Annotated in this window: 49 protein-coding genes and 2 pseudogenes (2 of these 51 only partly in view); 23 read left to right on the top strand and 28 right to left on the bottom strand. The window is 61.6% G+C overall.

From position 1 onward, the window contains the following. Both ACSW29_RS05460 and ACSW29_RS05455 read left to right on the top strand, forming a co-directional pair. Window positions 1–527 carry the 3' portion of a serine hydrolase domain-containing protein gene (locus ACSW29_RS05460; RefSeq protein ID WP_448276762.1) on the top strand. The gene continues 694 nt to the left of window position 1, outside the view, so 527 of the gene's 1221 nt are visible here — the last part of the coding sequence; the start codon falls outside the window, past its left edge; its stop codon occupies window positions 525–527. A gap of 236 nt (window positions 528–763) precedes the next feature. Further along, window positions 764–1525: a PE-PPE domain-containing protein gene (locus ACSW29_RS05455; RefSeq protein ID WP_448276760.1), complete on the top strand. Its 762-nt coding sequence runs from the start codon at window positions 764–766 to the stop codon at window positions 1523–1525. 247 nt (window positions 1526–1772) lie between these two features. On the opposite strand, the gene ACSW29_RS05450 is transcribed toward ACSW29_RS05455, so the two are convergent. From ACSW29_RS05450 to ACSW29_RS05430, 5 genes are all read right to left on the bottom strand, one after another. After that, window positions 1773–3407, bottom strand: coding sequence for an MFS transporter (locus tag ACSW29_RS05450; RefSeq protein WP_448276758.1), 1635 nt, complete (start codon window positions 3405–3407; stop codon window positions 1773–1775). A gap of 117 nt (window positions 3408–3524) precedes the next feature. After that, the gene (locus tag ACSW29_RS05445) at window positions 3525–4514 is read right to left on the bottom strand and encodes a linear amide C-N hydrolase (RefSeq protein ID WP_448276756.1); all 990 of its coding nucleotides are present in this window, start codon (window positions 4512–4514) and stop codon (window positions 3525–3527) included. A gap of 159 nt (window positions 4515–4673) precedes the next feature. Continuing rightward, entirely contained in the window at window positions 4674–6440 is a 1767-nt protein-coding gene (locus tag ACSW29_RS05440) for an oleate hydratase (protein WP_448276755.1), read from the bottom strand. A gap of 415 nt (window positions 6441–6855) precedes the next feature. Continuing rightward, window positions 6856–7092 carry a DUF1049 domain-containing protein gene (locus ACSW29_RS05435; protein ID WP_448276754.1) on the bottom strand — a complete coding sequence of 79 codons (237 nt, stop codon included), beginning with the start codon at window positions 7090–7092 and terminating at the stop codon, window positions 6856–6858. A gap of 995 nt (window positions 7093–8087) precedes the next feature. Continuing rightward, window positions 8088–8729, bottom strand: a complete 642-nt coding sequence (locus ACSW29_RS05430) for a hypothetical protein (RefSeq protein WP_448276753.1) — start codon at window positions 8727–8729, stop codon at window positions 8088–8090. Window positions 8730–8899: 170 nt separating this feature from the next. Here ACSW29_RS05430 and ACSW29_RS05425 point away from each other — a divergent pair, with 170 nt between their 5' ends. The 5 genes from ACSW29_RS05425 (at window position 8900) to ACSW29_RS05405 (ending at window position 15620) form a co-directional block, all read left to right on the top strand. Beyond that, window positions 8900–10180 (top strand): metal-dependent hydrolase family protein, encoded by a 1281-nt coding sequence (locus tag ACSW29_RS05425; RefSeq protein WP_317827480.1) that lies wholly within the window; start codon window positions 8900–8902, stop codon window positions 10178–10180. Window positions 10181–10384: 204 nt separating this feature from the next. Next, a complete protein-coding gene (locus ACSW29_RS05420) occupies window positions 10385–11020 on the top strand; it encodes a hypothetical protein (RefSeq protein WP_411742555.1) in 636 nt (211 codons plus the stop codon). Window positions 11021–11023: 3 nt separating this feature from the next. Further along, on the top strand, window positions 11024–13009 hold the full coding sequence (locus tag ACSW29_RS05415; protein WP_317827483.1) for a YhgE/Pip domain-containing protein: 1986 nt from the start codon (window positions 11024–11026) through the stop codon (window positions 13007–13009). An 89-nt stretch (window positions 13010–13098) separates the two neighbouring features. Then, a complete protein-coding gene (locus ACSW29_RS05410; RefSeq protein WP_317827485.1) occupies window positions 13099–14478 on the top strand; it encodes a glutamate decarboxylase in 1380 nt (459 codons plus the stop codon). Between the two features lie 293 nt (window positions 14479–14771). Beyond that, the gene (locus tag ACSW29_RS05405; protein WP_448276750.1) at window positions 14772–15620 is read left to right on the top strand and encodes a sterol desaturase family protein; all 849 of its coding nucleotides are present in this window, start codon (window positions 14772–14774) and stop codon (window positions 15618–15620) included. An 18-nt stretch (window positions 15621–15638) separates the two neighbouring features. Here the strand turns inward: ACSW29_RS05405 and ACSW29_RS05400 are convergent, their stop codons facing one another. Both ACSW29_RS05400 and ACSW29_RS05395 read right to left on the bottom strand, forming a co-directional pair. Continuing rightward, entirely contained in the window at window positions 15639–16946 is a 1308-nt protein-coding gene (locus ACSW29_RS05400; RefSeq protein ID WP_317827487.1) for an FtsX-like permease family protein, read from the bottom strand. Continuing rightward, entirely contained in the window at window positions 16943–17788 is an 846-nt protein-coding gene (locus tag ACSW29_RS05395; RefSeq protein WP_448276749.1) for an ABC transporter ATP-binding protein, read from the bottom strand. The genes ACSW29_RS05400 and ACSW29_RS05395 overlap by 4 nt, the downstream gene beginning before the upstream one ends. Between ACSW29_RS05395 and ACSW29_RS05390 the strand changes: the two genes are divergently transcribed. Beyond that, complete coding sequence (locus ACSW29_RS05390; protein ID WP_317827489.1) at window positions 17763–18512, top strand: helix-turn-helix transcriptional regulator; 750 nt, start codon at window positions 17763–17765, stop codon at window positions 18510–18512. The two genes, ACSW29_RS05395 and ACSW29_RS05390, sit on opposite strands and share 26 nt — an antisense overlap. 9 nt (window positions 18513–18521) lie before the next feature. On the opposite strand, the gene zapE is transcribed toward ACSW29_RS05390, so the two are convergent. Next, window positions 18522–19469, bottom strand: a complete 948-nt coding sequence (zapE, locus tag ACSW29_RS05385) for a cell division protein ZapE (RefSeq protein WP_347871819.1) — start codon at window positions 19467–19469, stop codon at window positions 18522–18524. 111 nt (window positions 19470–19580) lie between these two features. Here zapE and ACSW29_RS05380 point away from each other — a divergent pair, with 111 nt between their 5' ends. Then, a complete protein-coding gene (locus ACSW29_RS05380; protein WP_317827491.1) occupies window positions 19581–20147 on the top strand; it encodes a TetR/AcrR family transcriptional regulator in 567 nt (188 codons plus the stop codon). 10 nt (window positions 20148–20157) lie between these two features. Here the strand turns inward: ACSW29_RS05380 and ACSW29_RS05375 are convergent. Further along, window positions 20158–21269 (bottom strand): annotated as a pseudogene (locus ACSW29_RS05375) (lipase family protein). 200 nt (window positions 21270–21469) lie between these two features. Here ACSW29_RS05375 and ACSW29_RS05370 point away from each other — a divergent pair. After that, window positions 21470–22264, top strand: a complete 795-nt coding sequence (locus ACSW29_RS05370) for a putative protein N(5)-glutamine methyltransferase (protein WP_230814764.1) — start codon at window positions 21470–21472, stop codon at window positions 22262–22264. An 11-nt stretch (window positions 22265–22275) separates the two neighbouring features. Here ACSW29_RS05370 and ACSW29_RS05365 read toward each other — a convergent pair whose 3' ends face one another. The 9 genes from ACSW29_RS05365 to ACSW29_RS05325 all read right to left on the bottom strand — a co-directional run bounded on the left by ACSW29_RS05365 (window position 22276) and on the right by ACSW29_RS05325 (window position 30759). After that, window positions 22276–22887, bottom strand: coding sequence for a TetR/AcrR family transcriptional regulator (locus ACSW29_RS05365; protein ID WP_317827492.1), 612 nt, complete (start codon window positions 22885–22887; stop codon window positions 22276–22278). Window positions 22888–22917: 30 nt separating this feature from the next. Next, entirely contained in the window at window positions 22918–23718 is an 801-nt protein-coding gene (locus ACSW29_RS05360) for an ABC transporter permease (protein ID WP_003945537.1), read from the bottom strand. Next, window positions 23715–24671 (bottom strand): ATP-binding cassette domain-containing protein, encoded by a 957-nt coding sequence (locus tag ACSW29_RS05355; RefSeq protein WP_448276744.1) that lies wholly within the window; start codon window positions 24669–24671, stop codon window positions 23715–23717. The genes ACSW29_RS05360 and ACSW29_RS05355 overlap by 4 nt, the downstream gene beginning before the upstream one ends. A gap of 229 nt (window positions 24672–24900) precedes the next feature. Continuing rightward, window positions 24901–26361: an MFS transporter gene (locus ACSW29_RS05350; RefSeq protein ID WP_448276742.1), complete on the bottom strand. Its 1461-nt coding sequence runs from the start codon at window positions 26359–26361 to the stop codon at window positions 24901–24903. After that, window positions 26358–27206 carry a mycofactocin-coupled SDR family oxidoreductase gene (locus tag ACSW29_RS05345; protein ID WP_448276740.1) on the bottom strand — a complete coding sequence of 283 codons (849 nt, stop codon included), beginning with the start codon at window positions 27204–27206 and terminating at the stop codon, window positions 26358–26360. The genes ACSW29_RS05350 and ACSW29_RS05345 overlap by 4 nt, the downstream gene beginning before the upstream one ends. Window positions 27207–27309: 103 nt before the next feature. Beyond that, window positions 27310–28449, bottom strand: coding sequence for a serine hydrolase domain-containing protein (locus ACSW29_RS05340; RefSeq protein WP_317827683.1), 1140 nt, complete (start codon window positions 28447–28449; stop codon window positions 27310–27312). A gap of 180 nt (window positions 28450–28629) precedes the next feature. Continuing rightward, a complete protein-coding gene (locus ACSW29_RS05335; protein ID WP_230814758.1) occupies window positions 28630–29040 on the bottom strand; it encodes a VOC family protein in 411 nt (136 codons plus the stop codon). 134 nt (window positions 29041–29174) lie between these two features. After that, window positions 29175–30176: an AraC family transcriptional regulator gene (locus ACSW29_RS05330; protein ID WP_230814757.1), complete on the bottom strand. Its 1002-nt coding sequence runs from the start codon at window positions 30174–30176 to the stop codon at window positions 29175–29177. Between the two features lie 31 nt (window positions 30177–30207). Continuing rightward, window positions 30208–30759 carry a GNAT family N-acetyltransferase gene (locus ACSW29_RS05325; RefSeq protein WP_317827496.1) on the bottom strand — a complete coding sequence of 184 codons (552 nt, stop codon included), beginning with the start codon at window positions 30757–30759 and terminating at the stop codon, window positions 30208–30210. Between the two features lie 83 nt (window positions 30760–30842). Between ACSW29_RS05325 and ACSW29_RS05320 the strand changes: the two are divergent. Beyond that, window positions 30843–32160: pseudogene (locus tag ACSW29_RS05320) on the top strand (DUF222 domain-containing protein). A gap of 109 nt (window positions 32161–32269) precedes the next feature. Here the strand turns inward: ACSW29_RS05320 and ACSW29_RS05315 are convergent. The 6 genes from ACSW29_RS05315 to ACSW29_RS05290 form a co-directional block, all read right to left on the bottom strand. Continuing rightward, complete coding sequence (locus ACSW29_RS05315) at window positions 32270–33439, bottom strand: lipid-transfer protein (protein ID WP_448276736.1); 1170 nt, start codon at window positions 33437–33439, stop codon at window positions 32270–32272. Continuing rightward, entirely contained in the window at window positions 33436–33861 is a 426-nt protein-coding gene (locus ACSW29_RS05310; RefSeq protein ID WP_230816668.1) for a MaoC family dehydratase, read from the bottom strand. Before ACSW29_RS05310 ends, ACSW29_RS05315 begins: the two co-directional genes overlap by 4 nt. Window positions 33862–33863: 2 nt before the next feature. Further along, window positions 33864–34862: a bifunctional MaoC family dehydratase N-terminal/OB-fold nucleic acid binding domain-containing protein gene (locus tag ACSW29_RS05305; protein WP_317827498.1), complete on the bottom strand. Its 999-nt coding sequence runs from the start codon at window positions 34860–34862 to the stop codon at window positions 33864–33866. 10 nt (window positions 34863–34872) lie between these two features. Continuing rightward, the gene (locus tag ACSW29_RS05300) at window positions 34873–36024 is read right to left on the bottom strand and encodes an acyl-CoA dehydrogenase family protein (protein ID WP_317827499.1); all 1152 of its coding nucleotides are present in this window, start codon (window positions 36022–36024) and stop codon (window positions 34873–34875) included. Beyond that, window positions 36009–37049 carry an acyl-CoA dehydrogenase family protein gene (locus ACSW29_RS05295; protein ID WP_317827500.1) on the bottom strand — a complete coding sequence of 347 codons (1041 nt, stop codon included), beginning with the start codon at window positions 37047–37049 and terminating at the stop codon, window positions 36009–36011. Before ACSW29_RS05295 ends, ACSW29_RS05300 begins: the two co-directional genes overlap by 16 nt. A gap of 83 nt (window positions 37050–37132) precedes the next feature. Beyond that, a complete protein-coding gene (locus ACSW29_RS05290) occupies window positions 37133–39295 on the bottom strand; it encodes an acyl-CoA dehydrogenase (protein WP_448276733.1) in 2163 nt (720 codons plus the stop codon). Window positions 39296–39389: 94 nt separating this feature from the next. On the opposite strand from ACSW29_RS05290, the gene kstR reads away from it, so the two are divergent. Together kstR and otsB are read left to right on the top strand one after the other, a co-directional pair. After that, window positions 39390–40028: a cholesterol catabolism transcriptional regulator KstR gene (kstR, locus tag ACSW29_RS05285; RefSeq protein WP_003945752.1), complete on the top strand. Its 639-nt coding sequence runs from the start codon at window positions 39390–39392 to the stop codon at window positions 40026–40028. 87 nt (window positions 40029–40115) lie between these two features. Continuing rightward, a complete protein-coding gene (gene otsB / locus ACSW29_RS05280) occupies window positions 40116–42656 on the top strand; it encodes a trehalose-phosphatase (protein ID WP_317827503.1) in 2541 nt (846 codons plus the stop codon). A gap of 31 nt (window positions 42657–42687) precedes the next feature. Here otsB and ACSW29_RS05275 read toward each other — a convergent pair whose 3' ends face one another. Continuing rightward, window positions 42688–43776, bottom strand: coding sequence for a LacI family DNA-binding transcriptional regulator (locus tag ACSW29_RS05275; protein WP_317827504.1), 1089 nt, complete (start codon window positions 43774–43776; stop codon window positions 42688–42690). 139 nt (window positions 43777–43915) lie between these two features. Between ACSW29_RS05275 and ACSW29_RS05270 the strand changes: the two genes are divergently transcribed. From ACSW29_RS05270 to ACSW29_RS05235, 8 genes are all read left to right on the top strand, one after another. Further along, window positions 43916–44866, top strand: coding sequence for a metal ABC transporter solute-binding protein, Zn/Mn family (locus tag ACSW29_RS05270; RefSeq protein WP_317827505.1), 951 nt, complete (start codon window positions 43916–43918; stop codon window positions 44864–44866). Between the two features lie 119 nt (window positions 44867–44985). After that, a complete protein-coding gene (locus ACSW29_RS05265; protein WP_214879760.1) occupies window positions 44986–45828 on the top strand; it encodes a metal ABC transporter ATP-binding protein in 843 nt (280 codons plus the stop codon). Then, window positions 45825–46706 carry a metal ABC transporter permease gene (locus ACSW29_RS05260; protein ID WP_003945811.1) on the top strand — a complete coding sequence of 294 codons (882 nt, stop codon included), beginning with the start codon at window positions 45825–45827 and terminating at the stop codon, window positions 46704–46706. The genes ACSW29_RS05265 and ACSW29_RS05260 overlap by 4 nt, the downstream gene beginning before the upstream one ends. Before the next feature lie 48 nt (window positions 46707–46754). Continuing rightward, on the top strand, window positions 46755–47516 hold the full coding sequence (locus tag ACSW29_RS05255; protein ID WP_317827506.1) for a LamB/YcsF family protein: 762 nt from the start codon (window positions 46755–46757) through the stop codon (window positions 47514–47516). After that, a complete protein-coding gene (pxpB, locus tag ACSW29_RS05250) occupies window positions 47513–48127 on the top strand; it encodes a 5-oxoprolinase subunit PxpB (protein WP_317827507.1) in 615 nt (204 codons plus the stop codon). The genes ACSW29_RS05255 and pxpB overlap by 4 nt, the downstream gene beginning before the upstream one ends. Before the next feature lie 57 nt (window positions 48128–48184). After that, window positions 48185–49057 (top strand): 5-oxoprolinase subunit C family protein, encoded by an 873-nt coding sequence (locus ACSW29_RS05245; protein ID WP_317827508.1) that lies wholly within the window; start codon window positions 48185–48187, stop codon window positions 49055–49057. 77 nt (window positions 49058–49134) lie between these two features. Then, the gene (locus ACSW29_RS05240) at window positions 49135–49812 is read left to right on the top strand and encodes an LpqN/LpqT family lipoprotein (protein ID WP_317827509.1); all 678 of its coding nucleotides are present in this window, start codon (window positions 49135–49137) and stop codon (window positions 49810–49812) included. Between the two features lie 151 nt (window positions 49813–49963). After that, window positions 49964–50761, top strand: a complete 798-nt coding sequence (locus tag ACSW29_RS05235; protein WP_031332820.1) for a helix-turn-helix domain-containing protein — start codon at window positions 49964–49966, stop codon at window positions 50759–50761. Between the two features lie 38 nt (window positions 50762–50799). On the opposite strand, the gene ACSW29_RS05230 is transcribed toward ACSW29_RS05235, so the two are convergent. Then, a complete protein-coding gene (locus ACSW29_RS05230; RefSeq protein ID WP_347871835.1) occupies window positions 50800–51789 on the bottom strand; it encodes an iron-siderophore ABC transporter substrate-binding protein in 990 nt (329 codons plus the stop codon). Between the two features lie 199 nt (window positions 51790–51988). Here ACSW29_RS05230 and ACSW29_RS05225 point away from each other — a divergent pair, with 199 nt between their 5' ends. Next, a complete protein-coding gene (locus tag ACSW29_RS05225) occupies window positions 51989–53617 on the top strand; it encodes an ABC transporter ATP-binding protein (RefSeq protein WP_317827512.1) in 1629 nt (542 codons plus the stop codon). Next, window positions 53614–55395, top strand: coding sequence for an ABC transporter ATP-binding protein (locus ACSW29_RS05220; protein ID WP_317827513.1), 1782 nt, complete (start codon window positions 53614–53616; stop codon window positions 55393–55395). The genes ACSW29_RS05225 and ACSW29_RS05220 overlap by 4 nt, the downstream gene beginning before the upstream one ends. A 34-nt stretch (window positions 55396–55429) precedes the next feature. Here the strand turns inward: ACSW29_RS05220 and rlmB are convergent, their stop codons facing one another. Continuing rightward, entirely contained in the window at window positions 55430–56401 is a 972-nt protein-coding gene (gene rlmB / locus ACSW29_RS05215) for a 23S rRNA (guanosine(2251)-2'-O)-methyltransferase RlmB (protein ID WP_003945749.1), read from the bottom strand. Window positions 56402–56403: 2 nt separating this feature from the next. Further along, a protein-coding gene (cysS, locus tag ACSW29_RS05210; protein WP_448276729.1) for a cysteine--tRNA ligase crosses the window boundary here: on the bottom strand, window positions 56404–57671 show its 3' portion. The gene runs 127 nt beyond the window's last position; the window shows 1268 of its 1395 coding nt (coding positions 128–1395); its start codon lies beyond the right edge, outside the window; it ends in the stop codon at window positions 56404–56406.

The following is a 57671-nucleotide window of genomic DNA, read 5'->3' as shown; positions in this document are numbered from 1 at the left end:
GCGAACTACTTCAGCAACGCGTCTTCGATCCGCTCGGGATGGATCACAGCGGCGTTGTGCTCACGTCGCAGATGGACGAGCCGATCCTGCACGGCTACACCAATGAACGCGGAGTGTTCGAAGACTCCACTTTCTGGGATCCGACGGCTTTCCTGCACAGCGGAAACATGAACGCGCCTGTCGCCGACATCGGAAAGTGGGTGCGCGCACTCGGCACGGGAGAGTTACTCTCCGACAAGGCTTTCGAAGAACAGATGGCGCCGACGACCGCGGGCTTGGGAAATATGACGGCCGACAAGTTCTTTTCCTTCGGGACCGGTCACCTCGACGGTTGGCTGGTGATGAACCCGTCGTACGGCGGCTACAACGGCCTTGCGCTCTACTACCCCGACTCGAAGACGACGATCGTCGTCTACGCGACACTCGGGCCGACAACCAACGCGGATCTCAACAACGCCGTGCCGATGGGCAAGGCGATCGGCACACTCCTCGAGCCCGATCACCCACCGCAGGTGCCGACGCCGTGACACGCCCCACACGCTGGTAGAAAACAGCGTCGGCCTGCAACTTCCTGTTTACGCACGGATTACCTCCAGGACTTATCGCCCCATCACCATTCTCTTCAGTACCGAACGAAACGCGTCGGACCGCGGGTTGTCTCGCCAATGAACGAGAACGTAGATAGATGGGGACAGGCCCGATGAGGAAATACGCGATGTCAGTGGCATGCACGGTTGCAGTCACAGCGGGGGTGACTCTAGTGATGTCGGTACCTGCCGGAGCGGCTCCGAATGACGGTGGGTCGTGCCCGGCCGGTGCGGTATTCGCAGTTGGGGGGACGTGGGATCCGACGGGACAAACGACGCAACCCGTCACCGACCGCTACGTAGCCCAGGGTTACACCTCCAAACCGGTGACCTACCCGGCGAGCTTCTGGCCGCTCGGCGATCAGACGTACGACCAGAGCGTTGCCGCGGGCGCCCAGACGCTACGCAGCGAAGTCAATGCTTTTCACGCTCAGTGCCCCGGCAGCGAGATCGTCGTCACCGGGTACTCACAGGGTGCTCGAATTGCCGGCGACGTGCTCGGCGACATCGCGCGCGACGGATCCATTCCGCAGTCGCAAGTCGAAGGTGTGCTCTACGCCGACCCCCGCAACTCGGCCGGAGGCATCGAAACCGTAGTGCCCAATGTCGTTCCAGGAGCGACGATGTCCGGAGCTCGCGGCGGGTTCGGTGACATCGCAGTGCAGGAAGTCTGCATCGAGGGTGACGGCATCTGCAACATGCCCAAGCCCCGTGATGCCCCCGAGGTATTCGTCGACTCGGTATTCGGATACTTCACGAAGCACAACACCTATACGCCGATGATGTCTCAGCCCGCTCCGCCCGCTCCCCCAGCATTGCCGGAGGCACCTTCGGTTCCACTGCAACCCGCTGACGTTGCCACCGCGATCGTGACGCGGGTCGTCGAGAACATCACTCCGTATGTGAGCGCTGCGCTCGCCACCGTGCTGACGAAGTAGGTCTGCACGGGCAACTCGGGCATGGTCGACGCATCGCAACCACCTCCGCAGGAACCACCCGGGTGGGACTCCCGCTACACGACGACGATGATGCAGACGTCGAAAAGGTGTAGTGAATCCTGCGGCGGGCCATGGTGCACTACGCCCGCGTTACATCTATTGCTCTACAACACTATTCGAAATCGTGACGCCTGGAAGCTCTATTAGGCCGAACATCGGCGTGGCGCCACAGACGAGTGCCATCGCATCAACCCGCTTCCTTCCGGCGAGTCGGCAGGTGGCGGAACGTCACGATCGGGAGGAGTGCCGCTAACCCGAGCACAGAGAGGCTCGCCCGCAGCGCAATCAGCCTGGATTCGACGTTGATCTCCACCGCCTGATCGAGTTGCGCCGAGGTCAGTTCCATCCCAGCGAGACTGGCGCGGAGGTCATCGTTGGCAACGAAACTGACCGAACTGGCCGTTACCTCGATACTGCCGCTGGACAGTAGATCTGGGCTGTTCGTGATACGGACCGAGGCAGACTGCGCGAGCACGGACATCAAGACCGCCCCGGCAACGGCGGTGCCGGTGCACAGGCCGAGAAAGTTCGCCATTCCTCGAGCACTGCCGATCTCACCCGCGATAGCTGGAGGGTTGGTCTCCATGAGAAGCGCACTGCCCGTACTCAATCCGACTCCGATGCCGAGACCCAGGCAAACTTCGCTGATCAATGTCCATACACCGGACCATTGGTTCGAGATGGTCAGTGCCAACAGAATCGCCGACGCCGCGGCAAGTACATGCGCCCCTGTCAGGAGCCATCGGCACGCAAGCAGTCGCATCAGTGCAGGTGTTGCAGCCGCGGAGACGAGTGCGGCCAAAGAGATAGGTATCAGTATCATTGCCGTGCCCAGAGGGCTCTTGCCCAATACCATCTGGGTGTACAGCGGCAGCAGGTAGCTCACACCGGCCATCAACAGGTTTATCGCGACCAACCCACTCAAACACGCTCGATTGAGACCAGACTCGAACACCGAAGGTTCGAGTAGCGGTGTTCTTTCTCCCCGGAGCAACAAGTGCTGGCGGGCGACGAACGTATGCAGGACGAGGCCGCCGATCACCAACAATGCGAGCACAGGCGAGAGTCCGAGCACACTCACCGGTGCGGACTCGGCGGCGAGAACGAGCCCCCATGATCCGATCTGATTGATGGCGGCGACCAACAACAGCACCCCGACGGCGGACAGCACGATACTCGTCTTGTCGACGGACCCACGGAATGGAATCCGGATAAGGGCCATACGTGATGCGATGACGATTGTTCCTGCCGTGATAGCGAGCAAGAGCGCGAAGGGCGCCCTCCATCCCCAGGCTTGGACGAGCAGACCACCAACCAACAAAGCAAACGCGGCACCGATACCGGTCGTACCCGCCAGGACCGATACCGCAACGGTTCGCTGTGGACCGGAATACGCCTGCCCCAGAATCGCCAACGCGTTGGGCACGAGAAGCGCGCCCCCGAGTCCAGCGATCGACTCGCCGGCAATCAGCATTGAAATATTCTGTGCCAGAGCGCAACACAGCATGCCGAACGCATAGATGCCCAGCCCGAGCAGCTGAGCGTTCTTGGCACCGAGCACGCCGCTGATCTTGCCGCCCGTGATCGTGAAGGCAGCGACGAATACCCCGTAAGCGACGATCGCCAATTGCACGTTCGAGATGGTGGTGTCCAGGCCGTCGACGATGCCGCTGATCGCCATCGGCAGCGCCGTCACGTTGAACACAGAGACCAACCCTGTGAAACACACGAGTACCAGCGGTAGCCAACTCACCCTCGGGCGGGCGTCACTCGTAAGCGCTTTTGTAACGGGAGCGGAAGGCAACGGGTCCGCGATATCCATGATGCGCCCCTAGGAGGATCGGAGTTGTCTCGGCGGTGGCATATCGGTCACGAGCAGCGACGCCGAGGGCGGCCACCTGACTGGGTGGCCCCCCTCCCTGCGAACTGCCGGCTTCGATCAGGTCGGTAGGGTCAGGAATTGCATCGCGGCTGTCTTCTCGAATCGGCGAGAGACGTTGCCGGCAAGCCCTCCTTCGAGGGATGTATCGCCCATCAGATCGAGTTTGCCCGCAGGCGCACCTTCATTGAAGTTCAACTTGTCCAGATCCACCCAGACGACATTGGGTCGCGTGGTCGAGTCGAAGACGTACCGCTTGTTGGTCAAGTCTGCCACCGTCTGCCAGATCGTCTGCGATGCATAGGGTTTGTCCGGGTCGGGGATGCGGAAAGGTTGCGCCGCATTGCGGATGACACTGAACATTCCCGCGACAGCCTCGACTTCACTCTTGGGTTGGGGCAGTCGGCCTACGTAGTATGCGGCGCGGGCGAACCGGTCGGCGGCGAGTGTGGTGCCGGGCAGAGGATTGGCGCCCCCGAAACCGTCGACCTCTTTGAGAAGTTCGATCTGCTTGTCGTAGGCCGGGGAATTGGTCATCACGAGGTGTTCGCGGCTGTGCCAGACGGTGGCCTTGCCATCCAGGTATTCGATGATCGCCGAATCACCGGTCGCATCGTCCAACGCGAGATGAACTGCAGGCACTTCGCCGGTCGCCGGATCGCCCAGTGGGACAACCTGAACGTCGACGTCGCTGATCCACGCGGCGGCATCGGCAACGGTGGAGAAGTTGTCCAGGAAGTACTGCAGCCAGACCGCCATGCTCAGAGCCGGTCTCGACGTGTCGTGGGTACCGTAATCCGATTCCGCTAGCCATAAAATATGACCTGCTAATCCCGCTTCGTTCATACCGTCGACCGACATCATGTCGAAAGCGCCGGCCACGACACTGCCGTATTCGGCAGTCCAACGCAGAGAACCGCCTACGCCGTCGTCGCGTTTGATCCCACGCGGAAGCGACCACAGGTTCGTACCGGTGTCCCGATGGTAATCCATATTTCGTCCGACAAGAACAGATCCGGCCGCATCAGGCCACATCACCCTGGTACACATTGATTTTGCCTTCCGTAGTTTTTCGAGAGCTTCATAGTTGCCCGATGTTCAGCCCCGAGGTCCAGACCGAGGTTCAGCTCCGAGACGCCCCTTCGACCGCACCCGAACGGGCATTTCCTCTCAGAAGCCCTCATTGACAAAGACATTCAGAAACCAGTGTCATTCTCGGGGGAGAATGTGGTATTCGTGCAGCAGCTGTCCGATCTCGTTCTCGTCGAGCTTCTTGTCCAGTCGGCGGCGAAGCAGCTTCGGCAACGGCACGCTCTCCTCCTTCTTGTCATTGAGGAAGTAGGTTGCTTGGAGAAGTTTGCGGATGTCGTAGGTGGAGCCGAAAACCTCCGGGACTCCTCGCTCGATCCCGAGCAGGCTGTACGCGGCCTCCATCCCGGTTCGGACCGAGTACTCCGTCGTGAAGATACAGTCGCGCGTTGTTTCCGCGAACTGGCCGAGGAAGGCGAAGTTGACGGCACCATCCGGTACAACCGCAGGCCGGTCACCGGCCTGACGGGGCATGAAAAAGGAAGTGACATAGGGCATCATCACTGGAACGGTCTTCGCCGCATTGGCCGCAAGTTCCGGGATGTCCTCGACTGGAACGCCCATGTGATAGAGCCACTCTTGGGTGATTTCCTCGCCGGTGCATTCCTGCATCGGCTTGTCGACGTAGTCACCTGGGACGTCGACGAATAGTGAGTAGACCCAGACGACGATCTGATCCTTGGGTTGTTGTTTGAAGTGCGGTTGCCGGTTTACGGTCCAGCTCATCAACCACTTCGAATCTCGTGCTGTCACGATGCCGCCGGTGACTACGCGTCCACTGAATGGGTCACGCTTGCATATCTTTTCGATGTATTCTGGGATTCGGGCATCCAATGTGGTCACTGTCGCTGATTCCCACTTGGTTTCTCCGATGTGCCCACCGAAGACGTCTGGTCGTCCGAATGCGGGGTCTTTCGTTGCTATACGACGCCACAAATCCCACGCTGGAGCGGGGCCCTCGTCAAGTTTCGCCGGAGTGTGATGGTCTCCGTTGTTCGAGTTCTCGGTGAGCGAGCCGATGGTAGTCAACACCAGGTCGCCGTCATCGAGGTCGACCCCACCCATAACACCCTCGGATTTCCAGTGAATTCGTTTGGCCCGCTTGACTTCACCTTTGATATCGAAGTCGATGTCGGTGACTTCGGTATCGAACCGAAAATTCACTCCCTGATCGAGCAGCCACGTGTACAGCGGCAGCACGAGAGACTCGTACTGGTTGTATTTGGTGAACTTGAGGGTACTCAGGTCCGGCAGGCCTTTGATATGGTGAATGAATCGATGCAGGTACAGCTTGATTTCGAGAGCACTGTGCCATTCCTCGAACGCGAACATCGTGCGCCAGTACAGCCAGAAATTGCTTGCGAGGAAATCCTTGCCGAACACCTCGTTGATGCGCTTGTTCTCGAGTTCGCTACGCGGAGTGAGAAAGACCTTCATGATGTCCTTCTGCGCCTTCGAGTTCAGATTGAACTTGAAGTCTGTGTGCGCATCCTCACCCTGACGTTCGGTGACGCGCTGCAGCGAATAGTTCGGGTCGTCTTTGTTGAGCCAGTAGAATTCGTCGAGCACGCTGGCGTCTTCGACCTCGATCGAGGGGACAGAGCGGAACAGGTCCCAGAGACATTCGAAGTGATCTTCCATCTCGCGGCCACCGCGAATGACGAAGCCCTTCTCCGGTTCCTTGATTCCGTCGAGTGCACCGCCGGGCAATTTCAACCGCTCCAGGACGGTGATGTTGTTTCCCGCCATCCGGCCGTCGCGGATCATGAATGCCGCGCCGGCAAGCGATGCAAGCCCCGAACCGACGAACCATGCAGTCTTGCCGTCCACCCCGTCAGGCTTGCGTGGCCGCGCGAACGCTTCGTAGTTTCCACTGCTGTAATACATTGTTCCCCATCTCATTCAGAGGTGCGGCGATAGGACTATTCACCGGAATAGACGCCGAGCTTTCTCTTGGTGATGTAGTTTTCCTTCGGTCACGCCGAAAGTATTTGCGTTACAGCGACACCGCGAACCAAGATGTTGCACGGAACACAAAGGCCATCCGGGCTACAGGCGCACGCCTGTGACAGCGAAGACGAGATCTGCTGTGAGCTAAAATCTTTCGGCTGCGAAAGCGACTGAGCTGTTGGCCGCCCGGAGACACCGCGTGTGCACCTATCGGATAATTCGGTGTCCCGTCTACGTACGCCGTGACGTCGAACCTCTCGAACGCCGCCTGGATCGCGATCGGTGATCCCCGAGCGCATATACTCCGGACCTTGACTGTCCGGATTGCGATCATTTTCTTCGTCCTCGAGATTCAGGTAGCGGTTTTCGCGCGGCGGTTGATCAGCAAGCCAGCGATCCATCCGAGGACGAGTATCACGACGAGGATGAGCCAGAGTGGGGACTGCACGGAGACCCAGAACAGTTGGATCGTGGTCGCGGCGCGGTTCTGGAGGATGAAGATCACCGCCAGCACCACCAACAGCAGAGCGAGGGTGTTACGTGATGTGAGTACTGATCGCGCGGTTGTATTCCGGGTTTCCGAACTCATGGGAGGTACCCCATTCCCTGTCGAGTGATATCGATCTAGTGCTGCGTTCGAGGAGATGCCGGGCTCTCCCTCAACAATCCAGTTCTGCTCACGTCAGGCGGCGAGGATCTGAGATTTCGTGTCTCGCCGGGTCGTGGTTTCGTACCCGCAATTACGGTGATGTCTGAAACCTGGATCGGCACCAACTGGGATTACGTGACTAACCGAAATCTAACATGCATGGCGCCTAAATGGTCGGCTTTAGCATTCTAAAGAATGGACCTTCACGCACTGCCGTCCTGGTAATTTCGCTTCAACCTCAGGCATTCTCATGCGGTTCAGATGCGTTACTGCGTGTCACACCAATCCTGTGCTTCTGACCGCGCGTACCGCCTCGCCCCAACTTCAGCGGCTGCGCGCTTCCGTTCAGTCAGTCTCGCCGGGGCCCTCTGTCCTGTTCTATTGTTGGTCACTCTCGCCGCCCCGCTCGCCCACCTGTGGAACCTGCCGGGAGTAACCACCGGTATCCGCCCTCGTCACCTGGTACGAACTGGGCGTTCTCACCGCCTGGCCCGCACGGAAGGTGGGGGCATCCATGCGCTGGCCGGCGAGACAGAAGAAGGAGGCCGAAGAGGATCGGCTGGTATCTGCTGGCGGCGCCAAGTGGCCGGACGAGGGGGTTGGCTGAACTCCGCCGAATGTCGCATGCGACTTTGGTCCTAACACCCGATCAACAAGCTTGCCACCTCGTAAAAAATGATAAACAAGTGAAAATAATGCGTCAGCATCCGACTGCTGCCCGTTCATCAGCGGATAATCTACGCGTACTACGCAAAACGCGCGCGCGAAACGTCAACTCCAGAGTGAACGCATCCTATATCCTTACCTAATTCTTCAGAAAATATCCGGCAGTTTGACAACTTGATCGAGTAAGACCAGCGATACAGAGCCAGCTCAGGTCGGCAAATCCCCCGCTTCATCGAATTCCTCGATATTGCGCGCGCGACGTGGCGCGTTCAGACTGCTTCTGCCATAGACGACGCCGGAAGGCTGCTTCTTCCGAGGAAGACAGCGGATGCCAGCAGGAAGAATACTGCGCCGACAAAGGTTCCGATATTAGCCATGTTCGGGTCCAACGTGTTCCCGTCTCGCAAGACGAACGATCCGATCGCGGAGACTCCGAATGCGATGGATCCCAAGGTATTGAGCCACACGCTTTGCCATTCCTTCGATTGTGGTGCCCAGTAAGTTCCTTCCCTCAGCAGGATGAGGACGGCCAGTCCGCTCGAGACGAGGAAGGCTATCGAGCCCTCCGCGTTCGGATTCCAGACCAAGTGCATCTCGCCTCGTAGCGTAAGCGCGTGCAGCGCAGCCCCGGTGCTGACGTTGAACAAGATCGTCCCGAGTAACTGCACGGCAGCAGACAGCCAGACCGCCCGGACCGCGGGACGGCCAGAGTCGGTGGTGGTTGCTGGCCCGGCCAGAACCAACTGAACGAACGCCGCGCAGGTAAAGAACCACGAGCCCGCGAAGAAGAAGCTGTTGGCGAGTGCGGCACCGAAGAAGACCGACAGGAAGGGTGCCGACCCGAGCGCGAAGAGTGCGGATCCGATCACGAATCCCCACGACTGCATTCGAATGGTCGGGTGAATCAGCATGTGCTGCAGTGTACTTGGATTTCGTGTGAAAAGTCCTCCAAACGGGGCCTAGGTCATCAGGCACTGATTTCGATTCGTCCGTGGCGGGTACACAGCGACAAATTCAAACCATCTGATTGTTTTTTACTTTACTGAAGTATGACTCCGCTTTGGGTGCTAATGTCCGATTCATGACAGCCAATCCTCGAGTTGGAAATCGTTTGCTGTTTCGCAATGTCCGCGTCTTCGACGGCACCTCCTCGTCCCTTGTCGCCGGGGATGTGCTGATCGACGGCACCACGATCGCCGCGGTGTCGGAGTCGCCTGTCGGGGACGATCCGAGCCGCGAGACCACTGTCGTGGACGGTGGGAACCGAGTACTCATGCCCGGCATGAGCGATGCCCACGTTCACCTGGTCGGTAACGCGAATTCGTACGTCGACATGGTGACCGGCAGTGAAGCACACATCGCACTCAACGGCCTCGCTGAAGCAAAGAACATGCTGCACCGCGGGTTCACCACGGTCCGGGACATGGCCGGTGACACAAGCAGCATCAAGTCCGTGATCGATCGAGGCCTGTTCGAGGGGCCGCGCATCTACCCTTCGCAGGCTGCCATCTCCCAAACCAGCGGACACGGCGACTTCGGGTTTGTCTACGAATGCCCGACCGCGTTGGGAGGCAAACAGTCTCGCGCCGAAGAAATTGGTTTCATGCGCGTCGCAGATGGCCCTGACCGGGTACTGGCGGCCGTTCGCGAACAGCTGAAGAAGGGCGCATCTCAGATCAAGATGATGGTCGGCGGCGGCGCTGCGTCGATGTACGACCCGCTCTACACGGTCCAGTTCACCGATCCCGAACTTCGTGCAGCAGTGCACGCGGCCACCGACTACGGCACCTACGTCGCCACCCACGTTTACAACGTCACCGGCATTCGCCGCGCCATCGAAGCCGGCGTGAAATCCATCGAGCACGGTCATCTCGCTGACGAGGCGACGATCGCTCTGATGGCTGAGAAGGACATCTGGCTTTCGATGCAGCCCTTCGCGCTGGGCGATCACCACTATCCGGATCCGGGCCGCGCAGAAAAGGATCGCGAAATCTGCACCGGCACTGACGATGTGTACAGCTGGGCGCGCAAGCACGGTGTCAAAACAGCGTGGGGTACAGATCTTTTGCTCGAGCCTCAGCTTGCGCCGCGGCAGAGTGAAATGGCGGCGCGACTCGGTGATCACTACAGCAATGCCGAAGCACTCCGGATGCTCACGTCGGGAAATGCCGAACTCTTCCGTCTTGCCGGCGAACGCGATCCGTACCGGCAAGCACCTCTCGGAGTGATCACCAAGGATGCGTGGGCAGATGTGCTTCTCGTCGACGGCAATCCACTCGAGGATCTGAGCCTGCTCGCTGATCCGGCCAAACATCTCTCCGTCATTGTCAAAAATGGTCAGGTCGTCAAAAACATACTGTGACAACGTCTTCATCGCGTCGATCCGTCAGACGTGCAGCCAATTCGAGCTGAACACCTGAGGGGGTCGATGTGTCCTAGTGCTCCACTGAGTCGGGAGTCCAAGTTGGTTGAAACACGTTTCGAGCGTTGGGAATTGCCGGAGGACCGAGTCGAGGGGTCGTTGGTGTCCGCCCGCGGTATCGAACTCCACGGGCCGTGGGGGCATGTGTTCGGTCCACTCGACATCGACATCGAGGCTGGCGGTGTGACCGTCCTGGCTGCGCAGTCGGGTGCCGCGCGCACAGCCCTGCTGATGGCACTATGCGGACGGATGCGATTATCGTCCGGGTCATTGACTGTGCTGGGCTACGAGAAACCCACGAGAATTCTGGCTGTCTCGGCGATCGCATGTCTGAACGAACTCGACGAAGTTCGCCCATCGGTGACGGTGCGGGACATGGTGACCGAACAGTTGCGATGGAACTCACCGTGGTACAAATTCGTGCCCCGCGTGAACGAGGCCGAAGTGGCAGATATGTGTGCGCACACATTTGGTGAGGTCGATCTTCCGCCGCTCAACGCCTTCGTCGACGATCTCCCGGAGATCCAGCAAATGTTGCTGCGGATCGCCGTCGCGAACACCAAAAGGCCACCGCTACTGGTGGTGGGTCGAGTCGACAAGATCGCCGACGACGACGAGCGGGCAACCTTGTTACGCCGACTGGTCGAATTGGGAGAGCACCAGTCGGTGATCACCGCCGATGTCAACGACCTTCCGCCCGACAGCGGCGTCCATGCCGTGGTGAACATGCACGGCCTGCTGGGCGCCGGTGACATCGGCGTCATGACCGAAGGACGGTGAGCGATGCTCGCAGGTATATCTCTGGGCAGTGATATCAAACGCTACTCCCGCGGCACCCTGCCACGAATCGCGATCGTCACCATCATCTTGTTGCCGTTGCTCTACGGAGCCATGTACTTGTGGGCTTTCTGGAACCCGTTCGGCGAGGTGAACAAGATCCCCGCAGCGATTGTCAATAACGACTCGGGGCGAACGTCGACAGGCCAACAAGTCGATGCCGGCGATCAGGTCGTCAAGTCGCTCATCGCCTCCGGGCAACTTGATTTGGCGGAGGTCTCGGATCAAGAAGCCCAAGCCGGACTCTCGAGCGGCAAGTACTATTTCACCATCACCTTGCCGGAGAACTTCAGCGACGCTGTCGAGTCACCCAACGGTGACAACCCCGAGAAGGCCGATCTCACCTTCACCTTCAACGACGCCAATAATTATCTAGCCACCATCATCGGGCAGGACGCGTCCGAACAGGTCATCAATCAGGTCAACTCGACCATCGGCGCCCAAGGCGTCGGCCAAGTGCTGACGGGCCTACAGACCGCCGGTTCGGGCCTGGGCCAGGCTGCCGACGGAGCGAAGACCCTCGCGGCCGGGATCGACACCGCCAAAGGTGGGGCCGATCAACTGAGCTCCGGTGCAGGCGAACTCGCCACCAACATGGTCACCGCACGCGATGGTTCCGCGCAGCTCGCGGCCGGCGCCGGGCAACTCGCCACAGCCATCGACGGCGTCGCCGACCCACTACTCAACGCCCTCGACTCCACTGCCGTCTCCGACGTCGGTGCGCAAGCTGCGCAACTGCGGCAATCCCTCACCACCCTCGGGGATCGCCTCCCCCAGCCGCCACAGGTTACCGTCTCCCCGGCAATCCAGCGGGTGCTCGACCTTCTCGGACCCAGCACCGATCCGCTCGCACAACAGGCCGTTGCAGCTCTCACACCTCTCGTGGCAGCACAACCCCAAAGTGACACTGCCGCACTACAAGCGGAGATAGCACGCCTCAGCGGTGATGCGCGCGCGCTCGAATACCAGTTGACGGATCCATCCAGTCCCCTGCAATCCGGACTCGCACTGCTGCAAAACGGCGGGCTCGCCTCAGACGTCCGGCAACTACGCGACGGCGCCGACCAGCTCAGTTCCGGAGCCACGACTTTGAACTCCGGACTGATCCAGTTGACCGATGGCAGCACCCAGCTCGCGAGCGGAGCCGATCAGTTAGCTTCGGGGATGGTCGAGCTGCAATCAGGCTCGGGCGAACTGGCAGACGCACTCGCACAGGGCGCTGGGCAAGTACCCAGCTGGACCGACGCGCAACGCACCGCTACCGCAGACACCCTGTCCACCCCAGTCGCACTCAAGCAGGACTACACCAACGAGGCACCCACCTTCGGTACCGGATTCGCGCCGTTCTTCCTCTCCTTGGCCCTGTTCGTCGGCTGCATCATCACCTGGATGCTGCTGACCCCGCTACAATCCCGCGCAACTGTCAGTAACCTCGGCCTCTATCGAACAGTTCTGGCTTCCTACTGGCCGGCACTGCTCATCGGCATCCTCCAAGTGATCACGATGTACGCCGTGGTACACATCGGGGTCGGCCTGGACGTCAAACACGTTCCCGGAACGATCCTGTTCCTGATGCTGGTCTCGGCGACGTATTTGGCGATGATCCAGATGTTCAATGCTCTCTTCGGCGTCGCAGTCGGCCGAGTGGTGACATTGGCCTTCCTGATGCTGCAACTGGTCTCCGCCGGCGGCATCTACCCAGTGCCCACGACAGCGACGCCCTTCCAATACATTCATCCGTTCGACCCGATGACATACACCGTCAATGGCCTCCGGCAACTCATCACCGCCGAACACGTCGACTCTCGACTCTGGACAGCAATCGCCGTCCTGACCGGCATTCTGCTCGTCTCGATGACTATCAGCGCACTCTCCGTACGCCGCAACCGGCGTTACACCATGGAACGCCTGTACCCGTCCATCGAGGTGTAAAGCACTGCACAGCAACATCTTCACAGTCGACCACATTTGAATCACTGTCCGAGTCGTACCCCGCACGCTCGCATACTGGAGGAGAAAAAATGTCAGACAGCTTCGCAGCTCCCACCGAAACCCTCGCACCGGCGTACACAGGACGGCTCGGCACCGATCCGATTCCAGCTCTCAAAATGCCCAAGGCCGAGTCGGATCCCGAAGCGGCGTACCGATTCATCCACGACGAACTGATGCTCGACGGCAGTTCCCGACTGAACCTGGCAACCTTCGTCACCACCTGGATGGATCCTCAGGCCGACAAGCTGATGGCCGAGACATTCGACAAGAACATGATCGACAAAGACGAGTATCCCGCGACAGCGGAGATCGAAACTCGGTGCGTCAACATGGTTGCCGACCTCTTCCACGCAGAAGGGCTGACCTCCGACCCTGCGTCCGCAACGGGGGTCTCGACGGTAGGGTCCTCCGAAGCTGTGATGCTCGGCGGACTCGCACTCAAATGGCGCTGGCGCCAGCGCCGCGAACAAGAAGGTAAAGACACCACGAAGCCCAATCTCATCCTCGGCAGCAACGTCCAGGTCGTCTGGGAAAAGTTTTGCCGCTACTTCGACGTCGAACCGAAATACCTCCCCATGGAAAAGGGCCGCTACGTCATCACTCCCGAACAGGTCCGTGACGCCGTCGACGAGAACACCATCGGCGTGGTCGCCATCCTGGGCACTACATTCACCGGCGAGCTCGAACCCGTCGCCGAGATCGCCGAAGCCCTCGACGATATCGCCGCAAACGGTGGTCCCGACGTCCCCCTCCACGTCGACGCTGCCAGTGGAGGTTTCGTCGTCCCGTTCCTGCACCCGGAGCTGATGTGGGACTTCAAGGTTCCGCGTGTGGTCTCGATCAACGTCAGTGGCCACAAGTACGGCATGACATATCCTGGCATCGGTTTCGTCGTCTGGCGCTCGAAAGAACACCTACCGGAAGACTTGGTGTTCCGGGTCAACTACCTCGGCGGCGATATGCCGACCTTCACCCTCAACTTCTCTCGATCTGGCAACCAGGTCGTCGGGCAGTACTACAACTTCATCCGCCTCGGCGTCGCCGGATACACCCAGATCATGGAATCGCTGCGCGACACCGCGCTTATGCTCTCCGCCGCAATCTCCAAGATCGACAACATGGCGATCATCACCGACGGCACCGCTATACCGGTCTTGTCCTTCGAAGTCGTCGACGACCCAGGCTTCACGGTCTTCGACATCTCCCACGAACTCCGGGCACGCGGATTCCAAGTGCCCGCGTACACCATGCCCGCCGACGCCGAAGATGTCGCGGTCCTGCGGATCGTGCTACGAGAAGGTTTCAGCCAGGATCTCGCGTACAAACTCGCCACCGCCATCAACGAAGTCGTCGAGCAACTTCGTAAGAGCACCGCCGATCGACCCCAAAGGACTGCTTTCGCCCACTAGCTGCTGTTGAGGGGCAGCCTCAGAACCGCTTCCCCTCAACAAGCTTCTAATTCTGGACGACCAGCTGCACCAACGAACACTTTGCAACAGGCAAAGATCGACTCCGCCTGCCAGCCCCGTCAGTGCACGCCGTTTGTACGGATCGACCGGAACCACGGTGCGTGTGCGCTCACCGCGAAGATCGCACTGCAGCAGATGTCCATGTCAAACGTACGTCTGGCAGTTTTCGACTGACTGAAAGTCGACCGATTCGTACAAGTCGAGGACCACCCGCGCCGTGCACCATCGAATACATGCTCACGTTCATCGTCAGATACGGGTACGTCCCGTTCATGCTCTTGGGAATCAACGGGGCGGCAATTGCGCTCGCGGCATCCGGTGCACCGAAATGGTCGCTGGTGACTCTGATTCTCTTCGCCGTGGTCTGCTCTTTCGCGGCCGAACGCGCACTTCCTTACGAATCTTCGTGGAATGCCCCGGGAACGGACAGGTTTCGCGACGCAATCCACGCGTTTGTCAACGAATCACTCATCCTGGTGAGTGTCGCCGTCATTCCGTTGATGGCAGCGGTGATTCCGTTCGACGGGTTGTGGCCGAGCAGACTTCCGTTTGTCGTTCAGGTTGTGTTCGCAGTACTGATTGCGGATTTCGGTATCACCGTCGTGCATCTGATCAGCCACAAGGTTGGATGGTTGTGGCGTTTTCACGCGGTCCATCACAGCCTCGAGCGGTTCTACGGCATGAACGGACTCATGAAACATCCCGTGCATCAGACTTTCGAAACCGCAGGCGGCGTCCTGCCGCTGATCCTTCTCGGGATGCCCGTCCCGGTTGCGTCGGCACTCGCCGTTTGTGTCGCTGTCCAACTCTTGCTTCAGCATTCGAATGCCGACTACCGAATCGGTCCTCTGCGTCCGATCCTCGCGCTCAACACCGGTCACCGATTCCATCACCTGAAGTGGGCTGGAATCGGTGACGTCAACTTCGGATTGTTCACTCTCATCTGGGACCACCTGTTCCGTACCTATTCCTTCGATCCGGAAAAGCGATTCAGCAGTGACGATCTCGGTATGGCGGCCAAGCCCGACTACCCGGACGGCTATCTCGGCCAGTTGGCGGAACCGTTCCGGAGACAGACCTGACGGACGACGGGTTGAGATTCAGCCGGCGAGTACCCGACGCATGACGGGCCTGGCTGCGAATGCACTGGCCAACACCAACGCAATCCCCGCTGCCAGGGTGAGGCCTAACTGAACGAGTGCCATCGGGGTGGTCAGTACGACTGCCCCTGCCAGCGGGAAGAGGAACAGCAGTGCGGCGCCGGCGCCGGCCAGCGCCATTACGATCACGGGAGTGCGAACGTGGCGCATGCGGGCACTGTCCATCACCTCGACAGGTGTACCGGCCAGAGCCAGACTCCGATAGAGCTCGCGGTTGTCGAGGATCCCGGATACCTGGGTGAGTGCAGACGAGACAGCTGCCAACGTGAACGTTGCTCCGAGCGTGAACAACACACCGGTTCTCATGTCGGCGAACAAGAATTCCTGTCCCGGTTGCAGTTCCTGACCCTCTCCGTTGCCGATTGCGGCGAGCAAAGACGTGCCGGCGGCAACAAAACTTGCCATCGTCACACCGCTGACCGTGCGCCACACGGCCTTCGGGTTGTCCAAGACCCGACGTGCCGCTATCAACGAAGCACCGTCCCTCGCGAATCGGAGCATGATCCGTCCGAGCAACGAGATGACGAACGGACCGAGCAGCGCAACCACGCCGAAGCAGAGGCCAAGTCCCACCAGAATTGCCGCGATGCTCGCCGCGGCACCACCGAATGCACTCCATCCCAACAGAACCCCGACGCCCGCAACAGCGAAGATCATCTTCGGCGCGGCACTCGGATTGCCCGCCGTGACCCCCAACGGACTCACGAACACCTGACGCATCCCGAGCATCGACGTCAAAGCCGCCAGTACGGTCATTCCGAATACGATGCCCACCAGAGGAAGTGCACCGACCCACAGCTCACCCCAGTCGAAAGTGCGACCTTGAAATCGCAAGAGCGCCACGAGCGGCAACGCGAGGAAGTACCCCAGTGCGCCGATCAACGCACCGACCAAGCCCTGGACACCCGATTCGGCAGCGCACAGCGCAACAATCTGACGGGGCGTGGATCCGATGAGTCGCAGCGCTGCCAGACGTTCGTCTCGACGACGGGCACCCAAGCGGGCCGCCGCCAGACCGAGAGTGATTGCCGGGACGATCATCAACACTGAGGCAACCCCGGCGAGCGCGAGATATGCCTCTGACTCAGGTTCGCTCGATCGGCCCGCAAAGGCACCGTAGCCACCGAGAACCGTGAGCAACAGGGTGGTTGACGCGGCGAAGGCTGATACGGGGAGCGCGAAGGTACTCAACGCCTTTCTGCCTTCACCTCGCACCGTCATCAGGGCGACACGCGCTGTGGCTTTCATGCCGCCACCTGTGTCCCGACGAGCGAGCCTGCCTGCATCATCATCGTGCGATCACACCAGCGAGCGACTTCGGCATCGTGAGTGACGACGACCAACGCAGAACCGATCTGTTGAGCCGAATCACGCAACACCCTCATCACTTCCCAACTCGTCTGCGCGTCGAGGGCACCGGTCGGCTCGTCTGCGAAGAGAACGGCGGGTTTGGTCACCAACGCTCGCGCAATCGCGACACGTTGCGACTGCCCACCCGACATCTGACCCGGGCGACGGTCCTGCAATCCCTCCAGCCCCAAAGGCGCGAAGAAACCGTGCGCCGTCCGCTTGGCTTCCGCGATGGACAACCCGTTGAGTACCAAGGGTAAAGCAACGTTCTCGATCGCCGGAAGCTCCGGCAACAGCTGACCCGATTGAAAGACGAAACCGTAGGATTCTCGCCGAAGACGACTCCGATCGTTCTCACCGAGGTTCTCGATATGCCTACCGCTCAACAGGATCGCGCCCGAATCAGGCTTCACGATTCCCGACATGCAGTGCAGCAGAGTCGACTTGCCCGACCCTGAAGGACCCATGATCGCCGTGGCAGTGCCCGCACGAACTTCCAGAGACACACCGCGGAGCACCGGAACGTCGCCGTACGACTTGCCCAGCGAGTGGACCGACAGGACTGCGGGTGATTGTGCGTTGTTCATGGGTACAGCCTCTCGCGAACCCGTCACATACACATCGGCCCAGCGCACGATCTTCGAACTCACCTCGGTCCTACCGGAGGATGACCGGACCCCGAGGTCTGTCAGGGTCGTCACTATGATCGCTGACATGACCTGGTCCGGCGACGTCCACATGCAGCCCGGAATTCTCATGTTCTCCGGCGCCGTCGGATCGGCGCACACGCATGCTCACGCCGCTGTTCAGATCATGATCGTCGATGCCGGGTCCGTCACGGTCACCGACGGAACAGGTCACAGTGCAATCGTGGGAGCCGTGATCGTTCCCTCCGGAGCGGTGCACTCGTTGTCCGCCTCCGAGCGCGCGCGAGGGCGGGCGATCTATGTCGATTCCACCACCGGAATGGGCCGGCGCATCAGGCCGCCTGAATCCGACCACGGCGGCGTGGCCGAATGGTCGACTCGCGGGCAGACAGCAGTAGCGAGAACAGACCGTGGCGTTGATTCGGACCTGGAATACGCAGCGAGGCTCCTCGATTCACTCTCCGAGGGCAGACAGCCGTCGAACACCGACACGCTTCACCCTGCTCTCGAGCTTGCTCTGACGCTACTGCCCGAGCGAATCTCGGGCCCGATAACGCTGACGGACACCGCTGCGCTGGTCTCCATGTCGCCCGGCAGGCTGGGGAGAATCTTCAACGATCAACTGCGGATGAGCTTTTCGACCTACATTCGTTGGCTACGGCTACGACGCGCCATGGAAGTGTTGAGCAGCGGCGCAAGCCTGACAACCAGCGCACACGAGGCCGGATTCACCGACAGTGCCCATCTAAACCGTATCTGCCACAGTATGTTCGGGCTCACGCCCAGCGCCGCGACCGGTGATCTCACCTGGAATTGACGCTGCGCCTCAACTGACGCTGTCCAGCTCCGACCGCGCCAGTAGCGACAGTCGGCTGTAGAGGCGCGCCAATCCGGGAATGTCCCGAAGACTGCCCGCCACTTCCTCCACACCGGCAGCGGCATACACGGTCAGTCGTGCATCGGCGTCGTACAGAACATCGACGACGTTACCGAAGCGGCGGACGGCAAATTCCGAAGCTTCGGCTAGCGCCGGCACCCCGAAGATCACCCAGTCGTCGAAGCGGGAGGCGAGTTCGAGGTAGTCGGAAGCCGAGGTCGGACCGCCGCACAGCACCTCGAAGTCGAACCAGACGACATCGTCTCGAATCGCCGAGCATGCCAATGTGCGTGTGCCGATCGTCAATTCGACACCCTCACCCGAGGGCCTGACGATTTCCGAGTCGACGAGGAATTCCCCTGTCGCAAACCGGTAGTCCCCGGCACTTGGTTGTCCAGTTGTCCGATAGTCGACGGAGCCACCCAACTCGATCACCTCGAGAGTCTGCTCGATCAACTCGATGGACGGCACGAACTGTTCGTGAAAGAGCGGATTCGGAAGAAGCTCGGTCGGCGGGACGTTGGACGTGACAACAACAGTCACACCTTTCGCGACGATTGTATCGAGAACCCTTGCCATGAACATCGCGTCGGCGACGTCGTCGATATGAAACTCGTCGAAACAGAGCACGCGGATTCCGTCCACCACGTGGTCCAGTGCCGCGCCCATCGACCCGAGTTCGTGCGCCCGGGAGTGCAGATCTGCAAAGAACCGATGAAAGTGAATGCGCCGCTTGCCGACTGGGATGCTGCCGTAGAACTCGTCCATGAGCATCGTCTTACCGCGACCGACGCTTCCCCAGAGGTAGATCCCTCCGCTGACCTCACAGCCGGAGATCCGGGTTCGCAGGCCATCGAGAGCTTCACGTGCCGCCAACTGCTCTTCGTCCAGTAACATGAGACTCCTCTACGTCTGTAGAGTCGAGGCTAGAGATCGAAGGCAAATCGAGTCAATGTGACCCTCACGACGCACCATCAGCAGCATGCAACATCGACAGCAAGGAACGACATGAAGCCTGATCGCAGAGCCCTCATCGCGGCATCCTCCGTCACGATCATCGCCGAGCAGGGCCCGCGTGCACTCACCCATCGGGCGGTTGATCAGTCCCTGGAACTTCCTGCCGGTTCGACGTCGTACTATTTCCGAACTCGCAAGGCACTTCTCGAAGCAACCGCATTGCACATCATGCATCGGTCACGTTCGACTTTCGACGAACTCCACAAGAGGCCCACCGATCCTGCCGCCCTGACGGCCGAGTACCTCGACGATCTTCTTTCGCACCGCAGACACGAATTGATCGCGCGATATGCACTGCTCCTGGAAATACCTCGAGATTCGACATTGCGCCAACTCCTCGAAGGCAGTCTGTTTTCGCTGAAGAAGGCAAGAGCCGTCTTCGAAACCGTTGGCGTAGACGACCCTGACGCCGCTGCCGCAAATTTCCTGAGCCTTCTGGAGGGCTTGATCTTCGACTATTGCCTCGGAGCGCGTAGCCGAGATCCTCGCTCCTCCGAAACCGTTCGGCAACTTCGGATCCCGATCGACATCTACCTGCGCGGCGTTGGCGCCACCTGAAAGACCCTGGTCAGCAGAGGCTTCCGGTGTAGGGCTGTCGACCAGAGAACAGTGCCGCGACAAACGGGGCGCTGTCCGGAACCGAAGCCGGAACGGTTCCCAGGTGATCCGTGGGATAGGTATGGAATGCAAAGTCCACGCCGTTGACAGCGAGGTCAGCAGCAAACTTCAAAGTCAGTGGTGCCGGAACATCGATGTCCGAGAGTCCCTGACCGATGAAGAACGGGCGGTTGTATCCCGAGGTCGGTACCGTGAGCAGTTCGCGCGCAGCGTCCATGAACGTTGGGTTGTCCAGCGACTTCGACAGCACCTGACCGAGCGTGACGGTTCCGTATTTGGTGCGCGCCTCGGTGTAACACATGTTGTTCTCGACGTCGTCGAGGATGGTCATTCCGAGCGGGGTCAGATACGAGTCGATGTCGATGTCCGGCCGCGAAGCACGCAATCCGTCAAGAACGTTCGCAATGTAGACCGTCGTACCCTTGAGTGGAAGAGCCAGGAAAGCGGGGCCACCGAGCGGTAGTCCAACTCCGGCGCGTAATCGGCAGCAAGAGAAGCGGTGAACATAGTCGCCTGTCCACCCTGCGACTGCCCCATCGCTACCCAAGCGCTCGACAGGTCGTCGTCGACCGCACGAGCGGCACGCACCATGTCGACAACGCTGTGCGCAGCGGAACGACCGTCGAGATACGGGTGAACACCGGGCGTTCCGAGCCCCACGTAGTCGGTGGTCACCACCGCATAGCCCTGCTCCAGCCAATGCCCGAGATGCGTCGCGTTCCGCTCGAGCGGAACGCTACTGCTCGGCGCACACTGATCCGCGACACCCACCGTTCCGTGCGCGTAGGAAATGACTGGCCAACCACCCTCGGGCGGAGCCCCCTCAGGGCGGTACACCACACCGGTACTCGTCATCGGCACATCCTTCGGGCCCGTCGACCAGTACGTCACCTTTGTTGCGCTCACAGCGCTGGGGATCACCCGATCGGGGCCGAGCGACTCGTGGCTCACCACGGAGCCCGGAAGATCGTTATCTTCCGCCGCAGCCGGCGCTGTGACGGTCAACGCCACCAATGCGCTCGCGCCCAATCCGACGAGCGTCTTACACAGCCGCTTGCTCACGCGCCTTCTCCTACCGATTGCGTTGACAGTGCCGTATGTGGTGATCAGCCGATCGAGTTCAGACCCTAGAACAGCCTTACCAATTGGCCAACCTAGATTCCCGCTGCACATTCCCCGTCGTCACGCGCCTGCTCCGGTAAGGTGGCGGTGTTCTATACATGCAGGTCCCCCGCGAGATCAGGAGGCCGTAGGGCTCTCTCATGTCAGCGCCTGATCTCCCGACGTTCCCCCCGTCGCAGCAGAATTCAGTGGCCGCGATCCTCCGAGCAGCCGGTTGTGTATTCGCCGAAGACGAGGCTCGCTTGCTCCTTCATGCCGCACGCTCGCGCGACGAACTCGACGCGATGATCGATCGACGAGTTGCCGGCGAGCCACTCGAGCCTGTCATCGGGTGGGCAGAATTTTGCGGATTGCGCATCCACATCGACCCTGGAGTATTCGTCCCCCGCCGACGCACCGAACTCCTCGCTCGACAGGCCTGCACACTCGTCGACTCGGGAAGCATCGTCATCGACATGTGTTGTGGTTCAGGAGCTGTCGGGGCTGTTGTGCAGGCGAAGACCGATACTGTCGATCTCTACGCGGTGGACATCGAACCGGCCGCGGTTCGGTGCGCTCGTCAGAACGTCGCACCGCCCGAGCGTGTACTCGAAGGCGATCTGTACGGCCCACTGCCGACGAAGTTACGAGGTCGTGTTGACGTCGTCGTCGCCAATGCGCCCTACGTCCCCACCGATTCAATCCGACTCATGCCGCCCGAAGCGCGACTTCACGAACCGCGAGTCTCGTTGGACGGCGGCGCCGACGGCCTGGACCTGCAGCGTCGAATCATCGCGGATGCTGCGCCGTGGCTACGACCGGGCGGCCATCTACTCGTCGAGACGAGCACGGAGCAGGTCGAGATGACCGTCGAAACATTTACTCGGGGAGGGTTTCTCACTCGTGTGGCAACCTACAGTGAGACCGCGTCAACCGTGGTGATCGGTCAGTATTGACGGCGATCGGATCATGAAGGCTCGGACCATTTCCGAGCGTGGGCGGCAAAGTCGTCGACAAAAAGCCCGAACGCGCGATCGACGCGAGCCCGGTCCCCAGTGGCCAGAAGATCCATCGACAAACCCCGCATTTGCGAAAGCAGTAAGGTAGCGACCGACGAAACATCCTCCTCGGGACAGCCCGCATGCCGAAGTCCGGTTTCCAGAGCTTCGATCCAATCGCCCACGAAACGGTCCAGGAACCGTCCGTAGCGTTTGCGATCGCCGAGTGCGAGGGCGTAGATCTCGACCATCACTCGGAATCGGGGCAGGACCTCCGGTGTCGTACGTTCGGTCCACCACGCGGTCAGCACTGTCGCCGGATCGATCCCCGGTTCCATCGGGACCGCAATCGGAATGGACTCGCTACGCATGTTCTCGATTACCTCGGAGAGCAGATTCTCCTTGCTCTCGAAATGGTTGAGCAACGACGCATGCGACACACCTACAGCCTTGGCCAGCTGCCTCACCGTCACTTCCCCGACACCGTTGTCGATGACGTACCGGGTCAGCGCGTCGAGCAACTCCTCACGTCGCCCGGCGTATCTCAGGCTGCGTTTGTCGATGCGTTCGGGCTCCGGCACATACTCACCCTACCGACCGGAACCGCCGGTTCAGCGGCTGACTGCCTTCTGATACCGACGAATAGCGAACGGCACGAAGACGATCAGCAAACCGAAAGTCCACAACAACGACGCGATGACCGGGTTCTGCAGTGGCCACGCATCCGGAACCGTCATCGCAGGATTGGTATTTCCGAACAATTCACGCACCGCCTGAGTCACCGCCGACACCGGGTTCCATTCGGCGATCACTTTGAGCGGCCCGGGAAGATTAGTGGTCTCGACAAAAGTGTTCGCGATGAACGACAGCGGAAAGATGACGATGAAGCTCGCGTTGTTGAAGACCTCCGGCGTCCGGATCCAGAGTCCGACAACAGCCATGACCCAGGACAACGCGTACGCGAAGAACAGAAGCAGCGCATAACCCGCCACCGCTTCGAGGAAGCTGGAATGAATGCGCCACCCCACCAGAAGACCGGTCAACGACATGACGACCAAACTGATGACGTTGATCAGCACGTCACTCGACGTTCGGCCGGTCAGCACGGCGGACGGAGCCATAGGGAGCGATCGAAATCTGTCGATGATTCCTTTCTGGATGTCTTCGACCATTCCCAAGCCAGTCCACGTAGCACCGAATATGACTGTCTGCGTGAAAATTCCGGCGATCAGGAACTCTCGATAGGACGTACCCGGGACGGAGATCGCGCTGCCGAACACGTAGGCGAACAACAGCACGAACATGATCGGCGACAACGTGGTGAACACCAGCAGATCCGGAACGCGCTTGATCTTGATCAAGTTTCGCCTGGCGATGGTCAAACCGTCTTCGAGCGCCATCTGCACGGTCATTTCTGATCCTCCAGTTCAGCCTGGTGCCCGGTCAGTGTGAGAAAGACATCGTCGAGAGTGGGCCGGCGCAGACCGACGTCGAACACCCGGATGCCTCGTGCCGACAGGAGATTCAGCGCTGCGACCAACGCATCGGTGCCGTCGTCGACAGGAACGGTGACGCGACGGACATTCTCTTGAACCTGAATGTCCCCCACTGCAAGCGAGCGCAATTCCTCTCGGACGATGTCGAGATGTTCGACCTCGTGCACACTCAGTTCGATGCGCTCACCCCCGACCCGCGCTTTCAACTGATCTGCAGTACCGCGCGCGATGACCGAGCCGCGGTCGATGACCGCGATCTGGTCGGCCAACCTCTCTGCTTCTTCCATGTATTGCGTCGTGAGCAACAGCGTGGTTCCCTGCGCCACCAACCCTTCGATGACATCCCAGAGACCGAGTCGCGCCCGAGGATCGAGGCCGGTGGTCGGCTCGTCGAGAAACAACACCTGCGGGCGAGCAACCAATGCGCCGGCGAGATCGAGACGGCGGCGCATTCCACCGGAGTAGCCCTTGACCGGCCGATCGCCGGCCTCCACCAGGTCGAACTGCTCGAGCAATTCTCGTGCCCTGGCCTTACTGCTTCGGGCGCCGAGGTGATAAAGCCTCCCGACCATGTCCAGATTCTCGTAGCCCGTCAGGTACTCGTCGACCGCAGCGTACTGACCCGAAGCTCCGATCTTGGATCGCAACGCCCGCGCATCCTTGACCACGTCCAGCCCGGCGATCTCGGCGCGCCCACCGTCCGGAATGAGCAGCGTCGTGAATATCCTTACCGCAGTGGTTTTTCCGGCACCGTTGGGACCCAACAGAGCCATCACTGAACCCTCGCGCACTTCCAGGTCGATGCCGTCCAATGCCGTGACGTCGCCGTACTTCTTGACCAGCCCCTCGGCTACAATCGCTTCGGTCATGAGCCCTCCCGCATCGGTAATCCGTCGGTAGTCCGTTCCCCAGTGTGACCTAGAGGGCCGACACATTCCAGGAAATTTCACGCAGCAGTCGGAAACCTGTACCGCAAAACAGGCCCACCGCCCCTGATTGCAAGAATCTTCACCTCGCAGAATCGCCGACGAACTCCCCCAGTTGCTGTGTCTGCGATTCCAGGCGATGACGGAACGAAGATCGAGTGAGTCCGTCGACTCACCCGATCTTCGTTACGCCGTCGATTTCAGCTGCAGTTGGTGACTCGGGCAGTGATACCGCACCCGCCCGATCCACCCTCACTGCCAATGTCACGGCTGCGGCCAGCGCCGATACGCCCGCTCCGATCCAGTACAAAACCGCAAACGAATGCAGAGTCGGTACAGCGGTCGCACCGACCACAACCGTCGAACTGGCCAATACCGCTGCCGCAACGGCGCTTCCGGTGGAGGTACCGACCGAACGGAGCAGGCTGTTGAATCCGTTGGCCGAGGCAGTCTGATGGATCGGTGCAGATTCGGTGATCAAGGTCGGCATGGCCGCCAGGGAAAATGCCACACCGGCCGATACCACGGCAGCGCCGATCACGATATTGACCAACGTCGGCGCCAACAGCACACGCAAGACGTAGCCGATTGCAATGACGATCGCACCCGACGCCAACGTAGCCTTCGCTCCCCATCGTCTCGTCACTTTCGACGACACCGGTGCCAACCCGATCATCAGGATGCCCCCCGGCATCATCGCGAGTCCGGCTTCGGCGGCCGAGAGTCCGAGACCGTCCGCCGACGCCAGGGGCAACTGAAGTTCCTGTGTTGCCGCCAACGCGCTGATGAACATGGCAAAACCGAGTAATACTGCGCAGACATTCGAGACCAGAATCGGAGCACGAAGGGAAGTCCGCAGGTCGACCAACGGTGCCGGCGTGTGCAGTTCCCACGGAATCCATCCACAGAGCAAGACCACACCGGACGCGATCAGAACCAGAACCTCGGGGCTTGCCCATCCCCATTCGGTTCCCTTCGAGACAGCCAGCAACAATGCCGTCATGGCGAGTGTGAGGACTGTGGCTCCCAGAAAGTCGAAGCGTCCGCGACTCTTCACAGCCGATTCCGGCACCACCAGCGGCAAGACGACTATCAGTACAACCCCGAATCCACCAGTGACCCAGAAAAGCGCGGGTAATCCCCAATGCGCCGAGATCACCCCGGCCATCGGCATGCCGAACATGCCGCCGATACCCAGGGTCGCACTCATGAGCGCGACTGCACCACTGAGCTTTTCCGGAGGAAGGACATCGCGCATGATGCTGATTCCGACGGGCAGAAGTGCCGTCGCGAAGCCCTGCAACGAACGTCCGAGGATCAGTAACCAGAAGCTCTGGCTGAGCGCCGCAACCATGCAGCCGACGATCATCACGGCAAGGCAGACGAGCATCATCGCCCGCTTGCCGAACATGTCGGCAAGCCGGCCGATGAGAGGGGTCGCGACGGCACCGGTCAGCAACGTCGAGGTCACCAGCCAGGAGGCGGTGGCCGACGAAACTCCCGATGCCGTCGCGAACGCAGGCAGGACCGGCACCACCAGGGTCTGTTGCAGCGCGACCACCACACCGCTCAGACTCAGGACGCCGACGACCCACCCGGTCCGCGCTTTCGCGCGAACAGTCTTGTCCGTCAAGCGTTCGAGCGAGCGGCTACTCCGGCGTCGACAGGAACCACGATGCCACTCATGTGGGCACTCGCGTCGGCGGCGAGGAACAGGACTACTCGCGTGATCTCGAAGGGATCCAGCCAACCGATCGGCTGCGCATGCAGGGTCGCGTACACAGGTTCGACGTCGTCTGCCGTCGGCGATTCGAGGTCAGGCCGCATCATTGCGTACATCATGTCGTTGTGAATCATCGGCGTCGAGATATTTCCCGGTGCAATAGCATTCACGGTCACACCCGAGTTGGCCAGTTCGAGTGAGACGCTCTTCGTCAAACCGATGACGCCCCATTTGGAGGCGCCGTACGCCGCCATCTGGGTGCCACCGGATCGACCCATCATCGAGGAGATCGTGATGATGCGACCGTAGCCACGTTCCGCCATTCCACCTGACACGGCCGCAACGGTATTGAACACACCGGTCAGGTTCGACGAAATGACTTCGTTCCACTGTGCCGACGTCATCGACGTGATCGGAGCGGGCACGGAGACACCGGCATTCGCGACTGCAATGTCGACGCGGCCGAACTCGGCTTCAGCGTGGGCAACCAGCGCATCCATCGCCTCCCGATCGGCTGTGTCAGCCTTGACTGCAATACACCGGCGGCCCGCGGCTTCCACCAACCGAACGGTTTCCTTCAGGTCTTCTTCAGTTGCGAGGGGGTAGGCGACGACATCACTGTTCTCGCACCGATCGCAGATCACGATGTCCGCGCCACGCTCCGCGAATGCGACAGCGTGGGCGCGCCCCTGACCGCGTGCGGCGCCGGTGATCAGTGCAACTTTTCCTTCGAAGCTGCCTTCGAGGCTGTTCATGCCGTCTCCTAGTTCGTCGTATGCCAGCATGCGCTGTACTGCATGCGTACTCCGAACCCGCCCGAAAGAAACAGTCGATCCCGGACAGCGGGAATCTAGCCGATCACTGGTAGACGGAGGTCTCGAATTCCAGGTATCCGTTGATGGATCCAGCGTCCGCGAACGGCAGAATCTGTGTTGCCCAGAACCCGCCGACGCCGGTCTGCCGGTCGATCCAGTAGTAGAGGTTTGCAAGACCCGCCCAAGCCAGTGATCCGGCCGGCCGGCCGGTGGGTGCCACCTCTTCATTTGTCATGAAGGAGTATGCCCATCCCTTTGGCAAGCCGGGGAAGAATTCCGCATCGTTGGACAGCGTTGGAAGTACTCCGGGCAACAACCCGACGTGCTGGCCTTCGAGTCCGTTCCGTACGGCTGCAGCGACCGTCTCAGGCGCCAACACGCGGCCCGCAGTACCCGCGCCGTCGTTCAGCCACATACGGATGAACTTCATGTAGTCGCCGACAGTGCCGTGCAAACCGTGACCACCCATGTGCACCTCGGGCTCAGCCGGAAGCTCGAATCCTATGAGCGGAGTGAGGCTTCCGTCGCTCTCACGCTGATGGATCGGTGCAAGGCGACCCTTCATCGACGGGCTCATCGTGAATGCCGTATCCGTCATCTCGAGAGGTTCGAAGATGCGCTCGCGCATGACATCGCCGAGCCGCTGACCTCGAATCGACTCGACGACCTGACCTGCCCAGTCGATATTGGTGCCGTACTCCCACTTCTCACCCGGATCGAAGAGCAACGGCGTCGTGAGCGCGGCTTTGCTACACGTGATCACGCTGGGCTGCCCGTGCTCCTGCGAGAGCCGATTGTAGGACTCGTTGAAGAAGTCGTACCCGAACCCCGCGGTATGAAGAAGAAGCATGCGAGTGGTGATGTCTCGCTTGGGTTCCCGAAGAACGGGGTTTCCGCCGGCGTCGAAACCGTCCAGGACCTTCAGCTCACCGACTTCGGGAATATAGGTCGCAGCGGGCGCATCGAGATCGAGCAACCCCTCCTCCACACACTGCAGGACAGCGGTACCGGTGATCGCCTTGGTCGTGGAGAAGAGCGCAAAAGTTGTATCAAGGGTCATCGGTTCGGCGTGACCGAGAGTCCGCTCACCGGCTGCACCCTCGTAGATGTTGCCTTCTCGATCCGTGATCATCGCGACGACACCCGGGACACGGTCAGCCCCCTGAGTTGCTCGCGCCAGCACGTCGTCGAGGCGCTCCTTCGAAAGAGGTTTCCGCGCAATATCTTCGATCGTCACTGCATTTCTCCATCCGACTCGCAACTTGTCTTGTCGAACAGAATGTAACGGCGATCACACACCCGGTTCTGCCTCGAAACGGCAGAAGATCTGTCTCTTTTCGGCAGAACCGGGCAAAACTTCGCTTCAGCTCTGAGGCGCTCCGATGTTCACCAGCCAGGAGATACCGAATCTGTCTGTACAGGAACCGAATTCGTCGCCCCACATCTGCTTCTCGAGTGGAACGCTCACCGTTCCTGTTCCCGACAACTGCTCCCAGTACCCGCGCAGCACGTCACCGTCGTCGCCGCTGAGGCTGACCGTGATGTTGTCGCCTGGGTTGTACGGCATGCCAGGCGGAGTATCGGCACCCATCAGTGTGTATCCCTGGTCGGTTTCGAGCATTCCGTGCATGATCTTGTCGCCGCCTTCACCGGGATTGCCGAATTCACCGAACGTGCTCAGCGCCAGTGTGCCACCGAAGATTTCTTTGTAGAACTCCAACGCCTCACGGGCATTGCCGTTGAAGCTGATGTACGGATTGAGTCGAGTTGCCATGACGTACTCCTAGCTCGTGGGATTGCTGTCACGTTCGAATTCAATCCTTGCAGAACGCTCCGACACGAAACAACGGATCAAGGCAGTTCATCCACTGCGTAAACCGATCGTCATGACCGTTCAAACAGCTGTCCTCAGAGTCGGTTCCGAGTCTCGGAAGGTAGCTCGCCGAACCGTTTCCGGTATGCCGCCGCAAACATACCCAGATTGACGTAACCCCAGGCGTTGGCGATTTCGGAGACGGTTCTCCCATCGGAACGCAACAGTTCGCTGCGTACTCCCTCCAGTCGACGAGTGCGCAGTCGTTGCCCCGGCGTGGTGTCTCGGTACCGTCGAAATCCCGCAGTGAGCGCTCGGACGCTGACGCCCACCGCAGCCGCGATCTCCGACGCCGTCGGCACCGAGCGCGCAAAGGTATCGATGTACTCCTCTGCCGATCGCACGTAGGCCGGTTCGGCGGAGGCGACGTCGACGCCGAGTTGCAACCCGGCCTGCGTCGCCCACTCGTCGAGAAGCTGAGCCGTGACCAGTTCTTGAACCCTGACGCCCAGCCTTTCCCCCGACATCGCGTCGGGCGACTCTGCAATTGCGCGAACGACGTAGTCCATCAATGCGAGCCAACTCGAACCCCGCCCGCCGATGGTGCACTTGTGCCGCCACAGGCGGTCGTCGGGAACTACCCCGTACCACTGCTGGGCGTGATCGGCGACAAGCTGATGCGGCACAGTGAGATTCAGCTGCAGATGATCCTCATCGAATTCGACGAAGTAGTCGGTCCGGCTACAGTCTGCGACAAAGGTCTCCCCCACTCCGGTATTCGCCGCAACGCCCCGGCCAAGAGCATGTCGACCGTTGCCCCTGATCGTCGTCAAGACCAGAATGTTTCCGGCTTCAGGCGAACATTCACCGACGGAGACCGGAATCCCGTAACAGAATCTGGTGACGTCGATCTTGCCGACTGCCGCCGAGTACATGTCCGAAGCCGGCTTCAACCGACTTCCGATCGGCGTCACCGTATAGGGCATGTAGATGTTGTCGGACCACTCCTTGATGCGGTCCCAGTCCTGAGAAAAGGCCTGATGATGCTGCATGGTGGGCCGACCGGCCGCGTCGATGAGCAAGGCGTCCTCGAACATGGTTCGAGTATCGCACCAGGGTCGGGGAAGGTCACGCAAAGTCAGATGACGTGATCTCTGCTCGTACGGCGGCAAAAAGCAGCGAATCGACCGCGGCCCCCCGGATCACCATGTGCGCCCGCATCAGCCCCTCCTCCACCATTCCCATTTTGGTGAGCACCGACGCCGACGCCGCGTTCTCCGGACGACACGTTGCCTGCACACGTTGCGTTCCAAGGCGAGCAAAGGCGAGTTCCAGAACCGCGCTCCCCGCTTCGGACGCATAACCCCGCCCCTGGAACCTCGGGTTCACGACGAAACCGAGTTCCGCCCTTCGATGCGCGGCGGATACTTCCCACACAGCTACTGAACCGATGACCGCTCCGTCGACCTTCGACGTGATCGCCAGGGTGAATGATCGACGCTCGACGCCCGCGGCTTCCAATGCCGCGTCGGCCAGGAATGCCCTGGTCACCGCCGGAGTGTTCGGACCCCAATCCACATATCTACAGACGGCAGGGTCTGATGCGTACTGATGGACGTCATCTTCATCCCCGAATGTGAAGTCTCGAAGGACGAGGCGTTCGGTAGTCAACGTGAACATCCAGCGATCGTAAATTAAACGCGAAAAGCATATTGACTCGAACGCATGTTCGAGTATTGTTGACGGTGGGGATCGGGGATTCAATGAGTGTCTTGTTGTCGGACGTGGTGTCGGGTTCTGCGGTAGGGGTTACGCGGACGTCTGACGGCGGTTGTCTGCTGCTGAGTTGCGAGAGGCTGCGGTGTCGGCGAGTGCGCCGGAGCGCTGCAGGCGGAAGCCGTATCGCGAGTGGCGGTCGTGGACGAACTCTCGTTGCGTTCCGATGATCAGGTGATTGCCAGTCGCGGTGTCGGTTCGTGGTTGGTCAACACGATGCTGCAGGTGGACGGGAAGAAGATCGCCGCCCTGGGTGCGCCGTTGCGGCCGTTCCCGGCTGTGGCTGCTCGTTCGATGACGGGGATTGTCGTTCGATCATGCCGCCTTGATCGTGGCGTTCGCGAGTAACAAGATCCCCACCGAAGTGGGATGCCGGAGGAAGCGCTATCGAAGACATCGATTTGTTGTTGGCGGCTTCGTCGGTGTGGAGGCGACGACGACAAAGGTGCGGAATGTTATCGCGACGTTGGAGCGGTTGTTCGAAGTCCGATGGTCCGCCCGCCGAAGATGTCGACCGGAACGAGTTGCGGATCGCGTCACCTCGACGTTGAACGGTCGGGTGGTGGTCCGCGGAGATTTCGACGCCCTCACCGGCGAAATGCTGCTGTCGGCGTTGTCGATTTGACGATGCCACCCCGGCGCCGGACGGCACTCCCCGATACCGGTCGGCGGCGAAGCGGACCGCGGACGCTTGGTTCACCGAACGATCCGCGCTATCTGGATTGCGCCAAGACCGGTACCGATGGTGGGCAGCGTCCGCAGGTGAACGTGCACATCAATGCTCGTGTCTGAGCAACTTGGGACTGCGCCGCACGGTCTTCGGGGAACAGTGGTGACCAGCGGTACTCTGGACCCCGCCGATCTTGATGTCGGCACATGCCGTGGCTCGGGCCGCTGTCGGTTTCGCAGACGAGGTTGTTGGGGTGTGATTGTTTCCTGTCGACGGTGTTGCTGGACGATCATGGCGCGCCGCTCGATGCGAAACCCGGAAAGCGGTTGGTCACCGCCGAACAACGGGTCGCGTTGATTGCCCGCGACAAGGGCTGCGCGTTCCCGGGCTGTTCGTGTGTTCCGGCGTGGACCGATGCGCACCACATTAGGCACTGGGCTAACGGCGGCCCGACGGTGATGAACAACCTGGTCCTGCTGTGCCGTTCACATCACCGGCTGATGCACCGCAAGACCGGGTTCGTCGAAAAATGGGTGATCCGCATCGGCGTCGACAACAAGCCGTGGTTCATCCCACCGCCCTCGATCGACCCCGGGCAGCACCCCAGGCCGGCGAACACAACCTTCAAAACCTGAGAACAGCTTCTCAGGCACAACAGAACACGGCCCGAGCACCGCATCGAAGGGATCCCCCGATGCGGTGCCAACCGTCCGTGACGGTTGATGAAGTTGTGCCCTCGATCAATCAGCGGGTCAGCACAAGCCCGGATGTCGGAACGCCCGTTCCCGCAGTCACGAGTACATTTTCGACGGAGTCGACCTGGTTGACCGAAGTACCGCGGATCTGCCGAACACCCTCGGCGATACCGTTCATCCCGTGGATGTATGCCTCACCGAGCTGTCCGCCATGGGTGTTGATCGGAAGCTTGCCGCCGAGTTCGATTGCGCCACCGGCGATGAAGTCCTTCGCTTCTCCCCTGCCGCAGAAACCGAGTTCCTCGAGTTGCATCAATACGTAGGGCGTGAAGTGGTCGTAGAAGACCGCCGTCTGCATGTCCGTCGGGCGCAGCCCACTTTGTGACCAGAGTTGATCGCCGACAAGGCGCATCTCCGGTAGGCCGGTCAAACCGTCGCGGTAGTAGCTGGTCATGATGTATTGATCTGCCCCGCTGCCCTGTGCGGCGGCTGCGATAACGGCAGGGGTGTTCTTCAGATCCTTGGCTCGTTCTGCCGAGGTGACGACGATGGCGATGCCGCCGTCGGACTCCTGGCAGCAATCGAGGAGATGCAAAGGTTCGGCGATGAATCGCGAATTCTGATGGTCCTCGAGAGTGATCGGTTTTCCGTAGAAGAATGCCTTCGGATTGGTGGCTGCATGCTTGCGGTCCGCGACGGCGATTCGGCCGAAGTCCTCGCTGGACGCTCCGTAGGCGTGCATGTATCGCTGTGCGACCATCGCGACAAACGATGCGGGCGTGCCCAATCCGTGAGGATAGGAGAAGGCGTTATCCGTGCCCGACGAATTGACCTGCGCCACAAGACCGGAGTTCACCTGACCGAAACGCGCACCCGACCTCTCGTTGAACGCGCGGTAGGCGACGACGACGTCCGCGACGCCAGTGGCAACAGCCATGGCCGCCTGCTGAATCGTCGCCGCAGCGGCACCGCCGCCGTAATGGATACGGCTGAAGAACTTGAGGTTCGGGATACCCACCGAACGAGCCACCGCCACTTCGGTGTTGGTGTCCATGGTGAATGAGGTAAGACCGTCGACGTCGGCGGGTGTCAGACCGGCGTCGTCCAACGCGGCTTGAACAGCCTCGGCGGCCAGTCGCAGTTCACTGCGACCGGAGTCCTTCGAGAAATCCGTGGCGCCGATTCCGACGATCGCGGCCTTGCCGGACAATGCGCTCATTCAATGTCTCCGTTCGAGCCCGATGCCGGAAATGCCAGTGTGACCTGCGCAGTGATGTGATCTCCCAGACTGTTCTTGCCGACCACCGCGAGCGAAGCGAGATCCTCGTCGTAGGCGGTCACCGTACCGGAGAGCGTCAACGTGTCGTAGGCGTACCAGGGGACTCCGAGGCGAAGTTTGATCGACGTGAGTACTGCCCGCGGTCCTGCCCAGTCAGTCACGAATCGCTGCACCAGGCCGGTGTCGGTGAGGATGTTCACGAAGATGTCCTTCGAGCCGCGTTTCTGTGCGAGGTCGCGGTCGTGGTGAACATCTTGAAAGTCTCGGGTAGCGAGCGCCGCCGAGACGACGAAAGTCGGGTCGCCGTAAATCGAGAGCTGCGGAAGAATCTCTCCCACAGTGATATCCGTCGTCGAAGTCATCATCACTCCTTCACCGCAGACACAGCAGAAACCGCAGACACAGCAACCGGCTGCCAGGCGTACAGAGTCCAGGGAGTGCCGCCGGTCTCGTCGTCGCCAGGGAAGTCGAGGTAGATCGCCTCCACCTCCATTCCGATCGATACGTCCGAGGGATCGACACCGCGCAATTCGCCGAGCATCCGCACACCCTCCGGCAGTTCGACCAGGGCCACGACAAACGGCAACGACCGACCAGGAACCTTGGGGGCGTGGTGAACGACAAAACTGAAGACCGTTCCCCTACCGGACGCGACCACGTAGTCGGTCTGCTGCGACTTGTCCTTCCAGATCGCGGGCACCGGCGGGTGCTGCACCGAACCGTCCGCACGCAGTTGAATGCGCAACTCATGTGCAGCAACACCGTCCCAGAAGAACTGCGTGTCGAGAGATGCTGTCGGGCGCAGCATCCGAGATGCGTCCAGGTCCGCAGGCACGTCAGTGGCGGGACTCTCGCTGACTGGCGGCGCAAACTTCAAGATCCGGAACATCATCTCCGAGACCAGTTCTTCGCCGACCCGCCAGTAGCTGCGGGTAGTGAAGAACCAACCTTCACCGAGACCTGTCTTCTTCGGCCCCACAACGTCTTCCAACACCGACGAGATGGTGACTTCTTCACCCGGCTTCAGATAGCGGTGGTAGATCTGATCGCAGTTGGTCGCGACGACGGACGTGAATCCGGCTTCGTCGAGTATGTCCGTCATCCGGCCCAAGGGATCGTCGGCTTCTCGAACCGCACCCAGACCGCGCATCGTCCATACTTGCGCCATCGCCGGCGGCGCGACTATGCCGTCGTGTCCGGCGGCGCGGGCAGCCGATTCGTCGACGTAGATCGGGTTCTCGTCTCCGATCGCCTCGACCCAGTTGCGGATCATCGGCAGGTTCACGGGGTCCCGGCCGGCGCGAGGAGCGCTTGGCCCGTCCTCTCGAACCCGTTCGGCAGCAGTGAGAATGGGATCTGACACGGTTTGTTTCCTATCTCGGAACGCGGGGAAGCTTCAGGCCGGCGGTCGCGATCAATTCGCGCATCACCTCGTTGACTCCACCGCCGAAGGTGATCACCAGGTTGCGCTTGATCTGCATGTCCAGCCACTCCATGAGATCAGCCGTTTCGGGATCGATCGGATTCCCGTACTGCCCGACGATCTCTTCTGCCAGTCGACCGACTCGCTGGATGCGTTCGGTCGCAAACACTTTGGTTGCCGAAGCGTCGGCGATGTCCACCGAATCCGAATCACTCGACGCCACTTGCCAGTTGAGCAGTTCGTTGAGCCGGTACGTCGCGTGAATTTCGCCGAGTGCGCGCCGTACGTCGACGTGATCAAGCAGGTTTTCACGCTTGGCCCAATCGAAGACGTGGTCGTAGATCCCTGCGACCCGACCTGCCGGGCCGAGCATGACGCGTTCGTGGTTGAGCTGCGTCGTGATCAGGCGCCAACCTTGATTCTCCTCACCCACAAGCATGTTCGCCGGAACGCGAACGTCCTCGTAGTAGGTGGCGTTGACGTGATGCGCGCCGTCGCAGGTGATGATCGGGGTCCAGGTGTAGCCGGGATCCTTGGTGTCCATGATCAGGATGGAGATGCCGCGGTGCCGTGAATCGGCAGACCCTGTCCGTACGGCGAGCCACACGTAATCGGCGTCATGCCCGCCGGTGGTGAAGATCTTCTGGCCGTTGACGACGTATTCGTCACCATTGCGTGCCGCCGAGGTACGCAGTGCTGCAAGGTCGGTACCGGCATCCGGTTCGGTGTAACCGATCGCGAAGTGCACTTCACCGGCGAGGATCGCGGGCAGGAATTTCTGCTTCTGCTCCTCGCTGCCGTATTTCTGCAGAGTCGGGCCGACGGTCTGCAACGTGACCGAAGGCAGTGGGACATCTGCCCGCACAGCCTCGTTGACAAAGATCTGCTGCTCGACTTCTCCGAACCCACGTCCGCCGTACTCCACCGGCCAGCCGACGCCGAGCCAGCCGTCCTTGCCCATACGACGGATGACCTCACGATAGGTAGGGCCATGCCGCTCCACACGCATGATCTTGGCCTCTTCGGGCGAGATCAGCGTCGAAAAGTAGCGTCGAAGTTCAGCTTGCAATGCGCGCTGACTGTCGGTCAGATCGATGAACACCGGGCCCCCACGAGGTCGAGTCGCTGCGAAGCGCCGCCGAGCAGGCGCGCCAAGTCTTTTGCAGTCGAGTAGTAACGATGAAGCGGATAAGTCACGTCGACGCCCAGACCTCCGTGCAAGTGGTGAAGCACCTGCATCGTGGCGGGCACTTCTTGGGCGATCCAGTACGCCATGACGTCGAGGTCCGACTGGGCATCCAGGCCCTCCGACACGCGCCAGGACGCCGACAACGCCGCGACGTGAAGGGTCCGGGAGGTGACGTAGGCGTCGGCTATCTGTTGTGAGACTGCCTGGAACGTGGCGAGCGGCTTGCCGAATTGCTCACGCGAGCCGACGTGTGTCGCAGTGAGATCGACGGCGCCGGAAACCAAACCATCGGCGACGGCTCCGATACTCGCCATGGCGATCCGGTACAGCGTCTGGACGGCTTCCTCGCCCGCACCGAGAAGTTCACCGACTGCCTCGTCCATGGTGACTCCGAACTCAGGACTGCCGGACGAACTGGGAGTCGGTGTCAGTGCGACGCCGGCGGCAGTTGGATCGACAAGAACGACTCCGGCGTCGGTGGGCACAAGAATTCTGTGTGCGCTCGCCGCGAAGGGCACGGCAAGCACTGTTCCGCTGACGCGATACCAGTCGCCTGACTGCTGCGCGGTAGTCGACGGCTGCGCCGGGAACTGCTGCCCCGGCTCACCGAGTGCCGCGGTGAACACCCGCCCGGCGCCGACTCCGGCGAGCAATTCGTCCTGCTGAGCATCGGTCCCCAGAGCAACGATGGGGAGTACGCCGAAGCCGAGGGTCGCGAGAGCCGGAATGGGAGCGGCGGCTCGGCCAACCTCGACGAGAAGAGCGCCGACGTCGGTGACCGAGAGGCCCTCGCCGCCCAGACGCTCGGGCAGTGCCAACGTGAGCAGGTCGGCTTCGGCGAATGCCGCCCAGAGCGCGTCCGGCTCCAGTTCGCGGGCAAGGAGCGCGGTAGCCACCTCGGCTACCGCTTCCTGGGTTTCATCGGGAGTGAAGTCCACGCTGGCAATCCTGTCTCTGATGTAGAACGTGTTCTAGTTGTATCACCAACGTGGACATTTCTAAAGGCCTCTACTCACGCCGTCTAATCACGGGGCAGGCCCAGAATTCTCTCCGCGGCAACGGTCAACAGAATCTGCGTGGTTCCGCCGGCAATCGACAGGCATCGCGTGTTGAGGAACTCACGCGAGAGCGGACCCTCCACCCATCCGGCCGAGCCACCCAATTCCATGGCGAACTCTGCGACATTCTGACGCTGGCGCACGCCCACCAGCTTGCGGACGCTCGACGCCGGGCCCGGATCCTGACCATCCAATTGCCGCAGTGTCGTGCGCAATTCCAGCAACGAGCCGACCATGGCGGTTCCGATCAGCCCACCGAGCTTGTCGGCAACCACAGGATCAGGATCGCCTGCCAGCTCGAGCAATTCCTCCATCGCACCGCCGAGCGAAGAGCCACCGCTCATCGCGACTCGCTCGTTGGCGAGGGTCGTGCGGGCCAGCTTCCAGCCTCCACCGAGTTGGCCGACGACGCACTCGTCCGGCACGAAGACGTCGTCGAGGAAGACTTCGTTGAACAGGGCGTCTCCGGTGATCTCACGCAGCGGTGAGATCCGAATCCCAGCCGTCTTCATGTCGAGAAGGAAGTACGTGATGCCCTTGTGCTTGGGAACATCGCGATCGGTCCTGGCAAGGCAGATGGCCCAGTCAGCTTCACGTGCAAGTGAAGTCCAGACTTTCTGACCATTCAGCTTCCAACCGCCTTCGACCTTTTCCGCGGTCGTGCGCAGTGCTGCAAGATCCGAACCTGCACCAGGTTCGCTGAAGAGCTGGCACCAGGTGATCTCGCCCTTGAGCGTCGGAGTCGCGAATCTTTCGATCTGCTCCGGACTGCCGTGCTCGAGGATGGTTGGCACTGCCCACCACCCGATCACCAGATCGGGGCGGCCGATACCGACGGCCGCCAACTCTTCTTCGATCAGAATCTGTTGCGCGGCCTTGGCACCCCGGCCGTACGGCTTGGGCCAGTGCGGTGCAAGGTAGCCCGATTCGGCCAACGCGTTGCGCTGTTCGGATTCGGGCAGCGCCACCAATTGCGCTACCTCTTCGCGAATGTCGGACCGGTCGGATTCGAGCTCACTCAAGTCGATCTGAAGGTGACGCCGTGCGCCGCCGATCGTCAATTCCGCGACGCGTGCGCGCCAGTGAGACGATCCGCCCAGAATCTGCCGGAGCGACAGTGCTCGACGAAGGTAGAAGTGCGCCTCGTGCTCCCAGGTGAATCCGATTCCACCGAGCACCTGAATGCAGTCTTTTGCCGTGTCGACTGCGGCGTCCAGCGACACCGCGGCCGCCACTGCTGCGGCGATCGGAAGTTCGTCGCCCGACTCGGCAGCGACCGCGGCGTCCCAGGCAACCGCTCCGGCATTCTCTACGCGGCACAGCATTTCGGCACAGATGTGTTTGATCGCCTGGAACGAACCGATGGGCTTTCCGAATTGTTCGCGAATCTTCGCGTACTCCACCGCAGTACGCAGACTCCACGCCGCAATTCCGGCTGCTTCGGCGGCCCCCAGTACCGCCGCGAGATCGGAAACCGATCCGGGCGCAATGTCATCGAGGATTCGGTCGGCGTCGACCGTCACTCGGTCGAACGAGACCCGTGCCAGTGGTCGTGACTTGTCGATCGTGTCGACGGCGTCGTAGGTCACGCCTTCGCAATCGCCGTCGACGAGAGCCCAGACGACACGCGAGCCGTCACCTTCAGAATTCACGTCTACCGACACGAGTACCGATACGCCCGAATCTCCACCCCAGGCGTAACCTCCTTCGCCATGAAGCTCGATGCCACCGGACGCGTTCGCCGTTGCCGCAACTGGACTTTCGTCCAATACGACGGCGCACGGCAACGCACCATCGGCGAGCGTTTCGGACCAACGCTTGGCAGCGGGCGACGAACTTCGCCCCACCACCAGAGCTGCCAGCGCAGTCGTGAGAACAGGACCCGGCACGAGTTCGATTGCCGCCTGCTCGAGCATTGCTGCGAGATCGACGATTTCGGCTCCGGCTCCGCCTACCGATTCGGGAACGGCGACCGAAAATATCCCGAGAGACCCGAACTCGGACCATTTCTCCCGCCACGAAACTGCTGGTCCACGGCGTACCATGTCCATCGGCGTGGCCGAGCGAGCCCAGGCCTCTATCGATTCCTGGACCGCCCGCTGTTCATCGGTCGTGGCGATTGTCACAACTGGTTCCCGCCTCTCGATAAGTGACACAATTGTTTAGAACGTGTTCTAATATGACACCTGGCCAAGAGTCAAGGCGCGAAGGAATTTGTCGATGACCACAACATCCCGATCCCGCTCCAACGCGGTTGCTTCTGCAACGCTCGGGGACGACGATCTCAGCTCCAACGCGCAACGCGAACGCCGCAAGCGGATTCTCGACGCAACCCTCGCCTTGGCGTCCAAGGGTGGCTACGAGGCTGTCCAGATGCGCGCCGTGGCCGAGCGCGCCGACGTCGCAGTCGGAACGCTCTATCGCTACTTCCCGTCCAAGGTTCACCTGTTGGTGTCCGCTCTGGCACGCGAATTCGAGAAGATCGATTCCAAGGGCAAGATCCCACCCGGAACCAGCCCGCTCGAGCGGATGCAGCTGATCCTCAGCCTCATCACCCGCGCGATGCAGCGCGATCCACTCCTGACCGAAGCCATGACTCGCGCGTTCATGTTCGCCGACGCCTCCGCAGCGGCAGAGGTCGATCAGGTGGGTCAGTTGATGGACCGCCTCTTCGCACGAGCGATGACCGAAGAGGAGCCGACCGAGGAGCAGTTGGCGATCGCACGCGTGATCTCCGATGTGTGGCTGTCCAATTTGGTGGCATGGCTCACGCGACGTTCTTCGGCCACCGATGTCGCCAATCGACTGGAATTGACGGTTGAACTGCTGCTCGGTGACGGAACTCGGAAACCCGAATAGACGTCCTTTGTCGCATCTGTCATTTTTGCACTGATCTGACAGAAACGTATCGAGCCAGGAGTCGCTGCATCACCTAGATTTGAAGAGGTGAGCGCACAAGATCTGTCCATCGAACTTCGCCGAGCGCTGTCGGGCGTGGCACGCACGCCGCGTCTGCTCGTAGCCTCCGACTACGACGGGACGATGGCACCTATAGTCGCCAACCCGGACAAGGCGTATCCACGCGTGGAAACGGTGCGTGCGCTCCGCTCCCTCGCCAGCCTGGCGTCGACGACGGCTGCCGTGATCTCGGGCCGCGCCCTCAAGGATCTGGCTGCGCTGTCCCGACTTCCCGCCGAAGTGCAATTGGTCGGCAGCCACGGCTCCGAGTTCGACATCGGATTCGTTCACGCGATCGACGCCGACGCCAGGAAACTGCTCGACGAGATCGTCACCGAGTTGGGACGAATCGCCGCCGACACCCCTGGGGCAACGGTGGAAAAGAAGCCCGCCAGCGTCGCACTGCACGTACGCAACAGCAGCGCCGACGACGCCGAGAAGGCGCTCATCGCCGTTCGCACCGAATCGGCACTCTGGCCGGGCGTTCAGGTCACCGAAGGTAAGTCGGTGGTCGAGTTGGCGGTCATCGCCACCGACAAGGGCCACGCACTCGACTTGATCCGCCATCAGGACGGCGCTACCGCTGCCGTCTTCATCGGGGACGACGTGACCGACGAAAAGGCGTTCAGCAGGCTTCAGGGACCGGACATCGGAATCAAGGTCGGCAGCGGGGACACCGTCGCCGACTATCGCGTCGACAGCACCGAAGATGTCGCTGCCGCTCTGGCGTTCCTGCTCGACGAGCGTCGTACGTGGCTTTCCGGTGCCGACGCTCCGCCCATCGAGCGGCTCTCGATGCTCGCCAGTCCGCGCACCGTCGCTTTGGTGACCCCGGATGCGACGCTGACCTGGTTGTGTCACCCGGAACCGGATTCCGCAGCAGTCTTCGCGCACCTTCTCGGCGGAACCGGGGCAGGCCATTTCACGGTCGGGCCTCGCCGAACAGCCTTGCCGCTGAGCCAGAAGTACATCGACAGCACGATGACCGTTCAGACCCGCTGGGCGAGCCTGTCCGTCACCGACTACCTCCCCCACGACGTCCCGCAGGGACGAACCGACCTGACTCGCATCATTTCCGGCCAGGCCGACGCGATCGTCTCGTTTGCACCCCGTCCCGAGTTCGGCCAAGGCCAAGTCACCCTCGAGGTCGTCGACGAGGGTATTCGGGTCCTCGGCACCAACGAGCCATACGTACTCCGCTCCCCCGGCGTGCTGTGGAACATCGCCACCGACGGAAACCAACAGACCGCACACGCCATCGTCGAGCCGTCCAAGGGTGACGTCGTCCTCGAATTGCGCTGCGGAACAGAAGAAATCGGCCCCTCGGAGATTCCGGAGATCGAACGCCGAGCGACTTCGGAGGCGTACTGGTCCGATTGGGCCAAGACGCTCGAACTGCCGAAGCTGAAGCCGGACTTGATGAAACGCTCTGCGCTGACCTTGCGCGGGCTGGTTCACGCCGATTCCGGTTCCATCATGGCCGCCGCGACTACATCCCTGCCGGAAGAGATCGGCGGAGTCCGCAACTGGGACTACCGCTATTGCTGGTTGCGCGACGCCGCCCTCACCGCAACAGCTCTCGTGAGCGTCGGATCCACCGACGAAGCCGAGAACTACCTCGACTGGGTCCACCGCGTGCTCGAAACGCTGCCGGGACCCGAGCGCCTGCACCCCCTCTACACGCTGTACGGGACTTCGCTACCGCCCGAGGCCGTCATCGACTCACTGCCCGGGTACGCCGGCTCCCGGCCGGTCCGCGTCGGTAACGCCGCAAATCAGCAGGTTCAACTGGACGTGTTCGGCCCGATCGTCGAGCTGATCGTCGAACTGGCAAATGCACGCGAAAAAGCCGGTGCTGCTGACCCTTTGAGTGACCGCGACTGGGAACTGGTGTGCGCCATGGTCGAAGCAGTACAGCGACGCTGGTTCGAACCCGACCACGGTATCTGGGAAATTCGTGACAACCCGCGCCACCACGTCTATTCCAAGGTGATGGGTTGGGTCACCGTCGACCGCGCTGTCGATCTTGCTGCCCGCTTTTCTCGTGAGGCTCTTCCCGAGTGGGCGGAACTGCGTGACCAGATCGCCGACGAAGTACGCCACAAGGGATGGAAGGACGACGTACAGTCGTACACCGCTGCCTACGACGGTACCGATCTCGACGCCGCTACTCTGCACATCGGACTGTCGGGACTGATCGATCCGACGGATCCACGCTTCGCCGCAACCGTCGTAGCCACAGAGGCTGAACTACGCAGCGGCTCAACGGTATACCGCTACCATCACGACGACGGCCTGCCCGGCATCGAAGGCGGATTCCATCTCTGTGCAGCCTGGCTCGTCGAGGCATACCTACTGATCGGGCAACGCCTGCAAGCAGAGGCACTGTTCGACCAGTTGGTCGCGGCCGCCGGCCCCACCGGACTACTCGCGGAAGAGTACGACCCCATCGCGGAACGCTCGCTGGGCAACCACCCCCAGGCCTACAGCCATTTAGGATTGCTGCGCTGCGCCCAACTCCTGGCGTGACAGCTACACCCTGACAGCTACACAGTGACAGCTATACCCGGATCCGACCTGATGTTCGCCCGGCCAGTAGTTCGGTATCGAGCATCTCGACTACCGGAACGCCGGATCCCGACGGCGACATCAGGAGTGCACCGGCGCGCCGGCCCTTCTCTTCCTGGGGCTGGCGCACCGTTGTCAGTGATTCGCGCAGCGCCTCGTCGACGCCGTCGAATCCGGTGATCGACAGCTGGCCAGGTACATCTATGCCCTGCCAGCGCGCCCAGTCCAAGGCGCCGAGAGCCAGCACGTCAGTGGTGCAGACCAGTGCGGTGATCTCAGGGTTGGTCGCGAGAGCTTCCGCCGCCGCCGAGTGCCCGGACTGCGATGTGTGGACGTACCGCTCGATCACGGTGAGTGACAGCGGGTCCATGTCGGCCGCCACCATCGCGTCGCGCACTCCTTCGATCCGCTCACGCTGGACGTGGAAGTGCGGGGACTTGAGTCGTTCCTGGCTGACAACGCCGTCCATCCGGTCGCGCCCCAGCCTCATGCAGAGCACACCGATGTCACGGTGGCCGAGACCGATGAGGTAATCGGCCACCTTACGCATGGCAGCGCGGTCGTCGATGCCCACGAGGGATGCACCGGGAATCTCGCGGGGCTGGTCGCACACGACGATCGGAATGTGACGCTCGAGCACAGCAGCGAGATACGGATCGTCGTCGGCCACGGAGTAGACGACAAAGCCGTCGACGCCCGCCTGCTGGACCACGGCCGCAGCATCCACCTCGTCGCGCCCGGGCCCGGCCGGAATGAGCAGCAAGCCCTGGCCGGCATCCTCACATGATTCCGAGAGACCGGCGAGGAAGCTCATGGCGGCCGGGTCACGGAACGAATAACTGAGTGCTTCGGTGAGCAGGAGACCGACGGCGCCGGCTTTGCGAGTTCGCAAGGAACGAGCGACCGGATCGGGTCCGGGATATCCGCGTCGCTTGGCCGCTTGGAGCACTCGATCCCGCAGCTCGACGGAGAGCTGATCGGGTCGGTTGTACGCGTTCGAGACTGTAGTTCTCGACACATTGAGCTCGGCGGCGAGCGACGCCAAAGTGGCTTGACGGCGTGGCTGACGGGACCGGGGCATAAACGGACGTTAGCCGTAGTGCCCGCAGTCGGCGCGTTGGGGCTGAACCGAAGGTGAACTACCAGCGACTATGCGCTAATGTGTAACGGTAACGGTTTCCAATAGCATTTAGCCCAGCCTTTGTTCAGGAGAAAAGCACGTGCGTTCGTCGTCGAAATTCCGCACCGCCACCGCCCTCGCGGCCGTCTCGGTCGCCGCAGCATTCGCGCTCACCGCGTGCAGCTCATCCTCTTCGAAAGACGAAGGCATCACCGTCGTCGCATCGACGAACGTGTGGGGCGACGTCGCGCAGGCCGTCGCCGGCGACAAGCTGACCGTGACGTCGATCATCAACGAGCCGTCCGCGGACCCGCACTCGTTCGAAGCGACTCCCGCCGACGCCGCCAAGATCACCGACGCATCGCTCGTCGTCTACAACGGCGGCGGCTACGACCAGTTCATCACCGACGTCCTCGACGCAGGCAAGGGTGAGCAGAAGACGGTCAACGCCTACAACCTGCTCGACGGTGGCATCCACGCCGGCGAAACCGCGGGCGAATCGCATGACGGTCACACCCACGGCGCAGTCAACGAACACGTCTGGTTCGACATCCCGACCGTCGACGCCGTCGCACATTCGGTTGCCGATCAGCTGAGCGCGCTCGATCCGGACAACGCGGCGACCTACGAGGACAACGCGAAGGCATACAGTCAGAAGCTCGCCGGCGTCACGGCCATCACCGACTCCATCGCCGCTGCCCACGCGGGCGCACCGGTGGCTCAGACCGAACCGATCGCGCACTATCTCCTGGTTGCCGCTGAACTGAAGGACGCAACTCCCGAAGAGTTCACCAGCGCCATCGAAGACGGCAACGATCCGTCACCGGCCGCAATCGCCGCAACCCGCCAGCTCCTCTCGGACAAGCAGGCCCGCGCACTGGTCTACAACATCCAGACGCAGGACAAAGTGACCCAGGACATGCGCACCACAGCCGAAACCGCCGGAGTGCCCGTCGTCGAGGTTACGGAGACTCTGCCTGAGGGCCTGGACTACATTCAGTGGCAGACGCAGACCGCGGAGTCGCTCGCAAACGCCCTCTCTGCCCAGTAATTTTTGCCCCACCATTTCCGAGAAGAACCGATCGGCTTGTGACAGAAACTTCCGCGAATACTCCTGTGCCCCCTGGTAACGCCGTGCCTTCTGGTAACACCGCGCCTTCAGGAAACACCGTGCCCGCTGTGACGCTGAAGGGTGCTCGATTATCTTTCGGCGCCCGCACCCTCTGGGACGGACTCGACCTCGAGGTACAGCCAGGTGAGTTCATCGCCGTGCTCGGACCGAACGGGTCTGGCAAGACCTCGCTCCTGAAGATTCTGTTGGGTCAACTGCAACTCAGCGGCGGTAGTGCTCAGATCGTCGGCACGCCGGCACGGGCCGGTAACTCACATGTCGGGTACATCCCGCAGCAGAAGTCGATCGACGACGGCCTCCCGCTCCGCGGCCGCGACCTGGTCGGCCTCGGCGTCGACGGTCACCAGTGGGGCACGGGGCTACTGCGCCGGGGTCGTCGACGCAAGATCGTCGACGACGCCATCGCGCAGGTCAGCGCCCAGTCGTTTGCCGACGCCCCCATCGGTTCCATGTCCGGCGGTGAGCAGCAGCGACTGCGGATCGCTCAGGCTTTGGTCGGCGACCCGCGGATCCTGCTGTGCGACGAGCCGCTGCTCAGCCTCGACCTCGCCAACCAGCACCTGGTCTCGACGCTGATCGACAAGCGTCGACGCAGCCATGACACGGCGGTGCTGTTCGTGACGCACGAGATCAATCCGATCCTGCCGTTGGTGGATCGAGTGCTCTATCTGGTGGACGGCAAATTCCGGATCGGGACGCCGGCCGAAGTGATGACGTCCGAGGTTCTCTCGGATCTGTACAACACCGACGTCGAAGTGTTGCAGGTTCGTGGCCGCCTCGTCGTGATCGGCACCGGAGATGCCATCGATGCGCTCGGCAGCGCGGGCGGACTGCGTCCAGGCGAAGGCGTTCACCATTCTGATGAGGATCACCACCAGTGAGTAACAAGTTCACCGATGCGATGTCGCGGATGTTCGACGTGTCCGCCACCGTCGATCTACTGCAGTACGACTTCGTCCAACAGGCGTTGATCGCGGGCGCCATCCTCGGATTGCTGGCAGGCATCATCGGGCCGCTGATCGTGAGCCGCCAAATGTCGTTCTCGGTGCACGGAACTAGTGAGCTGTCACTGACGGGTGCATCCGCCGCGCTTCTCGTCGGTGTGGGCGTCGGCTTCGGCGCCATCGTCGGATCCGTGGTCGCGGCAGTGCTGTTCGGACTGCTCGGAGCCAAAGCGCGGGACCGGGATTCGGTGATCGGCGTGATCATGGCTTTCGGCCTCGGCCTGTCGGTATTGTTCCTCTGGGCGTACGACGGTCGCACGGGAACCAGCTTCTCGTTGTTGGTCGGACAGATCGTGGCACCGGGAAACAGCGGTCTCGAACTTCTGCTGCTATGTGCGGTCATCGTGATCGGCACACTCGGATTCATCTACCGCCCTTTGCTGTTCGCGAGCACCGATCCCGAAGTTGCTGCAGCTCGCGGTGTTCCGGTTCGGGCACTGTCGATCGTGTTCGCAGTGTTGGTCGGCATCACCGCCGCGCTCGGCGTGCAGATCGTCGGCGCTCTGCTGGTGATGTCGCTGCTGATCACTCCCGCAGCGGCCGCCGCGTACGTCACGGCAAGCCCGCTCAAGGCCACGATTCTCTCCGTCGTGTTCGCCGAACTGGCGGCCGTCGGCGGCATCCTTCTCTCGCTGGCCCCCGGCGTTCCCGTCTCGAGTTTCGTCACCTCGGTCTCGTTCGTGATCTACCTGATATGTCGACTCTTCGGATCCGCACGTCGCAAGAATGCCGGACGGATTCCGGCACACGCCTGAACACCGCGAGCCCGCATATCTCGAAGCTCATGTACCTAGAATCGAAGTATGGGCTACAGCGTTGATCTGAACAGCGACCTCGGCGAGGGCTTCGGAGCCTGGACCCTGGGCGACGACGACGCGATGCTCGAACTTGTCACAAGCGCGAACATGGCCTGTGGATTCCATGCCGGCGATCCGACGACACTGTTGGCGACTTGCGAATCCGCAGCCACCCGCGGCGTACGTATCGGCGCGCAGGTGGGGTACCGAGACCTCGCCGGTTTCGGCAGGCGCTTCATCGACGTCTCTCCGAAGGACCTGACCGCCGACGTCATTTATCAAATAGGGGCGCTCGACGGTTTGGCTCGTGTCGCCGGATCGCGGGTCACGTACGTCAAACCCCACGGCGCGCTCTACAACGCGATCGTTCATCACCGTCGGCAAGCACGGGCCGTGGTCGCCGCTGTTGTCGCCTACGACAGTTCGCTACCTGTTCTCGGACTGCCGGGTTCGGTGTTTCTGGAAGAAGCTCGCGATGCCGGACTCGAAATCGTCGCCGAGGTTTTTGCCGATCGCGCGTACACGGCGGAAGGCACCCTGGTTCCCCGCACCGAGTCGGGCGCCGTTCTGCACGACCCGACGCTTGTTGCAGAACGGGTTCGGCGAATGGTCGTCGACGGCGAGTTGGACGCAGTCGACGGGAGCACGTTGAAAGTCGCTGCCGCATCGGTGTGCGTACACGGTGACAGTCCAGCAGCCGTCGACATGGCCGTGGCAATCCGCGCTCTCCTCGACTCTTCCGGCGTCGAGATCACACCGTTCACATGATCACGATCCTGCCCGCCGGTGAATCCGCAGTCCTCGTCGAGTACGAGGAACTGCCGAGCGTGCTGGGCAACTTCAGGGCTCTCGACGCCAGTCGGATCCCCGGAGTGATCGACCTGATTCCCGCGGCGCGAACCATCTTGATCGAATACGACAACACGATCACCGGGCACAAACTCGTGGAGAAATGGGTCCGTGGGGCCGTACCGATCGAACTCACAGCAAACGAGAGCGGACCTGCTGTCGAGATTCCGGTCCGCTACGACGGCCCCGATCTCGTAGAGGTGGGCAAGATGACCGGACTCGGGGTCGACGGTGTGATCGATGCTCACACGGCTGCGTCGTGGACCGTCGCGTTCATCGGATTCGCTCCGGGGTTCGCATATCTGACCAGCAGCGAGAGAAAGCTCGAGGTTCCACGTCGATCGGACCCGCGCAGGCAGGTCCCGGCCGGTGCAGTCGGGTTGGCCGGACCGTTCTCGGGCGTCTACCCGCGGCGTTCCCCGGGCGGCTGGCAGTTGATCGGAACGACGGAACTGTCGGTGTGGGACGCCGAGCGCCGCTCGCCGGCACTGCTTCTACCCGGCACCACGGTCACCTTTGTCCGTACATGATTTTGGTGCAAGCATAATTTTGGTGTCTTCACCGCGTTGTTGCGGGACAATGGATTCATGGCCTGGCTCGAGGTAGTGCGTACCGGCCCGCTCGCCACAGTTCAGGACCGCGGGCGGAGAGGCTACGGCGCCCTCGGGGTCGGCCGATCCGGCGCCGTCGACATGATCTCGCACGACAGCGCTAACAGACTTGTAGGCAACACTTTTCGAGCGGCAACCATCGAAGTCACCACTGGGGGTTTTGCTATGCGGGCCGTCGGTTCGATGACGGTGGCAGCGACAGGCGCGCGGGTGCCGCTGGCCGTCGACGGACAGTCTGCACCTGACTACGCGAGCATCCACCTGGCTGGTGGCAGCATTCTCGAATTGGGTTACAGCACAACCGGGTTGAGAACGTACATCTCAGCACGCGGTGGCGTCGACGTCCCGCAGGTACTCGGCAGCAGATCCACCGACACGCTCTCCGGACTCGGGCCGCCGCCGCTCGCCGTCGGCGATCACCTCCTCCTCGGGGCCGAGGAAGGGACGTGGCCCACCGAAGAGTTGATTCCACCGCCGGCCCCTCCACTCGGCGCAGTTCCACTCGAGATCACGCTCGGCCCAAGAAATTCCTGGTTCACTGCCGCATCCGTTCAGGCGCTCCTGCACACCACATGGAAAGTCACCGAACACACCAACCGCGTCGGTGTCCGGTTACAGGGCCAAGGGCCTCTGCACCGCTCGCGCACGGAGGAACTGCCGAGCGAAGGCGTCGTCGTGGGGTCTATCCAGGTGCCACCAGGCGGAGCGCCCGTCGTATTTCTCGCCGACCATCCCGTGACCGGCGGATACCCCGTCGTCGCCGTCGTCTCCGACGCAGGGATTGCGTCGCTGGCACAGCTGCGGCCCGGCAGCACCATTACCTTCAAGGCCACTACTCGGCCGTCGTAGCGCTGATAGTCTCAGCCGCGCCAGCAACGCTGCCGGCGGCGCTCGTCCGTCGCCAGAACCTGAAGGACTGTCACACTATGAGCCCTAAGAGCAGCACACTTGCTCTCGGAATAGCGTCACTGATCACTGCTGCACTCGTCCTGTCCGGATGCAGCAGTTCGGAAAGCGGCGACGCCGTCTCCAGCGAAACAACCACTTCCGAAAGTTCTGCATCCTCGCCGTCGGCCGCTGCCGCGACGCCGACTTTGCGGGACGGGACACCGTTCATCGGCGAGCGGACGACGATCGAGACCGGCAACGACCCCGAAGCGCCGAGCATCAGCGTCAGCCTCCCGCCAAGTTGGACCCAAGGCGAGAACATCCCCGCCGGGGTTACGGATGCGCTGTCCAGCAACAGCCGGGAACCCAGCGGTTTCATGCCGAACACCACCGTGAAGGTCGAAAACCACAGCACCGCAACAAAAGACGAGGTTCTTGCCGCTGAGCGTGAAACGATCGCCACCCTCGACGGGTGGACCGAAGTGAAGTACACCGAGATCGACGTCGACGGACAGCAGGGGTTCCGCCTCTCCGGAACCTGGACCGCCCCAAACCTGGGCGTTCCGCTCTACGCCGTCATGACAGTCGTCGCTTACCAAGCCGACGACAACTCGCCGGTCTACTTGGTCAGCTTCGCAAACCAGTTCACCGATACGACAAACATGCAGACGTCCAACCAGGTGGAAGAAATCAACACTTCCATCGAATTCGGCTAAGCGCCTGACCGAACAACAATGGCCACTGAGCGAACCGAGGCCACCACCCACTGAGCCGAGCGATCCGCTTGCGCGATTGCGCTCCATCGCCCTTGCAACCGCCCGCCAAATAGGAAAGCGTTACCTAAGTCGTTCGCGGTATGATCCACCGATGAGTTCCACAGGATTTCCGTACTGGGCTGTGCCGGCAGGCCGGTACGTTCCGCTCCCTTTCTCCATGACCACGTCCACCATCGGGCGCGATCAGAAGCGTGCGTGGCGTGAGATCCGCCATCCCGAACACGAACTCCTGTGGGGCGCTTCCGGAGAGATGAGCGCCTACATCGACGACGTGCGTTGGCAGATCCCACCGACGGTCGGCATGTGGATTCCTGCCGGAACTCCACGGCGCATCACGCTCGGCGCATCCACCGAGGCGCGCTTCACCTACTTCCGGCCCGAGTCGTTCCCCCACCCGTGGACAAAACCCGCGATCATCGGCATCGACGACGTGGTCAAAACGATGCTCATCCACCTGCACCAGCGAAATATGCCGACCGAGGCTCGCTTGCGCGCCGAATCAGTAGTCTTCGACACCCTCGCGCCCATCGAGGCAGCCGATGTCGCAGTGCCGATGCCCGCCGACCCCCGGGCCCTTGCCGTTGCACGCCGTTTGATCGCCGACCCCGCCGATCAACGAGGGCTTGCCGATTGGGCCTATGTGGTCGGCGGAAGCCCCCGAACCCTGAGCCGCGTGTTCTCTCAGGGCACGGGGATGTCCTTCACCGAGTGGAGAATTCAAGTTCGCGTCCGCGCTGCGATGTCCTATCTCGCTGCGGGCGTTCCTGTTTCGACGGTAAGCCGCCGAGTCGGATACGAAACCCCCAGCGCCTTCACCAGCGTGTTCCGCAAGGTCACCGGACGGACACCGAAGAACTATTACTCGGACGCGTGCGAATTGTCGGCCTAGCTGGTCAGAAGCATCAGTTGGTCAGAATCATCAGCCGGTCAGAACCCGTTCATCTTCGAAACCAGTTCCGCGAAGGCATATTTGACACTCAGCGACGTGGGTGAAGCCAGTGCCATGACTCGGGCCAGACCGAGCTGCTGAATCAGCCTGCCGTCCTTGACTGCCGGCAGGTCGGCAAACAACTTGTCCCCCATCAATCCAGGGAGTCCCTGCCCGCTCGCATCGTTGAGCACGATAACGTCCGCATCCAGTTCGTTGTACTGTTCGCGCGATGCGGTCACCGACCCCTGCGTGTCGCCGCACAGCTCTGCGCTTCCGGCCGACTGATTCAGTCCGAGCTGGGTCATCAGGATGACTCTGCCGTCGTCGGCGCAGTAATTGGTGAGGCCGTCGATGTTTCCCGAGAGGAAGGTCAAGGTCTTCCCGTTCAGATCCGGGGAGCCCGCAGCCAGGTCCGCTATGGATTCGTCGGTTTCCTCGATCAGCTCAGCCGCCCGCTTCGGTTGACCGAGCACTGAACCGATGGTCGACAACTGCTCCTGCCACGTAGTCGCCCATGCGGTCTCCTTGAACGGAATCGTGGGTGCGATCTGAGAAAGACGTGCATAGTCGTCTTCGGTGATTCCCGAGACCACCGCGATGATCACGTCCGGCTCCAACGCCAGAATCTGCTCGAACGGCACACCGGAAGTGCTGTCGAGCAACGTGGGTACGGTATCGCCCAACAATTCTTCGTCCCACGGCAGGATTCCGTTCTCCAAGCCTGCCCCACTGAACGACTCCATGGCGACGGGCGTCTTGCCCAGTGCCAGGACCGAATCCTGGCTGTTCCAGCCGATGGTCACAATCCGCTGAGGTTCGGTCTCGATGGTGGTCGAGCCGTACGCGTGATCTACGGTGACCGGCAGCGCACCGGCCTCGGCCAACTGCGTCGTGTCCTCCGACGCTGTTGACTCGGTGCTGCTCTGGCAGCCTGCGAGCAGGGCAATCGCGGCCAGCGCAGCCACTATTCGGGTAGTGCTTTTCATCTTCTGTCAGCTCTCTTCGCAAACGTACTTGTTTCGACCAGGCAGGTATATCGAGACCTGATCCCGGTAATGGGGTGTCGATACTCCATCTGTCCGCTGCCGCGTAGCCCTTGGCATCTGCGAGCACTTTCCGCACTCGCTCCGGCTCTACCGTAGAACTGCACAACGAGTGTTCAGATCTGGGCGAGGAGTTTCACGAGTGTCAGCGCTGCCCGAAACTCGTTCCGGTCCGATGGAGATGATCAGAACCGGTTCGTTCTCCTCCGGACGCGGCCCGCGACTGGTTGCAGCCGTCACCGGCCAGGCGTCGTATCAGGTAGCTCAAGCCCTCATTCCAGTGCTGATCGGTACCGTCGTCGACCGTGCAATCGGAAAGTCCGACAGCACAGCACTTCTCGTATGGCTGGCGGTGATGAGCGCTCTGTTCATCGGACTCGCCCTGTCGTGGCGCATCGCGGTCCGTCTGAACACACAGGTCTTCGTCTACGGCGAACACGACCTACGACTGAACGCTGCCAGACGGGTACTCGATGCCAGAGGCATGCAAGCTCAGCGCTCGACGGGTGAAGTTCTCACCATCTCCACCTCGGACGCCTCACACGTATCGGGCTTCTCCTGGGTTGTCGCCGAACAGGGCTCAGCTTTTGCGGGGCTTGCCGCGGCAGTGATTTCGCTTGCCTTTGTATCGTGGCCGCTCGCACTGATCGTCGTACTCATCACTGCTGCGCAGCTCGTATTCATCCACAAGATCAGCGGTCCGCTGGACGAGCGTGTGTATGCAGAGCAGAAGAAGGCAGCCGAGGCAGGCATGCTTGCAACTGATTTCACGCTTGGGTTAAGAGTACTGAAGGGTTTCGGGGCTGAGCCCACTGCCCTGTCGCGATACGTCAAGGCGAGCCGGGAGTCGATGAAAGCAGCGATCCGGACGGTCAGAGCAATGTCCAGTCTGACCGCGCTCAATTCCGGGGTCTCCGCGTTGGTGCTGGCGTCGGTCGCACTTGGAGCCGCGTGGATGGCGCATCAAGGCGCGATCACCGTGGGCAACTTCGTCACCGTTGTCGGCTTGAGCAGGGTCATTGCCGGTCCGATGGAAACTCTGGGGTTCTTCGGTGCAGAACTCGCTGCCAAGCGAGGCTCCGCACGCAGACTGTCCGAACTCCTGGCCGAGCCGCACCTGATCGAATCGCCGCCCTCCACCGCCCCGATCAGCGCGGTCAGAAGTGAAGACGCCCTGCTGATTTCGATGGACAACGGAACTGTCGTCTCGGCTCGCCGCGGCGAGGTGGTGGGCGTGCGCGCGGACGATTCCGCTCACCGACTGGCACGACAACTCGCCTATCAGACCCCGCTCGTCCCCGACTGCTACTTCGTATTCGGGACCGATGCAACCGAACTCGGTCCGGACGGAGTTCGCGATCAGGTGTTCGTCTCCGCCCATGAAGGAACCGTGTTCACCGGCACCGTCTTCGACAATCTGGCCGCACCGAGCGTCGACTCGTCGGCAATGACGTCATCTGCACTCGACGACGTGTTGACGCATCTGCCCGACGGCCACCTCTCCGAGGTAGGTGAGCAAGGAAAGAAGCTCTCCGGGGGTCAACGCCAACGCCTTCTCCTCGCCCGCGCTCTCCATCAACCCCAGCCGATCCTGGTCCTCCACGAACCCACCACTTCCGTGGATTCTGTTACCGAGCATCGAATTGCACACTCACTGAGAAACTTTCCTGACAAGGCCATTGTGGTGATCACCTCGAGTCCGACCTTGCTCCATTCGTGTGACCGTGTCGTGACGATCGACGGCGACGCTCGGGACGGAGACTCGCTGTGACTGCCACCCTTCCGGATGCATCTGCTGTTCCGGCTGCATCGGCCCTGCCGATCGCGTCGACCAAGCAGACCGTCCGCGCATTGATCGCATTGCTTCGGCCACGCAAGCGAGCGCTCGCACTCACGACCGTCGTACTTCTCTCCGCTACGGCCTGCGGCCTGTCCACCCCCGCGCTGCTCGGACTCATGGTCGATGCGGTCACGGAGGGCAAACCGTTTGTCTCACTTCTACGTATCACCGCGTTCATGCTCGGCGCAGCGGCCGCAGGAGTTGCGTTGACTTGGTGGAGCACACAGCTTCTCGCGAATGTCGCGCAGAACGTGCTGGCCGATCTTCGTGAGGACGTGTTCGCCGCTACGATCGCACAGCCGTCGTCGCTGGTCGAGGAAGCCGGAACCGGTGATCTGATTTCCCGAGTCTCGGGTGACGTCGAAGCGGTCAACACCGTCATCGCTCGGGTGCTACCCGCAACGGTGTCTGCCCTGTTCATGATTTCATTGACGCTTGTCGGTGTGGGAGTGATCGACTGGCGCTTCACCCTGGCCATCGTTGCGGTCGCGCCGATCCACTATTTTGCTCTTCGTCATTTCCTCCGACGCTCCGGACCCGTCTACCGACGCTCTCGAGCTGCGCAGGCCAGGCGGGGACAGCAGCTCATCGAAACTCTCGGTGGCGCAGGCACTGTCACTGCCCTACGGCGAGCTGACGAGCACATCGGCCGAATCGCCGCGACCTCCGAGCATGCCATCAGCTTCGACATGCAGGCAGTTCGACTGCGCACCAACTTCTTCGCTCAACTGAACGGCGCCGAACTGCTCGGATTGGCCGCAGTCCTGAGCGTAGGCTACTGGCTCGTGACCACGGGCTCGGTGTCCATCGGCGCCGCTACCGCCGCCGCGCTCTACTTCCACAGTCTGTTCAGCCCCATCGCGGTATTTCTCTCCAACATCGACGAATTGCAGGATGCGGGTGCCAGCCTGGCTCGCCTGATCGGTGTCACCGCGATGTCCGGGCGTCCTTCGAGCATTCCTCCCTCGGCTCGGTCCGAACCCATCGGCGTCGAGGTGGACCGGGTTTCTTACTCGTACAACAACTCCACTCCGGTCATCGATTCGATCTCGATCGCCATCGCACCGGGGGAACGAATCGCCGTCGTCGGCAGCAGTGGTGCCGGAAAGACCACGCTTGCCAAACTGATTGCCGGCATCATTCCCGTCGGGGACGGGCACATCACCGTCGACGGCACACCGATTGACGACCTGAGTGATGCCGAACTTCGGCACAAAGTCGTCCTGGTCAGCCAGGAAGTTCACGTGTTCGTCGGGACGATCGCCGACGATCTCCGGTTGTGCGCACCCGATTCGGACGATGCGAAGATCGCCGAAGCCGTCGAAGGAATGAAAGCTCAATGGATTCACGAGCTTCCGGACGGGCTCGAGACCAGGGTCGGGGCCGGCGGGTACCAGTTAACGGCGGCGCAGGCACAGCACATAGCCCTCGTCCGACTGGCTCTGCTCGATCCGCCAGTCGTGATCCTCGACGAGGCGACTGCCGAAGCCGGAACCACCGCAGCCGGTCTACTCGATCAGGCAGCCGAGCTCGCTGTCACCGGCAGGACTGCCGTGGTGATCGCACACCGCCTGAGCCAAGCAGTCCGCGCCGATCGGATACTCGTCATGAGCGGTGGCCGCGTAGTCGAGAGCGGGACACATGACGAACTGATCGGCGCGGACGGTTCCTACGCTGCATTGTGGGAAGCCTGGTCGGTACGGAGCTAGATACCCGCCAGACTCACCTGCAAGCTGTTACAACTCAGCTGCTACGACGCCTGCGGGCGATGTCCGCGAGGACAACTCCGGCGGCAACCGACGCGTTGAGCGACTCGACCGGACCGGCCATCGGAATCGACAGGATCGCGTCGCAGTTCTCGCGGACGAGGCGCGAAAGGCCCTTGCCCTCGGAACCGACAACGATCACCACGGGACCGCTGCCGTCGAAATCGTCGAGGGTCGTGTCACCTTCGGCGTCGAGGCCGACGACCTGAACACCCTTCGACGCCCAGTCCTTGAGCGTGCGAGTGAGGTTGGTGGCCCGAGCGATCGGCAGACGAGCGGCAGCGCCGGCGCTGGTACGCCAAGCGACAGCACTCACGCTCGCGCTGCGACGCTCCGGAATCACGACGCCGTGTCCACCGAAAGCTGCGACCGAGCGCACAACGGCACCCAGGTTGCGGGGATCGGTGATGTTGTCCAGCGCGACGAGCAGCGGCGGCTCGGCGTGCTTACGTGCCTCGGACAGAAGATCGTCCGGGTGCGCGTAGCGGTACGGCGGAACCTGCAGGGCGATGCCCTGGTGAAGGCCGTTGGCGCTGAGGCGATCCAGATCGGTGCGGGGCACCTCGAGGATGGAGATGCCGGCGTCCGCAGCGAGCTGAACGGATTCCTTCAACCGGTCGTCGCTCTCGGTGCCGACGGCGACCCACAGCGCCGTCGCCGGAACGCCGGCGCGTAGGCACTCGACCACCGGGTTGCGTCCGAGCACTGTCTCGGGACCGTCGAGAACCTTGCGGCCCGGACCCGGACGGCCACCGCGGCCTTGCTTCTCGTCGGCACGTGCGGCGCGCGCTGCACGCTTTGCCGCGGGATGCTTCGTGCGTGCCTCGGCGGGCGGCGTAGCGCCACGCCCTTCGAGGCCGCGACGGTGCTTACCGCCGGAACCGGCAACCTGGCCCTTCTTGGTGCCGCCCTTACGGACTGCGCCGCGCCTGCTCGAGTTTCCAGCCATTGTTACTGCCCTGCCTTAAGGGACCATTCGGGTCCGTCGGGAGTATCGGTTACTTCGATACCCGCCTTGATGAGGCGATCGCGGACCTCGTCCGCCACCGCCCAGTTCTTTTCCGTACGTGCCTGCTGCCGACGATCGAGATCGGCCCGCACCAACACGTCCAAAGCTTCCATTGCCGTCTCGGTGTCGCCACCGGACTGCGTCCAATGCTCGTCGAGTGGGTCGACGCCCAGGATCGCGAGCATGGCCCGCACCTGGCCGGCAGCCACCCGAGCCGCGTCGAGATCACCCCCAGCGAGCGCGGAATTACCCTCGCTCGCCTTGCCGTGGATCTCGGCCAACGCGATCGGCACCGACAAGTCGTTGTCGAGAGCCGCCGCGAAACCTTCGGTCCACGTACCGAGTTCGACGCCACCTGCGCGCTTGTGTGTGCGCAGGACAAACGACTCGAGTCCTTGGTAGGACTTCGCACTTTCGTCCAATGCCTCGTCCGAGTACTCGAGGTTGGAACGGTAGTGCGCACTACCGAGGTAGTACCGAAGTTCTTGCGGGCGAACCTTCTTGAGCACGTTCGGCACCGAGAGAACATTTCCCAACGACTTGGACATCTTCTCGCCACTCATCGTGACCCAGCCGTTGTGCAGCCAGTACTGAGCGAAATCGTCGCCGGCGCACTTGGCCTGCGCGATTTCGTTCTCGTGGTGAGGGAAGACGAGATCGCGTCCACCGCAATGGATGTCAAATGCCGCGCCGAGGTAGAACTCCGCCATGGCCGAGCACTCGAGGTGCCAGCCCGGACGGCCGGGTCCCCACGGTGTGGGCCAAGAGGGCTCACCGGGCTTGACGGCCTTCCACAGAGTGAAGTCGCGTGGATCGCGCTTTCCTTCGGCTGCACTCTCGCCCTGATGAACGTCGTCGAGTTTGTGGCCGGACAGTGCGCCGTACTCGGGGTAGCTCTGCACGTCGAAGTAGACGTCACCGCCCGCCGCGTACGCGTGGCCGTTCTCGATCAGGCGTTCCATCATCTCGACCATCTGCGTCACGTGGCCGGTGGCCCGCGGCTCGATGGACGGCGGCAGCACACCCAATTGGTCGTACGCCCACGTGAACGAACGCTCGAACGTCGTCGCCCACTCCCACCAAGGTCGGCCGGCGTCGGCGGCCTTGTTGAGGATCTTGTCGTCGATGTCCGTCACGTTGCGCACGAAGGCAACATCGTTGCCGTGCGCCAACAGCCAGCGTCGCAGCACGTCAAAAGCGACACCGCTGC

Source organism: Rhodococcus sp. GB-02, from assembly GCF_053470465.1.
The sequence above is the reverse complement of the archived record's forward strand: the minus strand, read 5'-3'. Positions and strand labels throughout refer to the sequence as shown.

Coding starts and splice junctions, on each gene's coding strand:
- ACSW29_RS05455 (WP_448276760.1), top strand. CDS start 764: ATGTCGGTACCTGCCGGAGCGGCTCCGAATGACGGTGGGTCGTGCCCG.
- ACSW29_RS05450 (WP_448276758.1), bottom strand. CDS start 3,407: ATGGATATCGCGGACCCGTTGCCTTCCGCTCCCGTTACAAAAGCGCTT.
- ACSW29_RS05445 (WP_448276756.1), bottom strand. CDS start 4,514: ATGTGTACCAGGGTGATGTGGCCTGATGCGGCCGGATCTGTTCTTGTC.
- ACSW29_RS05440 (WP_448276755.1), bottom strand. CDS start 6,440: ATGTATTACAGCAGTGGAAACTACGAAGCGTTCGCGCGGCCACGCAAG.
- ACSW29_RS05435 (WP_448276754.1), bottom strand. CDS start 7,092: ATGAGTTCGGAAACCCGGAATACAACCGCGCGATCAGTACTCACATCA.
- ACSW29_RS05430 (WP_448276753.1), bottom strand. CDS start 8,729: ATGCTGATTCACCCGACCATTCGAATGCAGTCGTGGGGATTCGTGATC.
- ACSW29_RS05425 (WP_317827480.1), top strand. CDS start 8,900: ATGACAGCCAATCCTCGAGTTGGAAATCGTTTGCTGTTTCGCAATGTC.
- ACSW29_RS05415 (WP_317827483.1), top strand. CDS start 11,024: ATGCTCGCAGGTATATCTCTGGGCAGTGATATCAAACGCTACTCCCGC.
- ACSW29_RS05410 (WP_317827485.1), top strand. CDS start 13,099: ATGTCAGACAGCTTCGCAGCTCCCACCGAAACCCTCGCACCGGCGTAC.
- ACSW29_RS05405 (WP_448276750.1), top strand. CDS start 14,772: ATGCTCACGTTCATCGTCAGATACGGGTACGTCCCGTTCATGCTCTTG.
- ACSW29_RS05400 (WP_317827487.1), bottom strand. CDS start 16,946: ATGAAAGCCACAGCGCGTGTCGCCCTGATGACGGTGCGAGGTGAAGGC.
- ACSW29_RS05390 (WP_317827489.1), top strand. CDS start 17,763: ATGACCTGGTCCGGCGACGTCCACATGCAGCCCGGAATTCTCATGTTC.
- ACSW29_RS05395 (WP_448276749.1), bottom strand. CDS start 17,788: ATGTGGACGTCGCCGGACCAGGTCATGTCAGCGATCATAGTGACGACC.
- zapE (WP_347871819.1), bottom strand. CDS start 19,469: ATGTTACTGGACGAAGAGCAGTTGGCGGCACGTGAAGCTCTCGATGGC.
- ACSW29_RS05380 (WP_317827491.1), top strand. CDS start 19,581: ATGAAGCCTGATCGCAGAGCCCTCATCGCGGCATCCTCCGTCACGATC.
- ACSW29_RS05370 (WP_230814764.1), top strand. CDS start 21,470: ATGTCAGCGCCTGATCTCCCGACGTTCCCCCCGTCGCAGCAGAATTCA.
- ACSW29_RS05360 (WP_003945537.1), bottom strand. CDS start 23,718: ATGACCGTGCAGATGGCGCTCGAAGACGGTTTGACCATCGCCAGGCGA.
- ACSW29_RS05355 (WP_448276744.1), bottom strand. CDS start 24,671: ATGACCGAAGCGATTGTAGCCGAGGGGCTGGTCAAGAAGTACGGCGAC.
- ACSW29_RS05345 (WP_448276740.1), bottom strand. CDS start 27,206: ATGAACAGCCTCGAAGGCAGCTTCGAAGGAAAAGTTGCACTGATCACC.
- ACSW29_RS05335 (WP_230814758.1), bottom strand. CDS start 29,040: ATGGCAACTCGACTCAATCCGTACATCAGCTTCAACGGCAATGCCCGT.
- ACSW29_RS05330 (WP_230814757.1), bottom strand. CDS start 30,176: ATGTTCGAGGACGCCTTGCTCATCGACGCGGCCGGTCGGCCCACCATG.
- ACSW29_RS05325 (WP_317827496.1), bottom strand. CDS start 30,759: ATGTTCACGTTGACTACCGAACGCCTCGTCCTTCGAGACTTCACATTC.
- ACSW29_RS05315 (WP_448276736.1), bottom strand. CDS start 33,439: ATGAGCGCATTGTCCGGCAAGGCCGCGATCGTCGGAATCGGCGCCACG.
- ACSW29_RS05310 (WP_230816668.1), bottom strand. CDS start 33,861: ATGACTTCGACGACGGATATCACTGTGGGAGAGATTCTTCCGCAGCTC.
- kstR (WP_003945752.1), top strand. CDS start 39,390: ATGACCACAACATCCCGATCCCGCTCCAACGCGGTTGCTTCTGCAACG.
- ACSW29_RS05275 (WP_317827504.1), bottom strand. CDS start 43,776: ATGCCCCGGTCCCGTCAGCCACGCCGTCAAGCCACTTTGGCGTCGCTC.
- ACSW29_RS05255 (WP_317827506.1), top strand. CDS start 46,755: ATGGGCTACAGCGTTGATCTGAACAGCGACCTCGGCGAGGGCTTCGGA.
- pxpB (WP_317827507.1), top strand. CDS start 47,513: ATGATCACGATCCTGCCCGCCGGTGAATCCGCAGTCCTCGTCGAGTAC.
- ACSW29_RS05245 (WP_317827508.1), top strand. CDS start 48,185: ATGGCCTGGCTCGAGGTAGTGCGTACCGGCCCGCTCGCCACAGTTCAG.
- ACSW29_RS05240 (WP_317827509.1), top strand. CDS start 49,135: ATGAGCCCTAAGAGCAGCACACTTGCTCTCGGAATAGCGTCACTGATC.
- ACSW29_RS05235 (WP_031332820.1), top strand. CDS start 49,964: ATGAGTTCCACAGGATTTCCGTACTGGGCTGTGCCGGCAGGCCGGTAC.
- ACSW29_RS05230 (WP_347871835.1), bottom strand. CDS start 51,789: ATGAAAAGCACTACCCGAATAGTGGCTGCGCTGGCCGCGATTGCCCTG.
- rlmB (WP_003945749.1), bottom strand. CDS start 56,401: ATGGCTGGAAACTCGAGCAGGCGCGGCGCAGTCCGTAAGGGCGGCACC.